Below are 43,933 nucleotides of genomic sequence, written 5' to 3' on the forward strand. Positions count from 1 at the left end.
AGTTCCGGCCGGTCTGTCAATTTCACCGGCTTTTCCCTGATCCGTCCCGGCCGGCGTTCGCTTTCGCGGCGCCTTTCGGAGCGGTGTCGCTATTTCACCAGATCCGGCCCGTTTCGCAAAATCGGGCTTTTTCCGGTCCCGGCACAGCACAACAGGCACGGCGAAATCCGTGTCGGTTGAGACAGTGAGGGTTCCCCACGGGCCGGCCACCACCAACGGCGTCCTGCATCCCTCCGGGGACAAGGAGATAACTTACGCGCTCTCCGCGCAGACGTCAAGTTGCCTGGCCACGGACCCGGGGCCCACGGCAGGCGGCTGCGCTCAGAAGCGTCCTCGTACAGGGTTCAACGGCTACGCCGCCGCCTGTGTTCCTGGGCTCGTGCTCCGTCCCGGCCGCTCTCGGCGGTCCCGTCCATCTCAGGGGCTTCCCCGTACAGCTGGACGCCGGTTCCGGCCAGACCCGTCTCTGGGTTGCGGTGAGACCTTCCACGGCCGGGGGTCTGCTTCCTAAGCTCTTGTGCAGAAATCGGGCGGATCTCAGTGGTGAGGTGGAACAGTGGCCGACCCCTGGAACGGATCGTCCTGCGCCCAGTGCAAAGGCCGGGGCGAGGTCGCCTTCATCCGACGGGACGGTTACTGGTCCTCGGTGAAGTGCTGGGTGTGCGAGGGGGCCGGTCGTCCGAGCGCGCAGGGGCCGCGGCCTCCGTTCCATGCCGACGAGCCGCGCGGGCCGCTGCCGCCGATCTCCGACCATCCGGCCGTGCGCGACTCGGGGTTGTGCCGGGTCTGCCTGGGCGCCGGCGTCGTCGTCACCGCGCGGACCTACGCCGAGGCGGACTGCCCGGCCTGCTTCGGCAGCGGGGACGACTGACGCGTATCCCGTCCGCTGACCTCGCCCTCGCAGGCGTACTCCGGTGCGGCGGAGCCGGTGCCCACCGTCACATCTCGGCGTCTGGACGTCTCCGCGCAGGGCGGTGCGCTCGCCCCGGTGGCCCGGTTCTTCTCCGCTGAGCCGCCGGAGTGCTCACGCCTCTGATCGGGGCTGGAGCGTGTCAAGGAGGGTGGAAGGGCGGACGTGGACGAAGCCGGTCGTGCCGCCGTCCGGGGAGGACTCGGTCTGCAGGACCCAGTGGGCCCAGACGAAGTAGTTGCGGCCCAGGTAGCGGCATTTCACCCAGAGGCCGTCCAGCGCGTACGGCTCGAACTCCTCGCCCCGGTCGAGGTAGGTGCGGTCTCCGGTGAAGGGGCCCAGGCTCTCCAGGGCCCGGGCCTCGGTCGCGCGGATCGCCAGCAGGTCCTCCTGCTCCTGGCTCAGGTCGGTGATCTCATCGAGCGGGACGTAGCCGATGCTGTTCTCGCCGTACCGGTGCAGGTGCGCGTCGGCGAAGGCCTGGTCGCCGCCGGTGTAGTCGCCGGCCACCACGCCCGCTGTCTGGTCGTGGCTTCGGTAGACGAAGGGCTCGCCGCGCCAGCGGAAGGTGATCCAGTCGCGGGTCCAGGAGTCCAGTTCCGCCGGATCGACGCGCAGCCCTGGTCCGTCCGCCCGCACCGGGGCGCCGGGCGCACCGGGCTCCGTGACCGGCTCCAGCACCGCCTCGGCCGCCAGTTCGTCGGACGACGCCCGGAACTCGCGGCCCCGGTGCACGGCGTGAAAGCGCTGCGGCCAGCCAAGCCGCAACGGCGCGTCGGACGGAAAAATCGGCATGATCGCCACCTTACGGTCGCCGCCCTTAAGAATCCGGACGGCAGCCCCGGTGAAGTCGCCACTGACCTGTGAGAACCCTTCTCCTGCAGACCGGCTCCTCCCGGCCGTCGATCCGCGTATCTGCCCGATCGTGACGCCGGTTCGCTGGGTTCTCAGCGGTCACCACGGATCTCCCAGGCCGGCCGGCTCGCCGGCACCGTCGGCCCCCGCGGCCTGCCCTGGTGCCGACCGAGGGCATGGCCACCCGTGCGCGATGGCCAGGTCGAGCCGTCCGGCGACGAGCGCGCCGCTGATGGCGGCTTCGGCGAAGATCTCCCGCGCTGTCGAGATCGAAGCGGTGTGAGCGGCCTCCACGCGCAGCGCCGCCGGCACACGACCGGGTCAGAGCTCCTCCCAGGGCGTGCCCGGGAGGTAGGGCGATTCGCCCATCACGAACCAGTACTGGAGGTCGAAGAGCCGCTCGATGGCGTTGTTGTAGTAGTCCTCGGGTGCCGGGCGGGGAAAGGCGGGATGGCCGGTCCAGTCGCGTACCCCGTCGGAGCATGCCCAGAATCCCTCGACGAGCCAGCGGGGAAGTTCGTCGTGGCCTTCGTAGGCGGCGCACACGCGCCGCATCGCCTGCTCCAGCCGGGTGAAGGCCGCCTTGTCCCAGACCATGTCCGGGCGGAGCCCGGCGAGGAAGCTCCCCTCTTCGGCTGCGAACTCGCGCCGAAGGAACTCCAGATCATCCATCCGGTCATCATGGCCGCCGGCACCGACAGCGGCGGGCCATGCCGCGTGCCTGGCGGGGTCCCGTCGCCCTGCGAGTGGCGTCCGGACGGCGCGCCGCACATGGTCTGAGCTGCGGGGATGGTCCTGCCCGGCCGGCTTCTCATGCAATTCTCAGGGACGGCGGGCCGCGCTTTCATGAAGTTCGCTGACAGTGGTGTGCGTGACCATCACCGTCGATTCCCGTCCTTATGGCCGCCGGCCGGCTCCCCGCTGGTGGGCCGATGCGGCCGGTGTTGGCGCGGGACTGAGCCTGCTGGTCGTCGCGGCCTTGTGGGTGCATGACCGAGGTGTGCAGCAGGTGGTGGGCGGCGGCTGGGAGGCGGTGTCGTCGGCGGGCCGGTTGTCGGGGCTGCTGGCGTCGGACCTGCTGCTGCTGCAGGTGCTGTTGCTGGCGCGGATTCCGCTGGTGGAGCGGGCTTTCGGGCAGGACCGCCTGGCCCGTTGGCACCGGTGGACGGGCTTCGTCTCGTTCCACCTGATGCTGCTGCACATCGTGCTGATCGTGGCCGGTTACGCCGGGGAAGCCCGTACGAATGTGGTCGCCGAGGTGTGGGACATGCTCGTCTCCTATCCGGGGATGCTGCTGGCCGCCGCCGGCAGTGCCGCGCTGGTCATGGTCGTCGTCACCTCGCTGCGGGCGGCCCGGCGGCGGCTGCGCTACGAGTCCTGGCATCTGCTGCACCTGTACGCCTACCTGGGCGTGGGGTTGGCGCTGCCGCACCAGGTGTGGGCCGGTGCGGACTTCGCCGGTTCCGCGCTCGCGCGGGCGTACTGGTGGACGTTGTACGTGGTGGCGGCCGGCGCGGTACTGGTGTGGCGGGTCGGGGCGCCGGTCCGGCGCAACCTGCGGCACCGCCTGGCGGTCAGCCATGTCGTGCCCGAGGGGCCCGGCCTCACCTCGGTCTATCTGCGCGGGCGCCGGCTGGACGAGCTGCCGGTCCGGGCGGGCCAGTTCTTCCTGTGGCGCTTCCTGGACGGGCCCGGCTGGTCGCGGGCGCATCCGTACTCGCTGTCGGGTACCCCGCGCGGTGATCTGGTGCGCGTCACCGTGAAGGACCTGGGCGACGGCAGCGCCCGGGTCGCGGCGCTGCGCCCCGGCACGCGGGCGCTGATCGAGGGTCCCTACGGGAAGCTGACCGGCGAGACGTATTCGGGCGGCCCGCTGGTGATGCTGGCCTGCGGGGTCGGCATCACGCCGCTGCTGGCCCTGCTGTGGGACCTGCCCTACGGCCCCGGTGACGCCACGCTGCTCTACCGGGTGCGCGATGAGCGGGAGCTGGCGTTCGGTGCGGAGCTGGATCGGCTGGCCGGGGAGCGCGGGGTGCGGGTCGTCCCGGTGCTCGGGCCGCGCGCCGACCGGCCGTCGTGGCTGCCGCGCACGCTGGCTCATCTCGGCGATGCCGAGGCGCTGCGGCAGGCCGTCCCCGCCGTCTCGGACGCGCACGTCTTCGTCTGCGGCCCGGACGGCTGGACCGCCGCGGTGCGTGAAGCCGCGCGGTCGGCGGGCGTCCGCGCCGACCGCCTGCACACCGAACAGTTCGCCTGGTAACCCGAGGGAAGCGACGATGCGAAGAATCACCCTGTGGCTGTTGTCGACGGTGTCGGCGCTGGTGCTGCTGTTCAGCTACCGCACCTCGACGAACAGCGCCGCGCCCGTCGTCGCTTCGAGCAGTCCGCCGGCGGCGGCGGGCCAGGCGACCTACAAGGGCTCGGTCGCGCAGACCCGGTGGGGGCCGGTGCAGGTCACCGTCACCGTGTCCGGCGGGAAGATCGTCGATGTGGCGGTGCCGGTCCGGCCCGACGGCAACCACCGCGACGAGGAGATCAACGCCGCCGCGCTGCCCGTCCTGCGGCAGGAGGTCCTGGACGCCCAGAGCGCCGAGATCGACACCGTCTCCGGCGCGACCGTCACCAGCGACGGCTACCGGCGGTCGCTGCAGGCCGCCCTCGACGCCGCCCACCTGTCGTGACCGCGCGCCGCGCGTGGGTCGAGCAGATCATGGGGCTGCCGGTCAGCGTCCACGTGCGCGGCGCCGACCCGGGCGCCGCGCCCGTGGCGGAGGGCGTCGCGCGGGTGTTCGCCGAGCTGCGCCGCGCCGACGCCGTCCTCAGCCCCTACCGCGACGGCAGCGACCTGTCGCGGTGGGAGCGCGGCGAGCTGTGCCTGGGCGACGCGGACGCGGACCTGGCGCGGGTCGTGGAGCTGTGCGAGCGGGCCCGGGAGCGCACCGGCGGCTGGTTCGACCCGGCCGGGCTGCCCGACCCGCGCACCGGCCGGCCCCGTTATGACCCGTCCGGGCTGGTCAAGGGGTGGGCGGTGCAGCGGGCCGCCCGGCATCTGGCCGGCCTGGACGGGTACGGCTGGTGCCTCAACGCCGGCGGCGACGTCCTGGTGCGCACGCCCGCCGGCGGGCCGCCGTGGCGGATCGGCGTCGAGGACCCCGCGGACCCGGGCCGGCTCCTCGGCGTGGTCCCCCTGTGCGACGGCGCGGTGGCGACGTCGGGCAGCGCGCACCGGGGCGCCCACATCGTCGACCCGTTCACCGGCCGGGCCGCCACGCCGGTCCGGGCCGTCACCGTCGTCGGCCCTGACCTGCTGTGGGCCGACGTGCACGCCACCGCCGCCGCGGCGCGGGGTCCGGCGGCGCTGGAGCACCTGGCCGGCCACGAGGCCCTGATGATCACCTCGTCGGGCCGGCGGCTCACCACCCCCGGGTTCCCGGGCCGGGCGGCACCGTTACGCTGCTCCCCGGTTTGATCATCGAAGGGGTGCGGATGCGGTTCGGATACGTGGTGGCGGCGGTGGCGGCCGGTGCGCTGACGGCGTGCGGGCCGGCGGCGGAGCAGGGGCCGGAGCAGACCCGTGCGGCCTCCGCGGCGCCCTCCTCCGGCGCGGGCGCGGCCCGGCCGGAGGCGGGGCTCACCGCACAGCAGGTGCGGCAGGCGCTTCCCGACCGCTATGCGATGGGCGCGTGGGAGCCGGTGACGGCGGGCGTCACCGGCGCCTCGGGCCACCTGGGCTGCCCCAGCGACCAGCAGTGCAAGGGCCGCTGGTTCGGCCACGTCAAGTGGCGGCTGAACAACGGGCTCACCGTCACCTTCCAGATGACCACCTTCGGCGCCAAGGCCGACGCCGACGAGCACTACCGGCAGCAGGCCGCCAGGTTCGCCGGGTACGAGCCCCTGAAGGCGGAGGGGACGTTCGGCGAGGGCAGCCACGCCTACGCGCGCACGGCGGGCGGCCTGAAGGGCTACTACCTCACCACGCACGTCGGCGCGGTCGTCGCGACGGTGATCGTGGAGCGCGGCGGCTACGAGGTGACGCTGCCCCAGACCGCCGGCATGTTCGTCAAGCGCATCAGGCAGGCCGAGGCCGGGCACAAGCCCGACGCCACCCTCCCCCGGGAGTGACGGGCTACGCCGGGCCGGCCTCGTCCCGCCAGGCGCGCTGCCGGTCGGCGAGGCGGCGGAAGACGTCCTTGAACCCGGCGTACTCCGCCGCGCCGACGGCCCGCGCGTGGCGTTCCTCGATGGCGGCGAGGATGGCGTCCGAGCGGCGCATCTGGTCGAGCCCGCGGGCCGTCGGGACGATGAGCTTGGCGCGGCGGTCGGCCGGGTCGGGGCGGCGCTCGACGTAGCCGAGCGCTTCCAGCTCGTCGAGCAGCTTGCCGACGACCTGCTTGTGCTGGCCCGAGCGGCGGGCGAGGTCGGTGGCGCGGCTGCCCTCCTCGTCCAGGTAGGCGAGGACGGCGCCGTGCTGGGCGCGCAGGTCGGCGTGCCCCTGCTCGGCGAGGGTCTCGAAGAGCTCCTGCTGGACGGCGAACAGCAGCCGCGCCGTGAGGACGCCGAGGTCCGGATCCGTTCGCTTGCGTTCGCTGCGCCGCATGCCGCCTCCATTTGGTCACCTATCTTGACTGTATCCAGAGGTGACTATATCGTCTCGATCATCGGTCGACGAGAAGGAGACGACGATGACGACCGTCGAGCTGACCCGTTTCACGGTGGCCCCCGAGCAGACCGAGGCCCTGCTGGCCGCCCGGCCGCGCATGCTGGCCGACTTCCGCGCCGACCGCGCGGGCTTCCTCGGCGCCGAGCTGGTGCGGCTCCCCGGCGGCGAATGGCTGGACATCGTGCGCTGGCGCACGCCCGAGGACTTCGCCGCCTCCCGCGCCAAGGGCGCCAACCTGCCCGGCATCGGCGCGTTCTTCGCGGCCATCGGCTCGCTGGTCAGCGCCGAGGAAGGGACGGTGGAGTGATGCGCGTCAACGGCACCGTCGCGCGGGGGTACGAGCAGGTCCGGCGGGAGTTCGCCGCCGTCGTCGCCGCCGAGCCCGATCCGGGCGCGCAGCTCGCCGTCCATGTGGACGGCCGCCTGGTCGTCGACCTGTGGGCCGGGGACGGCGTGACGGGCGACTCGCTGCACGGCCTGTACTCCTCCGCCAAGGGCGCGGCGCACCTGGTCGTCGCGCTGCTGGCGCAGGACGGCGTCCTGGACCTGGACGAGCGGGTCGCCCGCTACTGGCCCGAGTTCGCCGCCGAGGGCAAGGACCGGCTCACCCTGCGCGAGCTGCTGGCGCACCGGTCCGGCGTCATCGGCGTCGACGGCGGGCTCACGGTGGCGGAGCTGGCCGACGACCGGCTGCTCGCGGCGCGGCTGGCGGGGCAGCGGCCGTTCTGGGAGCCCGGCACGGCCTACGGCTACCACGCGTTCGTGATCGGGGCGCTGACCGGCGAGGTGGTGCGCCGGGCCACCGGGCGCTCGATCCAGGAGCTGTACGAGGAGCGCGTCCGCGCCCCCTACGGGCTGGACTTCTACCTCGGGCTGCCCGCGGAGCAGGAGGGGCGGTACGTCCCGGTGCGCCCCTCCCTGGCCGATCGGCCGCAGCCAGACCCGCGCAGCCTGACCGGCATCGCCTTCAACGTGCCCACGGACCTGGTGGCGTTCGCCAACACCCGGGCCGTGCGGGCGCTCGGCCCGGCGTCGTCGGGCAGTGTCGGCAACGCGCGGGGACTGTCCGGCATGTACGCGGCGGCGCTCGACCTGCTGCGGCCCGCGACCGTCGCGGAGTTCGCCGAGGTCCGCTGGCGGGGCACCGACCTGGTCACCGGGGAACGCGACCACTTCGCGCTCGGCTTCGAGGCGCAGGGCGTCCGGTACCCCTTCCTCGGCGCGGACGCCTTCGGGCACAGCGGCGCGGTGGGCGCGCAGGCGTTCGCCGATCCGCGCAGCGGGATCGCCTACGGCTACACGCGGCGCCGCTTCCCCGACGCCGGCGGCGGCGGGGCGCCGGAGAACGACCGGCTCGCGGCGGCGGTGGTGCGGGCGGCCGCCGAAAACAGGGACGGCGGTGACGAAAAGCCCCTACTTGCCGGTTAACCTGAGCGCATGCCGCGCCAACGCCGTCCGGATCCGCCTCCGCTGCAGACCAGCGACGTGCGGATCGCGCTCGCCGGCACCGCCGCCTGGGCGGTCGCCCTGGTGGTCCTGCTGCTGCTGGATCTGCCGGGCCGGGACCGCTGGTGGCTGTGGGTGTGCGTGAGCGGCATCGTGATCGGCCTGTTCGCGTCCTGGTACACGCCGCGCCTGCAGTCCGGGCGGGCCCGGCAGGAGGCCGAGCGCGCCGCCCGCCGCAACGTCTCCTAGCCGAGAACGGCCAGCGCCTCGGCGTGCAGCTGCGGGGTGGCCGCCGCGATGACGAAGCCGCCCTCGACCGGGGTGCGGCCCTGCCGGTCGGTGACCACGCCGCCCGCCGCCTCGATGATCGGGATGAGGGGGACGATGTCGTAGGAGTGCAGCTGGTTCTCCACGACCAGGTCGAGCTGGCCGAGCGCGAGCAGGCAGTAGGAGTAGCAGTCGCCGCCGAAGCGCTGCAGCCGCACCGCGCCGGAGATCCGCTCGAACGCCGCCCGCTCGTCGTCGGTGGCGAACATGCTCGGGTGCGTGGTGTACATGACGGCGTCGCCCAGCGCGGTCGTGGCGCGGGTGCGCAGCGGTGACCGGCCGGCGGGCCCGGTGAAGGTGCCGGCGCCGTCGACGGCCGCGAACGTCTCGCCGAGGTAGGGCTGGTGCATCCAGCCGGCGACGGGGCGGTCGCCGTCCAGCAGGCCGACCAGGATGCCCCAGGCGGGGACGCCGCTGACGAACGCCTTGGTCCCGTCGATCGGGTCGATCACCCAGCAGCGCCGCGCCGCCGGGTCGCCGGTGAGGCCCTGCTCCTCGCCGAGGACGCGGTCGGCGGGGAAGCGCTCGGCCAGGCCCGCGCGCAGCAGCGTCTCCACGGCCTTGTCGGCCTCGGTCACCGGGTCGTAGCCGCCCGGGCCGCCCTTGTCCAGGGTGCCGAGCGCGGCCGGGTCCGCGCGGAACCAGCGCAGCGCGAGGCGGCCCGCCTCGGCGAGCAGGCCGGCGATGTCGTCGTGCATGGGTCTCACTCCAGGTCGGCTTCGGCGAGCAGGTCGGGCAGGCGGCCGGGGTCGCGCAGCACCGCCTCGGCGAGCAGCCGGTCGGGCCAGGCCCCGCAGGTCCAGGCCAGCGCGCGGGCCAGGCCGGCGGCGCCGGCCGCGTGCGGTTCACCGCCGCCGCACCACCAGGTGACCGGCACGCCGTCCACGACGAGGCTCTCGTACGCGGTGTAGTTCTCCGGGGCGCCGGGCAGGACGGCGCGGACGATGTCCGGAACCGGCCGCTTCTCCCCTGCCGTCTCGACGGCCCCGGCGACCTCCTCGCTCGCCAGCGGCAGGTCCAGCAGCTCGGCCAGGTGCTCGGCGGTGCCGTGCGCCGGGATCACCAGGGGCTGGCCGGTGAGCAGCGGCAGCAGGTCGGGGCGGTCCAGGACGAGCGCGTCGGCCGCGTCGACGACCTCCACGACGCCGTCCACGATCGCGCGGACGCGGGCGGGCGGGTCCAGCCGCAGGTCCGGGGTTTCGGCGAGGGCCGTCCACAGCGCGCCGAGGCGTTCGCGGGTGACGGCCCGGCCGGGGTCGCCCAGGCGGTCCAGCAGTTCAGCGGCGCCGCCGGGCTCGCGCAGCAGGCCGTCCAGCGAGGTCCGCACGCCGAGCGCGAGCAGCAACTGCTCGTCCAGGCCCTCGGGGGCGGGGTCGTAGAGGCCGGCGAGCAGGTCGTCCTCGCCGGGCAGCCGGAACTCGGCGGGGTGGCGGCCGTCCAGGATCGGGTGCCGGCGCAGCCACCACGCGGTGTAGGAGGGGACGGCGGCGCGGCGCCCGCCGTGCAGCGAGGCGTAGGCGGGCTCGACGACGGCGGCGCGCAGCGGCGGCTCGGCGAGGAGGCGCAGCGCGGCGGGCCAGTCCGCGACGAGCTCCAGGTCGCGGACGGCCTGGAACTCCGGCAGCAGCGGCGGCAGCTCCTGCATGCCGAGCCGGTCCAGGACCTCCTCGGCCCAGCGGTCCTCGTCGTCGAGGTGGAACGACTCGGCCTGGTCGGCGAGGCCGGTCAGGTCGACGTCCTCGCCGCGCACGAGCGCGAACCCGTCGAGCACGCCGGCGGCGGTGAGGGCGTCGGCGCCCCAGCGTTCCAGCAGGTCGCCCGGGACGACGCCGAACGGCGCGTCATCGGCCATGATCTCGCGCAGCGGGCTGCCCGGCAGCAGCAGCTCGCCCGCCGCGTACAGCTCGCCGTCGGCGCCGGGCAGGGCCAGCTCGGCCAGCCACGGCTCGTCGCCGGGGTCCAGGTGCGCGGCGGCGACCAGGCCGAGGACCGCCTCGGCGATCTCGGCGGGGTCGTCGGCGTCGAAGGAGTCCTCGGCGGCGGCGCGGACGGCCGGGTCGGCCAGGATCGCGCGGGGCCCGGCGTCCAGGGCGCCGAGCCGCGACAGCAGCGGGTGCACCGCCTCGGGGTGGACGAAGCGCAGCCCGAGCGGCTCCAGCGGCGCCGGGTCGATCTCGTCGGCGATCAGCAGCCCGCGCGGGCCGCGCACCAGCCGGTCCGAGGCGAGCGGGACCGGCAGCGCGCCGAGCCCCTCGATGGAGGCGGCGCCGAGGGCGTCGTAGAGGCCGTGCCACCAGGCGGGTTCGCGGTCGAGGGCGGCGAGGGCGTCCACGACGTCGGCCAGCTCCATGCGGCGCACGCCGAGGGCGGTCAGCGCCGGGTGGCGGGCCGGCCAGGCGGGCGGCACGAGGCCGGGCAGCACGTCGCCGAGGTACTCCACGAAGGCGGCGGGCGCGTCCACGACGGTGGCGTCGCGGCCGCGCAGCCGGCCCGGCAGCAGCGGCGCCTCGGGCAGCAGCGCCATGATCGCGCGGCGCAGGCGGGCGTCGAGCTCCCCGGCGGCGATACCGGCGGGGACCAGGTCCAGGACGGCGGGCGCGGCGGGCAGCTCGCTCAGCAGCCGGACATAGGTCTCGGCGGCGCGCTCGATCAGGAAGTCGGTCAGCGGGCCGGGCGCGACGTGGCGGCGGTCGGGCGCGAGAGGGAACGAGGCGATCAGCAGCGCGGGCAGGTCGAGGCGCTCGTCGCTGGGCGTCGGGGCGTGCAGGACGGCCGGTGTGCCGTCGGGCAGCGGCAGCGTCCACCGCACCTGCCAGGTGGAGCGCGCGCGCTCCTCGGTGGGCCGGTCGGCGAGCAGCTCGGCGGGCACGTCGCCGTGCGCCTCTGCCGTATGCCATTCGCCGTCGGCCAGGGAAACCGTGCGGGTGACGCCGTCAACGTCGATCTCGATGGATTCCAGCGCCGGGAGCGCCAGCAGCAGCGCCGGGCCGACCTCGTCGAGCTGCCGACGCACCTGCTGGACGGCCGCGTCGTCGCGCAGCGGAAGGCGGACGACGGTCGCGAAGCCCTCCGGAAGCTCCGGAGGATCGATTTCGAACGGCAGGCGCAGCAGCGGAACCTGGCCGTTGCGACGCGTCAGCTCCTCGGCCAGCCCGGGTATTTCACGGACCAGCTCGCGCGCGCGCTCGGCCGACCACTGGACTCCGCCGGACGCCGAGGCGATGGACGGCTCGTCGCTCACCGCCACGACGGCGGCGAACCCCACGCCGAAACGCCCCACCGCGGCCGAGTCGTCGCGTTTGGCCGACGCGCGCAGCGTCGACAACGCCTCGACCCCGGCGGCGTCCAGCGGCGCGCCGGTGTTGAAGGCGCTCAGCCGGTTCCCGGACAGCTCCAGCCGGAGCCGCCCCGGCGCTCCGCTTCCTTGGGGGGCACCCCCAATACCTCGGCGCGTCGCAAGCTCCGGGCCCCTCGGCCCCCCGCTTCCTTGGGGGACACCCCCAACGCCGAGGCGCGTCGCAGGCTCCGGGCCCCTCGGCCCCCCGCTTCCTTGAGGGGCACCCCCAACACCGAGGCGCGTCGCAAGCTCCGGGCGCCCTGGCCCCCCGCTTCCTTGGGGGGCACCCCCAACACCGAGGGGCGTCGCAAGCTCCGGGCCCCTCGGCCCCCCGCTTCCCTGGGGGACATCCCCAACACCGGGACGCGTCGCAGGCTCCGGGCGCCTCGGTCCTCCGGCCCGGACGGCGGCGTCGGCGGCGTTCTGCGCCAGCTCGACCACGACCCGGTCGCGGTAGCCGCCGAGCGCGTGGTCCTCTTCGGTGTTGGCGTCCTCGCGGAACCGCGCGGGCGAGTCCGCCCACGCCCGCAGGACCCGTTCGCGGATCAGGTCCGCCCGCAGCGCCACCGGGGCGGTCAGCTGTGCCCGAGGGCTTCGTCGGCCGCCGGATCGGCGATCGGGCCGGTGGAGACGATCTCGTAGTCCAGCTCGTCCAGCACCGGCGGGCCGTGCTCGGAGGCGGGCGGGATCACCACGGCCTCCGAGTGCGCGCCGCAGCCGTGGTCCGCCGACACCACCCGGCCGTCGTCGGGCGCGTACTCGTTGGCGCACACCCCGAACACCTGCCGCAGCCCGCCGGCGAGCGGCAGGTAGAAGCCGCAGGTGGCGCAGTGCGCCGGGGCCGACATCGCGATCGGGGCGCGCGGCCCGGCGACGCCCTCGTACCAGCGCGCCGCGGCCTCGTCGCGGCCCTCCTGCGACATCACCCGGACCCGGCCGAGGCCGAGCTCCCACTGCAGCTGCACGTCGGTGGCGTCGCTGACCTCGGTGAAGCCGGGGACGAGCCGCGGGTCGTCGGCCGGGGTCGGCAGCAGGTCGCCGGGGCCGAGGTCGCCCGGCCGCAGCCGCTCCAGCCACGGCACCCACGCCGGGGCCAGCAGCGCCCGGTCGCCGGGCAGCAGCACGACCTCGTCGACGGTGACGTTGCGGGCGCGCGCCGCCCGCGCCACCGTCACCGCCCAGCGCCACCCGACATAGGCCTGGTCCAGGCACTCGAAGTAGTGGGTGACCACTCGGTCGCCGTCCACGGTCAGGCCGAGATGCTCGCCCGCCTTGGACGGCCAGGCCGTCTCGTCGGCCGCCTCCCGTGCCAGATCGACGGCCCCGGCGCAGGCGGGGTCGACGGCGGGTGTGCGGGTGCGGCGCGCGGGGCTGGTCTGACGGAGTGGGCTCACATGTCAATTCTCGCCCATGGAAGGACGTGTCCGCGCACCCCGCCTCCCCCTGAACGCCCACAGCACGGTCAAGGCGGGGTGAGGCGGCCCGCCCGCCGGGAACGTATCTTCGATCAAGGGCCCGGAAGGGAGGCCGGATGGACCTGCGGGAACGGCTCGGCCCGGTGTACCGGGCCTGCGCGCGCGTGCGCGCCGGGACGCGCGGCGCGGCCCGGCTGGCCCGGCGCGCCACGCACGCGCACGGCGCCGGATCGAGCGGCCTCGGCACCCTGATCGAGACCGCCGCGCTGAACTCGGCGGGCGACGCGCTGGTCGCCGTCGCCCTCGCCGGGACGATCTTCTTCGGCCTGGACGTGGACCAGGCGCGCGGCCAGGTGGCCCTGTACCTGCTGGTGACGATGGCGCCGTTCGCCCTCGTCGCGCCGCTGATCGGGCCCGCGCTGGACCGGATGCGCCACATCAGCCGCTACGCCGTCGCCGGCACGTTCGCGGCGCGCGGGCTGCTCTGCTGGGCGATGGCGGGCGCGGTCGCCCACGGCGACCAGGTGACGTTCCTGCCCGCCGCGTTCGGGGTGCTGGTGCTGTCCAAGGCGTTCGGGGTGCTGCGCGCGGCGATCACGCCCCGGGTGCTGCCGGCGCGGGTCACGCTGGTGACCGCGAACGCGCGGGCGTCGTTCGCCGGGCTGGTCGCGGCGTCGGCGGTGGTGCCGGTCGCGGCGGGCCTGGCCGCCTGGATCGGGCCGGCGTGGCTGCTGCGCCTCGGCACCGCGGTGTTCCTGCTCGGCAGCGTCGGCGCGGTGCGGCTGCCCCGGCACGCCGACGTCCCCGACGTCGCGGAGGAGGCGAAGGCCCCGGCGCCCGGGAAACAGGCCCGGCGGCGGTGGCGGACGCTGCCGCGCGTCGGCCCCGCCGTCGCCGAGGCGATGCAGGCCAACGCCGCGCTGCGCGCCTTCTCCGGCTTCCTGATCATCTATCTGGCGTTCCTGCTGCGCCAGGAGCGTTTCGACCCGGTGTCCGGCGACGCCGCGCTCGGGCTGCTGGCCGCCGCGGCGGGAGCGGGCGGCCTCGCCGGCACCGCCCTCGGCGCCTGGGCCAAAGCGCGCGCGCCGCGCCTGATCGGCTACGCCGCGCTGACGGCGGTGACCGCCGCCGCCGTCGCGGGCGCCGTGCTGTTCGGCCTGTGGGCCGCGCTGTTGGTGGCGCTCGCCGCCGGGCTCGGCCAGTCGCTCGGCAAGCTGTCGATGGACGCGGTGGTGCAGCGCGAGATCGGCGAAGAGGTCCGCTCGTCCACCTTCGCGGTCACCGAGACCCTGCACCAGCTGGTGTGGGTGCTCGGCGGGCTGGTCGGGCTCGGCATGTCGATCGTGGCGGACGGGCAGGCCGGGCTGGCGATCGCGGCGGGCGCGCTCACGCTGGCGCTGGCCGTGCTGCTGCTGCGGCACGGCGCGCGCCGGACGCGGGCCGTGCCGGTGCGCGCCGACACCGCCCCCGACGTGGCGACCGACGCCGCGTCAGGGGGCTGAGCGCCGCGTCAGGGGGCCGCCAGGTCGTCGGCGACCGCGCGCAGCACCGTGGCGATCTTCTTGGCCTCGGCCGGGGCCGGGTGCTTGCCGCGCCGGTAGGTGTTGGAGACCACGTCCAGCAGCTTGATCAGGTCCTCGGTGATGACGACCATGTCCTCGGGCTTCTTGCGCCGCTGCTTGGCCACGGTCTTCTCCACCGACGGCAGCGTCTCCAGCACCCGCACCGACAGCGCCTGCTGCCCGCGCCGGCCCTCGGCCACGCCGAACTCGACCCGCTGCCCCGGCTTCAGCGCCGCCGCGCCGCCGGGGAGGGCGGAGGAATGCACGAAGACCTCACCGCCGTCGTCACGGGTGAGGAAGCCGAATCCCTTGTCGGCGTCGTACCACTTGACCTTGCCAGTGGGCACGGGAGACCTCGTTCAGCTGCTCGTCGTGAATTGGCCTAAAGATTAGCGCCACGGGAAGCGGCGTTGACAACGCCGGCGACTCCCGCGACCAGTGCGGGCCAACGGACGCAAGCTATCGGGCGGCGGCCGCGAAGGCACCCGAATAACGGGCCCGCGGGCACGACTCCCCAGGTCGGAGATCATCTTGGGATGGGTCAGGACGCGGCCGCGCCGCCCGCCGCGAACGAGCCGAGCCAGTCCGGGAAAGCCAGCAGATCCGGCAGCACGACATCGGCGCCGTAGTCGGCGAGCGCCGCCGAGTCGAACATCCCGGTCGCCACCCCCACCGCCGTCGCCCCGGCGGCGCGCGCGGCGTCCACGTCGCCGACGTGGTCGCCTACGTAGGCCAGGGCGCCGTGCGCGCGCAGCGCCGCGCCCTTGTCGGCCCCGAACAGGCCGCCGACGACGACGTCCACGTCCAGCCCCAGGAAGGCCGCGGTGCGCTCGGTGTCGGCCTGGTTCTTGCCCGAGACCACCACCACCCGGCCGCCCCGCGCGCGAACCTGTGCGATCGCCTCGGTGGCGCCGGGCATCAGCACGGTCGCCGGGACGGCGAGGTCGGCGTACATGGCGCGGTAGCGGGCCACCATCGCCGGGACCTCGGCGGGCGGGAACCAGTAGCCGATCTCCACCTCCAGCGGCGGGCCGATGCGGCGCACCACCGCGTCGGTGTCGATCGGCACGCCCGTCTCCGCCGACAGGGCGCGGTAGACCGCGGCGATGCCGGTACGGGTGTCGGCGAGGGTGAGGTCGAGGTCGAAGCCGACGGCGAGGCCGGGGGCGGAGATTCGCGAGGGGGCTTGGTCCAGCACGCCCTACAGGGTAAAGGGATAAGTATGGGGAAAGACCCGGACGGATCCGCTGGACGTGCGCGAACCCGCGCTCCCCTGGTAGTGGCGATGCGACGGGATCCGAGTCGGAGAGCGCGGGCTTGTGTTGCGCACCGGCCGTCTCGCTTGCGGTTGTCCGGAACCGGTGTGTCCGGACGACTGAAACGACCCGTGTGATCCGGATATACCCACCACCCCCGGCAAAAACCGTATGACCAGGAAAAACCAGGGACCGGAAATCCCCAACCGAGGACCAAGCAGCACCTCGCCCGACCCGAGAGAGGGCGCCATGGCAGACCGACCCGACAAGACCACCGCGACGACCGGCACCCGCACCGAGACCGTCCCCGGCCGCCTCGCCCGCATCCGCCGGCCCGCCCCCGGCGGCGCCGCCGCGGCCCGCCGCCGCACCGTGTCCCTGCTGGCCGGCGTGGTGTCGGCCATCACCACGATCATCGTGCTGATCCTGGCCGTGCACATCGTGTTCGTGGCGTTCGAGGCCAACACCGGCAACGCGCTGGTCGGCCGGATCGCCGACTGGGCCGACGGCCTGGCCTGGCAGTTCAAGGACGTCTTCGAACCCGCGGACGCCAAGGTGCGCGTCGCGGTGAACTACGGCCTCGCCGCCGTGGTCTACCTGGTGATCGGCCGGCTGCTGGTCGGGCTGATCCGCCGGCTGGCCTGACCGCCGCCCCCGCCCCGGCCGGGGCCGCCTCAGCCGAGGTCGCGGCCGGGGAAGCGGACCTTCTCGAACGGCCACGCCGTGGTGACCCACTCCTTGACGAAGGCGGCCAGCTCCTTCTCCAGCGCGCCGTCGGGCTCGTCCGAGCGCACCCAGAACACCACCACCGCGTCGGCGTCCGCGCGGTCGGACGGCGCGACGTGGATGCGGCCGAACTGGCGCTCCTCGTCCGGCGAGGTCACCACGTAGCTGAACGAGCGCCGCAGCTGCGCCTCCTTCTGCAGCCACGCCACGTCGATCAGCGCCTGCTCGAAGGTGAACTCGTGCTCCGGCCAGCCCCACTCGGGCCCGAACCGGCCGCGCAGCGCGGGCAGGCTGCCCATCACCGCGCCGTAGTCCTTGACCACGTCGTGCACGGTGATCGGGCGGATCCGGAAGCGCAGGCCGGCGACCAGCTCGGGGACGACGAAGTCCTCGGGCAGGAAGGCGTCCCGCCCCTCGATCCGTGCGGCGACAGCCATCTCGTCCCTTCCGACGGCGCCCCGCCCGGCACGAGAGCGCGAAGCACAGCACTCTAAGGCCTCGCCGCCGGATCCCGCTGGTTCCGCCGGGCACGGTCGTCACCCGAGCCCCCCACAGTGGCACACCGCACCGCTGCTCACCCGGGTCTTCGGCGAACCCGCCGCCACATCGGCACCCCCCTGATTCGGGCGTACCGGCGCGGGGCAGGACCTCCACCGCCCCGGGATGCCTTAGTGTTCTTGCGGAGGAACACACAACCATGACGACTTCTACGCGCGAGCGGATCGTGGCCGAGTCGCTGCGCCTGTTCGCCGACCGCGGCTACGCCGCGACCTCGGTCGCCGAGATCGAGGCGGCCGCCGGCCTGTCGCCCGGCGCGGGCGGCCTGTACCGGCACTTCCGGTCCAAGGAAGAGGTGCTCGCCTCCGCCATCCGCGAGCACATCGAACGGACCCGCCGGCAGGTCAGCGTCGTGCTGGAGCAGGCCTCCGCCTACGAGGAGCGCCCGCTGGAGGTCCGGCTGCGGATGACCTGCCAGGCCGGCCTGGCCAAGATGCGCGAGGAACAGGACCTCATCCGGGTGCTGTTCCGCGACCTGGACCAGTTCCCGCACCTGGTCGCCGAGATGCGCGAGGGCATCGTCAACCCGCTCTACGACGGCATCGCCACCTGGCTCTCCACGCAGCCGGAGTTCGCCGACTCCGACGAGGACTGGCCCGCGATCGCCTCGATCCTCGGCGGCGCGGTGGTGAACTACTGGCTCGCCAACGAGTCGATGTACGAGCCGCCGACCCGCATAGACGAGAAGCGCTTCGTCGCCAGCTGGGCCCGCCTCGGCCTCGGCCTGGTCGGGCTGAACCGGCCCGCCTAGCCCGCAACGGCACGCGGCCGCGCCGTTCCGTCCCCGGGACGCGCGGTCGCGGGTGGGCTCGCGCGTTCGGGTCCGCGGCACCGTTAAGTTGGAACCGGCATGGAAAGCTACGCGGACTGGTTGCGCGCGCGCGGGGACGAGGAACTGCGCGCGCTGCTGTCCGCACGGCCTGAGCTGATCACGCCCGTCCCCGCCGACGTCGCCGCGCTCGCCGCCCGCGCCGCCACCCCCGCCGCGATCTCCCGCGCGCTGGACCGGCTGGACCGGTTCACGCTCGCCACGCTGGAGGCGCTGCTGGTGCTGCCCCGGCCCGTCCGCGCCAAGGCGCTGCGCACCGCGCTCGGCGCCAAGCCCGCCGAGGTCGACGCCGCGCTGGACACCCTGCGCGCCTACGGCCTGGCCTGGGGGAAGCCGCCGCAGGCCGCGCCGGGGGTGCGGCAGTCGCTGCCGCAGCCCGCCGGGCTCGGCCCGCCGATCGCCGAGGCGTTCGCCGGGTACTCGCGCGACCGCCTCACCGTGCTCGTCACCGACCTGGCCGGCGCGGAGCCGCGCGGCTTCACCGACCCGGCCGGCCTGATCACCCGGCTCGGCGAGCTGCTCGCCGACCCCGAGCCGCTGATCGCGGACGCCGGGCCGGAGGCGCGGGCCGCGCTGGAGGCGCTCACCTGGGGGCCGTCCGCCGGCCGCGTCGCCGACGCCCGCCGCCCCGTCAGCGTCGCCACCGCGGCCACCCCCGTCGAGCGGCTGCTGGCGCGCGGCCTGCTCGCCGCCGAGGACGACCGCACCGTCACGCTGCCCCGCGAGATCGCGCTGCATCTGCGCGGCGGCCGGCTGTTCCGCGACCTGCCCGCCGCGCCGCCGCCGCTCGCCGCCGCCCCCGCCGGGGAGGCCGCGGCGCGCCGCGCGGACCTGGCCGTCCGGGCCGCCGCGGGCGAGGCGTTCAGCGCCGTCCGCCGCACCGAGGAGCTGCTGGAGCGCTGGGGCCTGGACCCGCCGCCGGTGCTGCGCAGCGGCGGCCTGGCCGTCCGCGACCTGCGCGCCGCCGCGACGCTGCTGGACGTCGAGGAGTGGCACGCCGCCCTGGTCGCCGAGACCGCGCTCGCCGCCGGGCTGCTCACCCGCAGCGGCGAGCTGGACGGCGAGTGGCTGCCCACCCCCGCCTACGACCTGTGGCTCATGCGCGACATCGCGGGCCGCTGGAGCGAGCTCGCGCGCGGCTGGCTGAAGTCCGACCGGGTCGCCGGCCTGTCGGGCGAACGCGACGACCGCGACCGCCTCATCAACGCCCTGTCGGAGTCGGTCGTGCGCGGCAGCGCCTCCGCCGTCCGGCACGCCGTGCTGCGGGTCCTCGGCGACGCCCCGCCCGGCGCCGCCGTCGGCGCGGACGCCGTCCGGGCCCGCCTGGACTGGCTCCAGCCGCGCCGCGGCGGCGCGCTGCGCGACCGGCTGGTGGAGTGGACGCTGCGCGAGGCCGCCGCCCTCGGCCTCACCGGGTTCGGGGAGCTGGCGCCCTTCGGCCGTGCCGCGCTGGACGGCGACGACCCCGAGGCCGACCTGGACAAGCACCTGCCCGAGCCCGTCGACCGGATCCTCATCCAGGCCGACCTCACCGCGATCGCGCCCGGCCCGCTGGTCACCCGCCTCGGCCGCGAGCTCGCCCTCGCCGCCGACGTGGAGTCCACCGGCGGCGCCACCGTCTACCGCTTCACCCCCACCTCGCTGCGCCGCGCGCTGGACGCCGGCCGCACCGCGGCCGAGCTGACCGAGCTGCTCACCCGGCACTCGGCGACGCCGCTGCCGCAGCCGCTCGCCTACCTGATCGAGGACGTCGCGCGCCGCCACGGCCACCTGCGGGTCGGCACGATGACCTCCTACGTGCGCACCGACTCCCCCGGCACCCTGGACGAGATCCTCGCCGACCGCCGCGCCGACACGCTGCGGCTGCACCGCCTCGCCCCGACCGTGCTGGCCTCGGGCCTGTCGCGCACCGAGCTGCTGGAGGGGCTGCGCGCCCTCGGCCACGCGCCGGTCGCCGAGGCCCCCGGCGGCGGCGTGATCGTCACCCGGCCGGACGCGCAGCGCGCCGAGCCGCCGCCGGCCACCGAGATCGTCCGGCTGCGGCACGGCGACACCGCCGACGCCGCCATGGTCACCGCCGCGGTGCGGGCGCTGCGGGCCGGCGACGAGGCCGCCCGGCTCGGCGCCGAGCAGGCCCGGCTGCGCGCGGACGCCCCGCCCGGCGAGCCGCCGCGCTCCCCGTCGGTGGCCACCATCGAGCTGCTGCGCGGCGCGGTCGACCGCGGCACTCGCGTCTGGATCGGCTACCTGGACCAGCAGGGGCAGTCCTCCAGCCGCATCGTGGAGCCGGTCCGCGTCGAGGGCGGCTTCCTGACTGGGTACGACGCGACCCGCGCGGCCGTCCAGCGGTTCGCGCTGCACCGCATCACCGGCGTCGCCGAACTGGGCGACGAGCCGTCCGGCACAACCTGATCGCCCTCCGGCGCGTCCTACCTGCATGCACGACTTCCCGCAGCACCCGCCCGCCGGCCCCGCCTACGGGCCGCCCGGCATCCCGCCCAGGGACCCGCGCATCCGCCCGGCGGTGCTCGGCGGCCTGATCGCCAGCTACGTGTCGATCCTCATGCTGTACAACGTGCTGGCCGCCCCGGCCGCGGTCACCTCGGTCCTGGCCATCCGCAACGCCACGGCCGACCCGGACCGGTCCCGGCTGTTCGTCATGTGGACGTGGTCGATCCTGGCAGTGGCGACCGTGCTGTACATCGGCGTCATCGTGCTGGTCGTCCTGTGGGCGACCCGGCGTTAATCCGGTTGCCGCTTTTCCCGTGCACCGGCAATCTATGGGCAATGGTGCGCCCGGTGCGCAGGCAGCGGTTACTTCCTCTGCAAAAGGAAAGACGCGGGTTCGAATCCCGTCCCCTCCTTCGGGGAGGGGTAGCTTAGCGGCCTAGAGCGTTTTGGACCGCAGCCGACCTGATCTCGGGCGCACCATTTCTTCATTCCTTGACGAGGTGCCGCCATGGCCAAGTTCAACCGCCCCCGACTGTCCGGCGCGCTCAGCGCGGTCACGTCCTACGCTTCCCCGCGCGCCCGCACCTACGAGGGCGCCCCCGGATACGCGCGGGACACCAAGAGCGAGCTTTTTCTTCTCGCGGTCTCCCACATGGTGGGCGAGCAGACCTTTTATGAGGAGGCCGGCGACCGTGACGCGCGTTTCCGCACGCTGGTCGGCGAGGTCGCGCTCCACGACGTCGACTGGCTCGTCCGCATGGTCGGCTGGCTGCGCGACTCGGCCGGGATGCGGTCGGCGAGCGTGGTCGCGGCGGCCGAGGGCGTCATGGCGCGGCTGTGCGGGGAGCTGCACGGCGGGAACCGGGCGCTCGTCGACGCGGCGCTGCGCCGCGCGGACGAGCCCGGCGAGCTGCTGGCGTACTGGCACGGCCGGTACGGGCGGGCGCTGCCGAAGCCGGTCAAGCGCGGCGTCGGCGACGCCGTCCGCCGCCTCTACGACGAGCGCGCCCTGATCAAGCACGACGGCGGCGCGGTCCGGTTCGGCGACGTGCTGGAGCTCACCCATCCGCGCCCGGCCACGCCGCGGCAGGGCGAGCTGTTCCGGCACGCGATCGACCGCCGGCACGGCCGCGGCGGCGACGTCCCGGCGTCGCTGGCGGTGCTGCGGGCGCGCGCGGAGCTGCTGGCGCTGCCGGCGGGCGAGCGCCGCGCGCTGCTGGACCGGCCGGACGCCGCACGGGTGCTCGCGGACGCCGGGATGACGTGGGAGTCGCTGGCCGGCTGGCTGGGCGGCCCGCTGACCGCGGCCTTCTGGGAGACGGTCATCCCGTCGATGGGCTACCTCGCCCTGCTACGCAATCTGCGCAATTTCGACCAGGCGGGAGTGTCCGACGAGGTCGCCGAGCGCATCGCGGCGCGGCTGGCCGACCCGGACCGGGTCGCGCGGTCGCGGGTGCTGCCGATGCGCTACCTGGCCGCGTACCGGGCGGCGCCGTCGCTGCGCTGGGCGTGGCCGCTGCAGCGGGCGCTGGACGCCTCGCTGCGCAACGTCCCGGCGCTGCCCGGCCGCACCCTGGTGCTGGTCGACCGGTCCGGTTCGATGTTCGGGCCGCTGTCGGCGCGCTCGAAGCTCACCGCGGCGGACGCGGCGGCGGTGTTCGGGGCGGCGCTGGCGCTGCGCGCCGACCACGCCGACCTGGTGCAGTTCGGCAGCGACCACGCGCCGGTGCCGGCCGGCCGCGGCGAGTCGGTGCTGACGGTCGTCGGCCGGTTCGAGGCGCTCGGCGGCACCGACACCGCCGCGGCCGTCCGGGCGCACTACCGGGGCCACGACCGGGTCGTGATCGTCACCGACGAGCAGGCGTGGCCGGGACACCGGGGCGCCGACCCGCTCCGGGCCGTCCCGGCGCGGGTGCCGGCCTACACCTGGAACCTGGCCGGGTACCGGTACGGGCACGGGCCGTCGGGAGCGGCGGACCGGCACACGTTCGCGGGACTGTCGGACGCGGCGTTCGCGATGATCCCGCTGCTGGAGGCGGGCCGCGCCGCCGGCTGGCCGTTCTGAGCCCGGCCGGGAGGACTCCGCTTCCTCCCGGCCGGGCCGATAACGTGCCGTCGTCGGACTTTCCCGCAAGGAGGCGTGAATGAGCGGATACGGTGGCGGGCCGCCCGGCTGGGGCGCCCCGCCCGGGTACGGGCCGCCCGGGTACGGGCCGCCTGGATACGGGCCGCCCGGGGTGCCGCCGGGGCAGGGCTCGAACGGGTCGGCGATCGCCGCGCTGATCTGCGCCTGCGTGGCCACCTCGACCTGCTGCAACGTGCTGGCGATCCCGGCGATCGTGACGTCGGTCATCGCGCTCAACCGGTACCGTGTCGATCCGGCCGGTTCCCGGTCGCTGACGATCTGGAGCTGGGTGCTGTTCGGGATCGCGATGGTGGTGTACATCGGATTCGTCGTCGTGATGGGGATCGCGGACTCGGGGTCCGACGACACCTACTGAGCGGGAAGACAACGGCGCCGCGCGCCGTTGAACCCTTGTTCCGCCCTCCACACCTGACAGGGGTTGCCCTCACGTGACCGACGGTCCGCTCATCGTCCAGTCCGACAAGACACTGCTGCTCGAGGTCGACCACGAGCAGGCCGGGGCCTGCCGCAAGGAGATCGCGCCGTTCGCCGAGCTGGAGCGGGCGCCCGAGCACATGCACACCTACCGGGTGACGCCGCTCGCGCTGTGGAACGCCCGCGCGGCCGGCCACGACGCCGAGCAGGTCGTGGACACGCTGCTGAAGTTCTCGCGCTACCCCGTCCCGCACGCGCTGCTGGTCGACATCGCCGACACCATGGCCCGCTACGGGCGGCTCCGGCTGGAGAAGGACCCGGTGCACGGCCTGGTGCTGATCTCCTCGGACCGGTCGGTGCTGGAGGAGGTGCTGCGGGCCAAGAAGATCAAGGGGATGATCGGCGACCGGGTCGGCGACGACGCGGTGCTGGTGCACCCCTCCGAGCGCGGCGCGCTCAAGCAGGCGCTGCTGAAGCTCGGCTGGCCCGCCGAGGACATGGCCGGGTACGTCGACGGCGAGGCGCACCCGATCGAGCTGGCCGAGGACGGCTGGGAGCTGCGCTCCTACCAGCGCGAGGCCGCCGAGGCGTTCTGGCACGGCGGGTCGGGCGTGGTCGTGCTGCCGTGCGGGTCGGGCAAGACCGTCGTCGGCGCCGCCGCGATGGCGCAGGCCGGCGCGACGACGCTGATCCTGGTCACCAACACCGTCTCGGCGCACCAGTGGAAGCAGGAGCTGCTGCGGCGCACCTCGCTGACCGAGGACGAGATCGGCGAGTACACCGGCGCCAAGAAGGAGATCCGGCCGGTCACCATCGCCACCTACCAGATCATGACGACCCGGCGTAAGGGCGTCTACCAGCACCTGGAGCTGTTCGACGCCCGCGACTGGGGCCTGGTCCTGTACGACGAGGTGCACCTGCTGCCCGCGCCGATCTTCCGGATGACCGCCGACCTGCAGGCGCGCCGCCGGCTCGGCCTCACCGCCACGCTGGTGCGCGAGGACGGCCGGGAGGGCGACGTGTTCTCGCTGATCGGCCCGAAGCGCTACGACGCGCCGTGGAAGGACATGGAGGCGCAGGGCTGGATCGCGCCGGCCGACTGCGTCGAGGTCCGGGTCACCCTGACCGACTCCGAGCGCCTGGCCTACGCCACCGCCGAGCCCGAGGAGCGCTACCGCTTCTGCGCCACGACCGCCACCAAGCAGCGGCTGGTCCAGACGCTGGTGGAGCGGCACCCGGACGAGCAGGTGCTGGTGATCGGGCAGTACATCGACCAGCTGGACGAGCTCGGCGAGATGCTGGGCGCGCCCGTCATCAAGGGCGAGACGCGGGTGCGCGAGCGCGAGCGGCTGTTCGACGCGTTCCGCTCGGGCGAGATCAACGTGCTGGTGGTGTCCAAGGTCGCCAACTTCTCCATCGACCTGCCCGAGGCGACGGTCGCGGTGCAGGTGTCGGGCTCCTACGGGTCGCGGCAGGAGGAGGCGCAGCGGCTCGGCCGGCTGCTGCGGCCGAAGGCGTCGGGGCAGGGGGCGCGGTTCTACGCCGTCGTCGCCCGCGACACCCTGGACCAGGACTACGCCGCGCACCGGCAGCGGTTCCTGGCCGAGCAGGGCTACGCCTACCGGATCGTGGACGCCGACGCGGTCCTGTCGGGCGGCGAGATCTAGGTTGCGGCCGGGCGGACCGGGCTTTGGGGTCGCCCGGATACCGGCCGGTTGGCCGGCGGGCCTATTTACTCAAGCGCTTGCTTGTTAACTTGCTCACATGGCCGGTGCGTGGCGGACCGCGGCGGCTCCGGCCGAGCGCCTGCCGGACCGCGTGGCGATGGGCGTGCTGCTCTCGCTGTTCCCGGTCCCGCTGCTGGACGAGGTGATCCGGGCCAGCGGCCGGGCCGACCGGCGCCGCCGCTCGCTGCCCGCGCGGCTCGTCCTCTACCACGTCCTGGCGCTCTGCCTGTTCACCGACCGCAACTACGAGCAGGTGATGCGGCTCCTGCTGAACGGGCTGTCCTGGCGGTCGCACTGGATCCGCTCCTGGGAGAGCACGCCGAGCGCCCCGGCCATCAGCCGTGCGCGGGCCCGGCTCGGCGCCGAGCCGCTGCGGCTGCTGTTCGAGCGCACGACGCTCCCCTCCGGCGGCCCGGGGACGCGGTTCGGCGGGCTGCGCGTGCTGTCGCTGGACGGTGCCGCCCTGGACGTGGCGGGAAGCCTGGAGAACTCCGCCCTCGGCTACCCCGCCCCCGCCGCGCGCTTCCCCCAGGTCCGGGTGGCGGCGCTCGCCGAGGCCGGGACGCGCGCCCTGGTGGACGCCACGCTGGGCGCGTCCGTGGTGGCCGAGGGCGTCCTGGCCGGACGGCTGGTGCGCGGCCTCGGCCCGGGGACGCTGCTGGTGGTGCCGCCGTCGGCCGGGACGCCGGCGCTGCTGCGCCTGGCCGGCCGCCAGGGGGTGGACCTGCTGCTCGGCGCGGCGGCCGGAGACCCGCCGGCCCGGGGCCTGCGCAGCGTCCCGACCGCGCGGGGGCGCCTGCTCACCACGCTCACCGACCCGGAGCTGGCCCCCGCCGAGGCGCTGGCGGCCTGCTACGCGGCGCGGTGGCGGATCGGGCCGGCCCTGGCCTGGCTGCGCGCCGTCCCGCAGGGGCACGGCATCACGCTGCGCTCCCGCGACCCGGAGATGGTCGCCCAGGAGATCTGGGCGCTGCTGTGCCTCTACCAGGCGATGAACGCGCTGACCTGCCAGGCGGCCGAACGGCACCGCTGCACCTGCCGCCGGCCACCGCTGCCGGACCTTTTCCACTGACGCCAAGCGCTTATCGCAATACTCGCGAAGGCGCCGGGAAAGAGAATTTTCACCTTTGCATTGACCGCCATTAATGGCCTTTTTACGCTGACGTCGTCCCGGCATATTTCGAAGGAGTGGCCGATGCAACGTCCCCGAAAAGCCATCGCGGTCCTGGCCGCCTCGGCGGCCGCCGTCGCCGTCGCGGCGGCGCCCGCCCTCGCCGCCCCGCCGACCGTCATCCATGTCAACAACGCCGCCGGCGCGGTCTACAGCGGCAACATCCGGCTCGTCCTGACCAGCCCGGTCTCGGTCACCACCTCGCTCGGCACGGCGAGCTGCAACCGCGGCAACATCGACGCCTCGGTCGCCTCCAGCGGCGCCAACCTGACCGTCTCGGCGTACAACTTCTACAACTCCCCCGGCCCGGCCTGCACCAACAGCGCCGGCGGCTCCTCCACCACCACCCCGGTCGGCCTGCCCTGGAGCGGCGGCGACCTGAACTGGACCGGCTCGTCGGGGACGCTGCGCATCAACAACATGCAGGTCACCTCGACCAGCAGCACGATCTTCGGCAACATCGTCTGCAACTACCGGGGCAGCGGCGCCGGCAACAGCATCACCATGTCGGTGACCAACTCCACCGCCACCACCCAGCTCAAGGCGACGGCCACCAACATCTCGCTGACCAAGGTGGACGCGGGCAGCAACGTCCTCTGCCCGTCGTCGGCGACCTACAGCGCCGGATTCGAGGTCTTCGGCCAGTCCAGCGGTTCCTACACCACCAAGCTGTTCCTCAGCTGAACACGGCCGGGCCGCTCTGCCGGGGAAAGAGCGGCCCGGTCCAGGAAACCGCGTGTCATTCCGGCGCCCAGAGGCCCGCCGCGGTGCCGTCCCGCAGGTGCTCCTCGTAGACGGCGACCTTGTGCCGGATCACCTCCAGGCTCGCGGTCAGCTCGGCGATCTTGTCCTGCACGGCCCGCTCGTGCTCGCGCAGCAGCGCCAGGCGCTCCGGCTCGTTGCCCGGCCCCGACCGGACGAGCCCGGCGAACCTGCGCATCGTGGCGAGGGGCATGCCCGACTCGCGGAACCGGTTGCAGAGCAGCAGCCACTCCACGTCGGCGGCGCCGTAGACCCGCCGCCCGCCGCCGGTGCGGGGGATGGGCCGCAGGAAGAGCCCCTCGCGCTCGAAGAACCGCAGCGCGTGCACGCTCACCCCGGCCGCCTCGGCGACCTGCCCGATGGACAGCCCGTCTTCGCCCATGGCACCTCCTTGACCTAGAGCGAACTCTAGGTCCTACGGTCGTCGCCATGACAGCACAGCGCAAGCTCGGCTCCGGATTCGGCGCCGCCAGCACGGCCGGCGACGTCCTCGCCGGGATCGACCTGACCGGCCGGACCGCCCTCGTCACCGGCGGCCATTCGGGACTCGGCCTGGAGACCACCCGGGCGCTCGCCCGCGCCGGCGCCCGCGTGATCGTCCCCGCCCGCAGGCCCGCCGAGGCCGCGCGGGCCCTGCGGGATCTTCCGGGCGTCGACGTGCACGGACTCGACCTGGCGGACCTGGACAGCGTCCGCGCCTTCGCCGACCGGATCCTGGACGGCGGGCACGTCCTGGACATCCTCATCGGCAACGCCGGCGTCATGGCCTGCCCCGAGACACGCGTCGGCCCCGGCTGGGAGGCGCATTTCGCGACCAACCACCTCGGCCATCACGCCCTCGTCAACCGCCTCCGCCCGGCGCTCGCCCCCGGCCGCTCACGGGTGGTCTCGGTGGCCTCGGCCGGGCACTTCCTCTCCGGCATCCGCTGGGACGACCTCCACTTCCGCGACGGCTACGACCGCTGGCTCGCCTACGCCCAGTCCAAGACCGCCAACGCCCTGTTCGCCGTCCACCTCGACCGGCTCGGCGCGGCGGACGGCCTGCGCGCCTTCGCCGTCCATCCGGGCAGCATCCTCACCCCGCTGCAGCGGCACATCCCCCGCGACGAGCAGATCGCCCAGGGCTGGATGACCCCCGACGGGCGCCCGGCGGCCGGCTTCAAGTCCCCCGCCCAGGGCGCGGCCACGGCGGTGTGGGCGGCGACCTCGCCCCTGCTGGACGACCACGGCGGCGCCTACTGCCAGGACTGCGACATCGCCGAGCCCGCCGAGACCGACGACATGCTCGTCGGCGGCGTCAAGCCCTGGGCCGTCGACCCGGCCGCGGCGGCGCGCCTGTGGGACCTGTCCAGCGAACTGACCGGCCTGAACGCCTTCGCCTGACTACAGCACCTGGACGCCGGCGCGTTCCGCGCGGCGGAGGGCGATGCGCATCGCCAGCCCCACCCCGGCCCGGTAGACGAGCCTGGACGGCGGCATCCGGTAGGAGAGCCGAGTGTGCGGGGCGTAGCGCACCTGCGGGCCGGCCTCGAGCCAGCCGGTGTGGACGTGCTGGTCCTGCCCGATGACGTGGCGGGTGAAGGAGTGGGCCGTCAGGCCGGCGCGGCGGCCCCCGGCGGGAACGAGCCCGGCCGGCGGGTCCAGCAGGACGCCGCCCTCGTCGTGGCCGGCGATCCGGACCGGGACCGCCATCGGGAAGCCGTCGGCCCCGGCCCAGCCGAGCAGCACGTCGGGCAGGCCGGCGGCCTTGCGCGCCGCCTTCACGTGATCGACGCGCGGCCCCGTCCCCTTGCCGGGCGGGGCCTGCGGGGGCGGCGGCCCGGCGGGCAGGTCCGCCCCGTGCACCTGCGGGACGCCCCGGCAGGCCAGGTCGGGCCAGACGATCACGCGCTCGACCGCCACCTCGATCAGCACGCGGGTGTAGTAGACGCGCAGCCAGCGGTCCCAGACCGGGCCGGTCGCGCGCGGCCCGTCGAAGCGCTCCCAGTTCTCGCCCAGTGTCTCGGGGTAGTCCGCGACCGGCTCCGACAGCGTGGCGGTGCCCTGCACCAGCACGTACTCGGGCCGGTCGCTGTAGCCGTGCTCGCGGGTGTGGAAGGCGAGGGCGACCCGGGGGTTGCGCCGGATCCGTTCCAGTTTCTTCCAGCCGCCGGCCGCGCTGTTCACCGTGACGGTGCCGGCGTCGCGGTCGCGCACCGCGAAGTTGGTCACCGGCGTGAGGACGGCCCCGCCGGCCGGGGTGACCGTGGCGAGCATGACGGCCTGGTCACCGCCCACGATCTCGTCCACCGCGTCGGGCCACCCGGAGAAGACCATGGGGCACGATAATCAGACGCAGCGTCCAAAGACCGGGTGTTCCGGGGGCGTGTGTCCGAGGTCACTCGCCCGCCGGGGCGCGCAGGACGCCGAGGAGCATGTGCAGGAGCTCGTCGACGACCTGGTCCAGGCTCGCCTCCACCCAGCCGACGGCCCAGTCGTGCATCAGCCCGTTGATCGAGCCGATGAACGCGGTGGCGGCGAGGCGGTAGTCGCGCGGCGCGAGCTCGCCGCGCGCGACGGCGGCGTCCGCCTGCGCGCACAGGAAGTCGACCCAGCGGGCGCGGCGGGCCAGCCGCTGCTCGTCCAGCCGCGGGCTCACCCCGATGATCTCGACGAAGGCGATGCGGGTGTGCCGGGGGTCGCCGGTGATGCCCGCGGCGTAGGCGCGGAACATCGCGGTGTAGCGGTCGATCGGGTCCAGGTCGTCCAGCTCCGGCAGGACGGCGAGGACGGTCTGCTCGGCGACGTCGTTGACCTGAAGGTGCAGTTCGGCCAGCAGGTCCTCCAGGGTGCGGAACTCCTCGTAGAACTGGCGGGTCGACAGCCCGGCGGCCTGGCTCAGCGCCGTGACGGTGGTGCCGCGGTAGCCCGGGCCCGCCCCGAACAGCTCCAGCCCGGCCTCCAGCAGGCGCCGGCGCCGCTCGGCCTGCCGCTCGGCCGCCGTCCGCCCGCCGTACCTGCCGCTGGCCGGCGTGATCCTGCCCGCCACCCGCTCCCCCGATCGTCGACTTCCCTCCATTTTCCCCTACTTGGGTCTTGTGGCCGCCGTCACACCGAACTACGTTCCAGTAACCCAAGTTTGAATATGCGCCTGTTCACACTTGGGCGGCGCACCCCATCCGTCTTCCCACCCCCGGAGGAACGACCATGCGCTTCCCGGCCATCCGCAGAACCGCCGGCCTCGGCGGCGCCGCCCTGGCGGCGGCCGCCCTGACCTGCGGCGCCGCCGCCCCGGCGAGCCCCCAGGCAGCGGCCGCGCTGCGCCAGGTGATGTTCGTCGGCAACAACTGGGACGGCACCGCCGACGTGATCGAGCCGAGCGGCACCTTCGCCCGCATCGGCCGGATCAACGTCATCCCCGACAAGGCCGACCGCCTGCTGGAGATCTACCTCAACCCCGTCAGGCTGGCCTACTTCCTCGGCATCCGGCAGGGACCGGGCGAGGGCCACGACCAGTTCGTCGACGACATGTACGCCACCCCCGACGGCACCGCCATGGTCGCCTCCCGGCCGAGCTTCGCCGACGTCGTCTCCATCGACATCGCCACCGGCAAGATCAGGTGGCGGTTCCCCGTCTCGGGCTACCGCTCCGACCACATGGCCGTCTCCCCCGACGGCACCCGCGTCGCGGTGTCGGCCTCCACCTCCAACACCGTGCACGTCCTGGACATCAACACCGGCAGGCAGCTCGGCTCGTTCGGCACCGGCGACAAGCCGCACGAGAACGTGTTCACCGACGGCGGCAGGTACCTGTGGAACATGTCGATCGGCGAGGTCAACACCGCCCTCGACTCCCCCGCCATGGACTGGACCAAGGGCGACCGCAAGATCACCGTGGTGGACGCCGCGACCTTCAAGCAGGTCAAGGTCATCGACATGCGCCAGCGGCTGGACGCCTTCGGCCGCAAGGACCTGTCGGACGCGGTCCGCCCCGTCGCCTTCACCCCCGACGAGTCCAAGCTCTACTTCCAGGTCTCCTTCTTCAACGGCTTCCTGGAGTACGACGTGGCCACCGACAAGATCACCCGCAGCAAGACGCTGCCGAAGAACCCCGCGACCAGCGAGGACCGCACCACCTGGGTCAACGACTCGCGCCACCACGGCCTGTCGATGAACCCCGAGGGCACCAAGCTGTGCGTCGCGGGGACCATGGACGAGTACGCCACCGTCGTCGACCGCGCCACCCTCCAGGAGGGCCCGCTGGTGCCCGCGTCCAAGCCCTACTGGGCCACCGTCAGCGGTGACGGCAGGTCCTGCGTCATCTCCGAGAGCGGCGCCGACCGGGTCACCGCCATCGACTTCGCCACCGGCCAGAAGACCGCCTCCGTCGCCGTCGGCGACCACCCCCAGCGCGTCCGGATCGCCCGCATCCCCGCAGGCTGGACGCCCCCGGCCGCCTAGGCCGCGTGTCCGGATGTGACAGAACCACGTCATGGCGGCCATCGGCCGCCATGACGACAATAGAGACATGCCCGCTTCGCACCGTGTCGTCATCGCCGTGTTCCCCGACGTCGACCTCCTCGACGTCACCGGACCCGCGGAGGTGTTCGCGCTGGCGAACCGGGAGATGTCCGGCGGGACGCCCTACCGCGTCCTGCTGGCCGGGCCGGACGGCGGCCAGGTGCGCACCAGCGCCGGCGTCCGGCTCGGCACCGACCTGACCTTCGGCGAGGTCGGCGACCGGGTGGACACCCTCATGGTGCCCGGCGCGGTGGACGCCGCCGGCGCGCCGGTGATCGACCCGGCTCTCGTCGGCTGGATCGCCGGCACCGCCCCGCACGCCCGCCGGGTCGCCTCGGTGTGCGTCGGGGCGCACCTGCTGGCCGCCGCGGGCCTGCTGTCGGGCCGGACGGCGACCACGCACTGGGCCACCGCCGGCCGGCTCGCCGCCGACCACCCCGACGTCACCGTCGACCCCGACCCGATCTACGTCCGGTCGGGCAAGGTGTGGACGGGCGCGGGCATCAGCGCCTGCATGGACCTGGCCCTCGCCCTGGTCGCCGAGGACCACGGCGAGCGGCTTGCGCTGGCGGTCGCCCGGCAGCTGGTGATGTACCTCAAGCGGCAGGGCGGGCAGAGCCAGTTCAGCGTCCCGCTCTGGCAGGCCCCGGCCGAGCGCCGCGACATCGACGAGCTGCGGGCGTGGATCACCGCCAACCTCACCGCCGACCTGTCGGCGGCGGCGCTCGCCGCGCGGATGTGCCTGAGCGAGCGGCACTTCAGCCGGGTCTTCCGCCAGGAGACCGGCGCCACCCCGGCCGCCTACGTGGAGGCGGCCCGCGTCGAGGCGGCGCGGCGCCTCCTGGAGGGCACCGACGACCCGCTCGACCAGGTCGCGGACGCCTGCGGCCTCGGCTCGGTGGAGACGCTGCACCGGGCGTTCCGGCGGCGGCTGTCCACCACCCCGGCGGCCTACCGGCGGCGGTTCCGCACCGCCGCCTGACCCGCCCCCTTCACCCCGGCCTGCCCAGGCCGGCAGTTCACCCTGCCTATTTCCTAGGAGCAACAGATGACTGTTTCGACAACCCTGCGCGACGTGATCGGCCTGGACGGCACCCTGCCGGCGCTGCCGTCCGCCACCCTGATCATGATCGACTTCCAGAACACCTACCGCACCGGCGTCATGGCGCTCCCGGACGCCGACCGCGCCCTGGACGCCGGCGCCCGCCTGCTGGAGCGCGCCCGCGCCGCCGGGACCCCGGTCGTGCACGTCGTCAACGACGGCGGCGCGGGCACCCCGTACGACATCAACGCCGAGATCGGGCGGATCGACGCCCGCGTCGCGCCCCGCGACGGCGAGCGGGTCGTGGTGAAGGGCTTCCCCAACGCCTTCCACGAGACCGACCTGCTGGACGTGCTGCGCGGCCTGGACGCCGGGCCGGACCTGGTGCTGGCGGGCTTCATGACCCACATGTGCGTCCAGTTCACCGCCCAGGGCGCGTTCAACCTCGGCTACCGGCCCACCGTCGTGGCCGAGGCGTGCGCGACCCGCCCGCTGCCCGGCCCGGACGGCGCGCCGGTCCCGGCGGACGCCCTGCACGACGCCGCCCTGACCACGATCGGCGACCTGTTCGGCCTGGTCGCCGCCAGGGTGGACGACCTGCCCGCCTGACCTGGCACGGTCCGGGCGACGCCGCCGGCGTCGCCCGGACCGCGGCTTATCCCCTTGCGGCCCCGCTAGGACGGATGCCACCATCGGCGCATGATCCTCCACGGAAAGGGCGTCCTGCGCCCCGGCCGGTGAAGCCCGGCGAGCAGGAGCCGGTCACCATCCTGGCTCACGCTCTCGCACTGAACGCACTGCACGGCCCCGGCCCCTGGCCGGACGGCGGCCATCCGCTTCCCGACGAACCACCGCGCCCCGGCGAAGACGAGATCTTCATGCCGAGCGTGGTCCTCGACGGCGTCCGGACCCACCATTTCGGCACCGCGCCGCCAGCGAGCGCGGTCGAAGAAACAGTCGGCCTCCTCGAAGCGCCCACCCCTCTGCCCCGGCTGCACGAGTTCCTCGCCCGGCAATCAGCGGTCGACCTCGCCGACGCCCTGGTCACCGAACTCCGCGCACGCGACCTGCCCAGGCGACACCTGCACCGGACAGCGCGCCACCTCGTCGAGCACGGCACGGCGCGCGACACCGTCAAGCTGGGCATCGTGCTGCTGGGGGAATGCGGCGACGAACACGACCGCGAACTGCTGCTCCTGCTCGGCACGCTCGAAGAGTTCACCCTCTATGCCGTAGTGGCCCTGGTGAAAACCCAGCCCGACCGCGAACGCGCCGCATACGAACTGGCCCAGCGGGTGAAGGACTGGGGCCGAATCCACGCGGTGGAACGCCTGAAGGGCACCAACGACCCCGAGATCAAGGCCTGGCTGCTCCGCGAGGGCTTCCGCAACGGCATCATGAACGAGTACCTCGCCCATCTCGCCGCGACGACCGGGGACCTCTACACCGCCCTCCTCGAACCCGAGGTGGACCAGGCCCTGCTCGAAGGCGCCGGGGCGATCCTCGTCGCACTCGCGCTCGGCGGCCCGGCCGAGGAGATGAGCGACTACGCCGACGCCGTGCCCGCCCTGCACCGCTACGCCGAACTCGCCGGCACGGCCCGCCCGACGCTGGCCATGCTGGACCACCTGCTGACCATCCGGCGGTGTGCGCTGCGCCCCGACAGCGGCGTCGCCTGGCCCGCCGGCGAGCCCGAACAGCTGACGCGCCGCTACAAGGAACTGCTGGCCCGCCCCGTCTGGCGGAAGCTGGTGCTGGCGCGCCTGAGCGAACCGCACGACACCGGCCCGTACCGCTTCACCCTCGCGCTGTCCTGCGCCGGCCGCCTCGGCATGCCGGTGCTCCCCCAGGCGCTCCGCTACCTGGAGGAAGCGCCCTTCGACGCCTATGCCTGGCAAGGGACGGTCTCCCATGCCGACGGCGAGACCATCTCCTCGGTGATCGCGCTGGCCATGCGGGTCCTCCCCCTCGACACGATCACCGGCGCCCCCGCCCGCAGCCACGGCTTCAGCCCCGAGCACGCACCCGACCACGCCTTGGGAGCCATCATCAACGGCTTGGACCAGCACCCCGGGGCCGGTCTCGAACTGCTGCGGCTCTCCCTGTCCGCCCGGGTGACGTCAACACGGCGCCGGGCTTTCCAGGTGCTGACGACCTGGCCCGCGGAAAACCGGCCGAGCCGGCTACGAGCCTGGATCAGTGCCGCCGCAGCCGCCGAACCCGACAGCAGACTCCGCGAGGAGATGCAGGTCTTCCTGACCGGCTGACCGGCCGCGGCCGGCGTGGCGGCCGCCGCTCCGGCGCTTCGGGCCGAAGGACCGGCGGTGGCCGCGCCGGCCGGGGAAGAGCAGCGTCAGTGCGGCAGCCCCGCGCCGGCGGCCAGCCGGCCGAGGGCCTCGTGCAGCGCCGCGCGCTGGGGCGGGGACAGGGACGCGGCGATCTCGTCGTCGAGCTCGCGGGCCGCCTCGACGCACCGGGCCAGCAGGTCCGCGCCGCGCTCGGTGAGCGCCAGGGTCTGGCGGCGGCGGTCGCCGGGGTCGCGCACCCGCTCGACGGCGCCCAGCCGCTCCAGATGGTCCGCCAGAGCGACGATCAGGCTGGGCGCCACGCCCAGGCGGGCGGCCAGGTCCTGCTGCGAGGCGGCGGCCGTGCCGTCCCGGAGGACGGCCATGAGCCCGACGTGCTTGGGCTTCAGCTCGTAGGACGCGACCTTGGCGGCGAAGCGGTCCTGCATGAGCGTCCCGAGCGTGCCCAGCCGGAAGGCGAGGGTCTCCTTGACATCGTTCACGATGTGAATGATACCGTCTCCTTATTGATTCAGACCCTGAATGATTCTGGGAGAGAACAGATGCACGCCGCCCTGACCGCGCTCAACGCCGTCGCCTCCGCCGGCACCGCCGGCGCCGGCGCCGCCCGCCCCTCCCTCGGACTCAGGCCGTCCGAGGACGCCACCACCGGCGTGCGCTTCTACGCCGGCGCGTACGCCGTGCGCGCGCTCCCCCTCGGAGCGGCCACCGCGTTCGTCCTCATCTGGGGCCCCTCGGCCGCAGTGGCGCCCCTCCTCCTGGTCTCCGGTCTGGCCCAGATCGGCGATTCGGCCCTCGGCATCATGCGCCGCAACCCCGGCATGGCCGCAGGGGCGGGCCTCTGCGCCGTCCTCCACCTGCTCACCGCCGCCCTATGGAGCTGAACGTGACGATCCTGGACCTGTTCTGGTTCGCCGCCGAACTGGCCGTCTACGCCTCCGCCGTCTACTGGGGCCTCACCCGCTCCACCTGGCCGCGCCGGCTGGGTGCGACAGGCGGAGGACTCGCCCTCTTCATCGCGATCTGGGGCACCTTCTGCGCGCCCCAGGCCTCCCATCCCCTGCCCGGGCCCGCCAAGGCCGCCCTCGAAACCGCCTGGTTCCTCTGCGGCGCCCTCGCCTTCGTCGCGGCGCGCCGCAGCAGCCGGCCCGCGCACGGAAGCGCCCCTTCGACCCGCTGATGATCAACATGAGAGGAGCAACCGCATGACGGACAAGGACCCGAAGATCCAGGCCATCGCGGCCTTCTTCGCCGCCTACGCCGAGTACGACCTGGACGGGATGCGCGCGGTGCTGACCGACGACATCGCGTGGACCATTCCCGGCCACCACCCGCTGTCGGGCACCAAGCGCGGCGTCGACGAGGTCGTCGCGTTCTCCGTCCGGGCAGAGTACGAGCCCGCGCTCGGCTGCCGCCCGGCGCGAGCGGCACGCGAACCAGGGCATGGCCGCGTGCCGCTCCGCCGGACCTCAGCTCGTGCCGTCTTCACACAGCGCGGAGTAGAGGACCTTCTGCATCCCTGCCCAGTCGCCGTTGTTCGTCATCATGGACACGAACCGGCCGGTGCTGGTCACGCCGGTATACGACAGGTAGGCGGGGAACACGCCGTTGTGCCCCCACACATATCCTCCGCAGGGCAACGCCCACCGCCGCAGGCCGAGGCCGAAGCCCTCCTCTCCGAGGGGGACGGTCTTCTGCATCTCCGCGAGGGCCGCCTGGGAGACGACCTTGCCGTCGAACAGCGCCCGGTAGAAAGTGGACAGGTCCTTGAGCGTGGACACGATCGCGCCGGCGGTCGCCCACTGGGACGGCTCGTAGCCGATGAAGTTGCTGATGTCCGTCCAGGCGTAGAACGGCCCGGCCCACCCTCCCAGATAGCCGTGGACGGCCGGCGCCCCAATGCTCAGGTCCCCTGTCTGGGGGTAGCGCGTCCCGGTGAGACCGAGCGGGGTGATGATGCGGCTGGTGATCGCTTCGGCCGCGCTCATGCCGGTGACCTTCTCGACGAGCAGGCCCGCGACCCAGTAGTTCGCGTTGGAGTACTGGACCTTGGCACCCGGCTCCGCCGTGCTGGGGTGGCCGGTCACCGCCCACTTGACCAGATCCGCGAGCGCGATGGTGCCGCCCGTGATCGCCCCCGGAGGGTTCATCTCGGGGAATCCGCTGACCTGCTGCAGCAGATGACGCACAGTGATCTTGTTCTCGTCATAGCCGTTGCCCGTCATGACGCCCGGCAGGTAACGCCCGATCGGCGCGTCGAGCTCGACCTTGCCTTCGTCCACGAGCTGCATCACCACGGCCGCGGTGAACGTCTTGGTCTGGCTCGCCGCGCGGAACCGGTCGGTGGGCTGGATCGGTTTGTCGTAGTAGAGCTGGCCGGTGCCGACCTGCAGGGACCAGGAGCCGGTGCGGTCGCCGGCATAGACCGCGGCTCCCGGCCCTGTCTTGGAAGCCTTGAGCGCCTGCATCGTGGCGGCGTGGTCCTCCGCCACCGCCGGGGCCGCCATCGTGCAGGTCAGGGCGGCCGCCGCCATGCCGGCGACGGTCACGCGCCGAGCGAGGCGACGTGGCCTGTGGGAAAGGTGGGGCTTCATGTCCGATCATCCTCCTGCGCCGGGAGCAATCACGGCGAAGCTAAGCCATGCAGACATTTATGTCTATATGTCATGGATCATTGGCGTCGCGTCCGGCGCGATTCGGATGACCGTGATCCGCACAAGGACGCCGTCGCCGTCGGCGCACGCCTGGGCCGGTCGGCGTGTCCGCGCGTTCAGCGCCCGGTCGCCTGGGGCCGTGCGTCGAGATCGGCGGCCGCGGGGGCGCCGGCGATGCGTTTGCCCAGGTTGATGAAGAAGAACACCAGGCCGACGGTGAGCGCGATGTGGCCTCCTCCGGCGATGTGGGCCGCTATCGCCGGGGTGGGGTGGCCGAGGACGGTCAGCGTGCCGCGGACGGTCATGACGGTGACGGTGAGGGCGAGGCCGGCGTTGTAGGTCCAGAAGAACGCGTTGAAGAGCCGGCCGGCCGACAAGGTGAACACCTTCTCCAACGCCAGCACGATCAGGAAGAAGAGCATCCCGAGCGCGAGCACATGGGTGTGGACGAGCCCGAGCTGGGAGTCGCCGGTGAAGTCGTTCAGCTTGGTGAGCTCGCGGTAGTAGAGGCCGCCGACCAGCCCGATGATCATGTAGGTGTGGGCGGCGTAGTAGAGCTTCTTCACAAGTGGTCCTCAGGTTGCGATCTGGCGGGTCAGGCGGGCTGCGGGGCGGCGGTCTCGCCGGTCTTGCCGGTCTCGCGGAGGATCAGCAGGCCGGTGACCGCGATCAGCGCCGAGGTCAGGCCGTGGATGCCGAACGCGGCGGCCGTGGAGCCGTGGTGGGCCAGGACGGTGACCATGTCGCCGAACGGGGCGGCGGCCGTCGCCAGCAGCACCCAGGCGAGGGCGCGGCGCCGGCCCGTCACCAGCAGGACGCCCATGGCCAGGCCCATCGCGTTCTCGCGGTTGCCCTTCACGGTGAGGAAGCCGCCGCCGTCGCCCGAAGGCCAGTGCGGCAGGCCGAAACCCGGGGCGGCCGCCTCGGGGGCCAGCAGGAAGGACACCCCGAGGTAGAAGGTGAACAGGACGACGGCGGCGGCCAGGACGGTGTTGACGTTCTTCAGCGACATGCTTCTTTCCTTTCGACGGGTTCAGAGTGCTCCCGGCCGTTTGGAACGGATTTGGAAGTGACTTGGAGCCGCCCGCGTACGATGTGCCGATCATGGTCTTCATCCGGGTGCTGGGCTCGTTCGCCGCCGAGGTGGACGGCGCGCCCGTCCCCCTCGGCGGGCCGCGGCAGCGGGGCGTGCTGGCGTTGCTGGTGGCGGCGCGCGGGCAGGTCGTGCCGGTCGACCGGCTGATCGAGGACCTGTGGCGCGGGGAGCCGCCCGCGCGGGCGCTGACGTCCTTGCAGGCGTACGTGTCCAACCTGCGCCGGCTGCTGGAGCCCGGACGTCCGCCGCGCACGCCGGCCCGGCTGCTGGTGAGCGCGGCGCCCGGGTACGCGCTGCGGCTGCCGCCGGAGTCGGTGGACGCGTGGCGGTTCGAGGGCCTGCTCGACCGGGCCCGTGCGGACACCGACCCGCGCGCCGCCCGGGCCCGGCTCGCCGAGGCGCTCGGGCTGTGGCAGGGACCGGCGTTCGCCGAGGCCGCCGACGAGCCGTGGGCCGCCACCGAGACGGCCCGGCTGAACGAGCTGCGCCTGGTCGCCGCCGAGCTGCACGTCGCGGCGGGGCTGCGCGCCGGCGACCCGGCCGCGGTGGTCCCCGAGGCCGAGCGGCTCACCCGCGACGAGCCGCTGCGCGAGGAGGGCTGGCGGCTGCACGCCCTGGCGCTGTGGAGCAGCGGCCGCCAGGCCGACGCGCTGGCGACGCTGCGCCGCGCCCGCGGCGTCCTCGCCGACGAGCTCGGGCTCGACCCCGGCCCGGACCTGGCGGCGCTGGAGGAGGCGATCCTCACCCAGCGCACCGACGTCATGCGCGCGACCGTGCCGCCGGCGCCCGCGCCGCGGCCGGCCCCGGTCACCGAGGCGCCGTTCGTCGGCCGCGAGGCCCAGCTGTCGGCGCTGGTCGCGGCCGCCGCCGAGGCCGCCGCCGACGGGGCCCGCATCGCCCTCGTCACCGGCGAGGCCGGGCTCGGCAAGTCGACGCTGCTGGCCCACCTCGGCAGGCGGCTCGAACGCGACGGCTGGCTGGTCGCCGCCGGGCACTGCCCCGAGGTCGACAGCGCGCCGCCCGCCTGGGCCTGGACCGAGGCGCTCAGAGCCGTCGCCGCGACCACGCCCCCGGGCGGGTTCGCGGGCGACCTCGCGCCGCTGCTCGCCGACACCGGGCCGGTGACCGCCGACGCCACCGCGGGACGGTTCCGCCTGCGCCGGGCCGTGTGGAAGTGGCTCGCGGCGGTCGCCGCGGAACGCCCCGTCGCCGTCATGCTGGACGACCTGCACTGGGCCGACACCGCCACGCTGGAGCTGCTCGGCGGCGGCCTCGGCCTGCGCGCCCCGATCCTGGTCGTCGCCGCGTACCGCGCGGACGAGAGCGAGCACCTCACCGGGACGCTGGCCTCCCTCGCGCGCGCCGCCCCGCTGCGGCTCGCCCTGCCCGGCCTGGACGGCGCGGCCGTCGCGCAGCTGGTGCGCACCGAGTGCGAGACCGATGAGGAGACCATCGCCGGGATCGCCGAGCGCACCGGCGGCAACCCGTTCTACGTGCGCGAAAGCGCCCGGCTGTTGAACGGCGAAGGCGCGCTGGTCGCCCTCTCGGAGGTCCCCGAAGGGGTACGGGACGTGCTGCGCCGCCGGCTCGCGCGCCTGCCCGAGGGAGGCGTGTCGGTCCTGCGGCTCGCCGCGGTCGCCGGACGGGAAAGCCCGGTGGACGTCCTGGTCAAGGCCGCCGACACCGACGAGGACGGCGTGCTGGACGCGCTGGACGCGGGCGTCATCGCCGGGCTCCTCGACGAGCCCGGCCCCGGCCGCGTCCGCTTCGTCCACGCCCTCGTCCGGGACACGCTCGTCGCCGACGTCAGCAGGCTGCGCGCCACCCGGATGCACGCCCGGATCGCCGGCGCCCTGGAAGGCAGCGGCGACATCGCGGCGCTGGCCTACCACTACGCGCGCGCCGGCTCACCGAAGGCCGTCGGCTACTGCGTCCAGGCCGCCGACCTCGCCGAGGCCCGCTACGCCCACGACGTGGCGGCCTGCCTGCTCGCCGACGCCGTCGCCGTCGCGACCGGTCCGGACGAACGCGTCGACCTGCTCGGCAGGCTGCTGCGCGCGCAGATCCGGGCCGGAGCCGTCGCGGCCGCCCGCGAGACACGCCGCGAAGCCGTGGAGTACGCCGAGTCCCTGGGCCGCGACGACCTGATGATCGCCGCGTTCACCGCGTGGACCGAGCCGACCCCCTGGCAGGCCCGCACCTACGGCACGGTGGACCGGCCCGTCGTCGACCGCCTGAGCCGCCTGCTGAAACGCGACCTGCCCCCCGCGGTACGGTCCCGGCTCCTGACGGCGTACGCGCACGAGCTGATCGGCGAGGACGACCCGACCGTTCTGGAAGCGGCACAGGAGGCGCTCGACCTCGCCACCGAGCCCCGGCTGCGGGCCGCGGCGCTGCAGATCCTGGGCGAGGTCCGCGGCGACGCCGGGTACTGCCGGGAGCTCGTGGAGATCGGCGTCGAGCACGACCTGCCGGTCTACCGCGTCACCGGGCTGCTCAACCATGCCGGCGTCGCCGCCGCCGCCAACGACCCGGAGACCCTGCGCGAGGTGATCGCCGAGGCCCTCGTCCTCGCGCGCGCCTACCGGATGCCCGAGGCGATCGCCGTCGCCGAGATCACGCTGGCGGCCCTGGCGCTCATCGAGGGCCGGTCCGCCGACGCCGAACTCCGCTACGCCAAGGCCGACGAGGGCATGCGGCGCGCCGGATCGGTGCACGCCACCGGCTTCCTCCCGCTCGCCCTGGCCACGATCCGGCTGAACGACGGCACGCTCGGCGCGCACCTGGACGACGTGCGCGCCCTGCACGCCGCGCTCGGCCCCATGGCCGCCGACCTGCTCGCGCTCGCCCTCCTCGCCAACGGCCTGGACGCCGAGGCCCGCGAGGTCCACGCGTCGGGCGGCCCGATCCGCCCCGACTTCTTCTTCACCTTCCTCACCACACTGCGGGCGATGGTCATCATCGCCGTGAACGACCGCGACGCCGCCGGGGAGATCTACGCGACGCTGCTCCCGCACCGCGACGGCCCCCCGGCGGGCGCCGAGAGCCTGGCGGTGGCGCTGCCCCCGGTCGCCCACACCCTCGGCGAGCTGGCCGTCCTCCTCGGCCGCGACGACGAGGCCGCCGCCCACTTCGCCCAGGCCGCCGCCATCGCCGACCGCTGGAACGCCCCCCGCTGGGCCGCCGAGGCCCGCGCACGAATGCGATGACCGTCCGCATGACGTCGCGGCGGTCGGCCGGTTCTGGGCCGAGGCGCTCGGCTGGGACCTGTCCAGCGAGGGCCCCGGCGTGACCGACCTCGAGCCGGCGGGCTTCGCCTACCCCGACCCCACCGCCGTCTGCATCGACGTCGTCGCCGACCCGAACCCCAAGACGGTGAAGAACCGCGTGCACGTCGACCTGGCCACCACCTCGGCGGCCCACCAGGCGGAACTGGTCGCACGCCTGCGAGACCTCGGCGCGGCCCCCGCCGACGTGGGCCAGGGCTACATCCCCTGGACCGCCCTGGCCGACCCCGAGGGCAACGAGTTCTGCGTCCTCACCCCGGCCTGACCCAGGCCGGCGCCACCGGGCACGACCCGCAGTTCATCGGTGTCGAAGACGTCGCACTCATGAACCCGATCGCGCGGCAGCAGCCCTCGATCGCTCACCAGAGAAACGCGAGAGCCCAACCGGCGACCCTGCGCTGGTCCAAAGGACTTGTGCGCTGCCCGGACGCATGTGAGCGTGAGGTGTGGCTGATGTGTCGGAGCGTGTTCACCTCCGTGTCCAGGCCGACTTTCCCGGACACCGTGATCGGGTGCTCTCGGCTCTGGCCGACCTGACCGATGCTCTCGTCCCTGAGGAAGCCGAGCGCGTTCAGGCGGCTGCTCTCCTGGTTGCCCGGGGAGATCTGCGTCGGCTGGATGAAGCAATGACGCTGGGGCGTGCGGACCGGCGTGACCTGCTCGTGGCCGCAGGCCTCGCCGACGAGAATTGGCCGGATCGCATGGAGACCGAACCACTACCGGCCCTGGCCGGGCATATCTGGATGGCACGCCAAAGGCGCAGGTCGGGCTGACCATGCAATCCGGAGCCAGGCCGCGTCGGCTACGGATGCGGGCGCATTCGCCGTGTCAGACACCAGCGCCTGGCCGAAACCCACGACGCTCCTCAGGGCAGCGGTTCCACCGACACCCAGCGGCGCACCGACAGCCGCCAGCGCAGAGAGCCTCGATGACCGAACCGACCGTATTCGACGATGTCCGCGTCGACCACGACTCTGTACTGGGAAAAGCCTATCGGATTCGCCTTCGCTGCCTGCTCGATCACCTCTGGCCACGGCACCGCCTCGGACTCCAGTTGGAGCAACACCTCGCGACGCCGCCGCCGCGAACGGACCACCAATTCAAAGCGAGGAAACTCCCAATGCCTGGAATAGATGCCCTCGAAGCGCCCTGAGTACCCGACCCGCAACTCCTCTTGCGTCAACCCACCGCTGTCACCCTTGCTCCGACCAAAGCGCATAGCCACATACTGGATCAACCACGCCCGCCTGTGCAGATGGTCCACCTGACCGCCCCGCTGAGGCATCGGCCACCCAGAAGTGCCCAGAGCACGTTCACGCAGCAGCGGACATCTCCTCATTCGCCTCTCCGCCGCCATCAGCAGGCCGGCTCTGGCGGACAAGGCGGTCCTGCGCCGACTGGAGCGGCGGCAGTCAGATAAGGCCCAGTGCGGTGGGCAGCTCCAGAGCCGTTGATCGCCGGACGGGGTTGGTCTCCTGCTGGGCGATGTCGGTGAGCAGCGTGGACAGCGCCTGCCTAGTCGGCGCCGAAGTGTTGTCGAGGTGGGCGGCGATCGGTTCCAGGAGAGTTGTCGCGACGCCGGGGTCGATGTCATCGTCGTCCGTGAGGTCGATCGAGACGACCAAGTCCATGAGGGCCGTGGCGAGTACTCGTTCGAGTTCGGTCATGGGCCTGCCTCATGGGTGGGGGTGCCGCGGGTGGGTGATCCGTTCATGACGGCAGCCCGGGCAGCGCTGCCGGCCACGGCTTCGATGGCCACTTGTAGCGGCGTTTCCGGCTGGCCGAGCAAGGCCCTCGTGATCGCGATCGCGTGGATCGTACTCATGCCCCGCTCCGCCAAGAGGGCTTGAACGGCCTCCATCCCCTCGTTCGCCAGCACCGGACGGCACTCCTCGAGCAGCGCGGTCCAACGCGCCGCTTGTTCGGCCGACAGCCCGTTGGCGTTGTCGGACATCGCTCGCCCTCCCCGTCGATATGCGCCGAACTCTACCCATCTCCAGAGTTGTCGGCCCGAGAGATTCGGCGAGATGGAGGCAGTTTCCCGGCAGGTCTCGCGGTCGGCCAGGTGTAAGTCGGCGCGAGGTGACCCGGTGCCGGCTTCGAGGGATGGATGCCGCGGGCGCAGACGCGTAGCCCATCGCCGAGCCGCCTGAGATTCCAGGAGGCCGATGCATGGCGAGGTGTAGGGGCGAGCACAGCCACCTACGGAAACCTCACGCTTCTCGCAAGGGACAAGGAAGGCAGCTCATTCTTCATGGACAGGAGTGCGGCATTCATCGCCGACCTTCTCTCGGAACAAGAATCAGGGAAGCCTGCTCAGCTTTCCCCGGGAATGCGAAAGGGCCCCACCAAATGGCGGGGCCCTTTCCAATATGAGTCCGGCGGTGTCCTACTCTCCCACACGGTCCCCCGTGCAGTACCATCGGCGCTGAAGGGCTTAACTTCCGGGTTCGGGATGGGACCGGGTGTTTCCCCTTCGCCAAAACCACCGAACGA

General features: G+C 73.7%; 46 protein-coding genes, 1 rRNA gene and 3 pseudogenes. 29 read left to right on the plus strand and 21 right to left on the minus strand.

Translation table 11 applies throughout. The features are described from left to right. Both ACRB68_RS40845 and ACRB68_RS39655 read left to right on the plus strand, forming a co-directional pair. Window positions 1-180: hypothetical protein (locus ACRB68_RS40845; protein ID WP_207710001.1), on the plus strand; the 180-nt coding region annotated here is incomplete at its 5' end. Window positions 181-556: 376 nt separating this feature from the next. Continuing rightward, window positions 557-871 carry a hypothetical protein gene (locus ACRB68_RS39655; protein WP_153542166.1) on the plus strand — a complete coding sequence of 105 codons (315 nt, stop codon included), beginning with the start codon at window positions 557-559 and terminating at the stop codon, window positions 869-871. Between the two features lie 153 nt (window positions 872-1,024). Here ACRB68_RS39655 and ACRB68_RS39660 read toward each other — a convergent pair whose 3' ends face one another. Both ACRB68_RS39660 and ACRB68_RS39665 read right to left on the minus strand, forming a co-directional pair. After that, a complete protein-coding gene (locus tag ACRB68_RS39660; protein WP_153542168.1) occupies window positions 1,025-1,705 on the minus strand; it encodes a hypothetical protein in 681 nt (226 codons plus the stop codon). 381 nt (window positions 1,706-2,086) lie between these two features. Beyond that, window positions 2,087-2,437 (minus strand): hypothetical protein, encoded by a 351-nt coding sequence (locus ACRB68_RS39665; protein WP_153542170.1) that lies wholly within the window; start codon window positions 2,435-2,437, stop codon window positions 2,087-2,089. A gap of 328 nt (window positions 2,438-2,765) precedes the next feature. On the opposite strand from ACRB68_RS39665, the gene ACRB68_RS39670 reads away from it, so the two are divergent. From ACRB68_RS39670 to ACRB68_RS39685, 4 genes are read left to right on the plus strand one after another with little or no spacing between them, the layout of a single operon-like run. After that, the gene (locus ACRB68_RS39670) at window positions 2,766-4,025 is read left to right on the plus strand and encodes a ferredoxin reductase family protein (protein WP_207710002.1); all 1,260 of its coding nucleotides are present in this window, start codon (window positions 2,766-2,768) and stop codon (window positions 4,023-4,025) included. Window positions 4,026-4,041: 16 nt separating this feature from the next. Next, a complete protein-coding gene (locus ACRB68_RS39675) occupies window positions 4,042-4,446 on the plus strand; it encodes an FMN-binding protein (protein ID WP_153542174.1) in 405 nt (134 codons plus the stop codon). Beyond that, window positions 4,443-5,234, plus strand: a complete 792-nt coding sequence (locus ACRB68_RS39680; protein WP_207710003.1) for an FAD:protein FMN transferase — start codon at window positions 4,443-4,445, stop codon at window positions 5,232-5,234. The genes ACRB68_RS39675 and ACRB68_RS39680 overlap by 4 nt, the downstream gene beginning before the upstream one ends. Window positions 5,235-5,251: 17 nt before the next feature. Beyond that, complete coding sequence (locus ACRB68_RS39685) at window positions 5,252-5,887, plus strand: hypothetical protein (RefSeq protein WP_153542176.1); 636 nt, start codon at window positions 5,252-5,254, stop codon at window positions 5,885-5,887. A gap of 4 nt (window positions 5,888-5,891) precedes the next feature. Here ACRB68_RS39685 and ACRB68_RS39690 read toward each other — a convergent pair whose 3' ends face one another. Beyond that, window positions 5,892-6,362, minus strand: a complete 471-nt coding sequence (locus tag ACRB68_RS39690; RefSeq protein WP_153542178.1) for a MarR family winged helix-turn-helix transcriptional regulator — start codon at window positions 6,360-6,362, stop codon at window positions 5,892-5,894. 85 nt (window positions 6,363-6,447) lie between these two features. Here ACRB68_RS39690 and ACRB68_RS39695 point away from each other — a divergent pair, with 85 nt between their 5' ends. The 3 genes from ACRB68_RS39695 to ACRB68_RS39705 are packed head-to-tail and all read left to right on the plus strand — an operon-like array spanning window position 6,448 to window position 8,120. Then, the gene (locus ACRB68_RS39695; protein ID WP_153542180.1) at window positions 6,448-6,732 is read left to right on the plus strand and encodes an antibiotic biosynthesis monooxygenase family protein; all 285 of its coding nucleotides are present in this window, start codon (window positions 6,448-6,450) and stop codon (window positions 6,730-6,732) included. Next, the gene (locus ACRB68_RS39700) at window positions 6,732-7,853 is read left to right on the plus strand and encodes a serine hydrolase domain-containing protein (RefSeq protein WP_153542182.1); all 1,122 of its coding nucleotides are present in this window, start codon (window positions 6,732-6,734) and stop codon (window positions 7,851-7,853) included. Before ACRB68_RS39695 ends, ACRB68_RS39700 begins: the two co-directional genes overlap by 1 nt. A 9-nt stretch (window positions 7,854-7,862) precedes the next feature. After that, entirely contained in the window at window positions 7,863-8,120 is a 258-nt protein-coding gene (locus tag ACRB68_RS39705) for a DUF2530 domain-containing protein (protein WP_153542184.1), read from the plus strand. Here the strand turns inward: ACRB68_RS39705 and ACRB68_RS39710 are convergent. The 4 genes and pseudogenes from ACRB68_RS39710 to ACRB68_RS39725 all read right to left on the minus strand — a co-directional run bounded on the left by ACRB68_RS39710 (window position 8,117) and on the right by ACRB68_RS39725 (window position 12,929). Next, on the minus strand, window positions 8,117-8,896 hold the full coding sequence (locus ACRB68_RS39710) for an inositol monophosphatase family protein (protein ID WP_153542186.1): 780 nt from the start codon (window positions 8,894-8,896) through the stop codon (window positions 8,117-8,119). The two genes, ACRB68_RS39705 and ACRB68_RS39710, sit on opposite strands and share 4 nt — an antisense overlap. A 5-nt stretch (window positions 8,897-8,901) precedes the next feature. Then, window positions 8,902-11,616 (minus strand): annotated as a pseudogene (locus ACRB68_RS39715) (sacsin N-terminal ATP-binding-like domain-containing protein); the annotation flags it as partial. A 305-nt stretch (window positions 11,617-11,921) separates the two neighbouring features. Beyond that, window positions 11,922-12,114: pseudogene (locus ACRB68_RS42930) on the minus strand (hypothetical protein); the annotation flags it as partial. Continuing rightward, entirely contained in the window at window positions 12,111-12,929 is an 819-nt protein-coding gene (locus ACRB68_RS39725) for a DUF3027 domain-containing protein (RefSeq protein WP_328595350.1), read from the minus strand. The pseudogene ACRB68_RS42930 and the gene ACRB68_RS39725, both read right to left, overlap by 4 nt. Window positions 12,930-13,066: 137 nt before the next feature. On the opposite strand from ACRB68_RS39725, the gene ACRB68_RS39730 reads away from it, so the two are divergent. Then, a complete protein-coding gene (locus tag ACRB68_RS39730; protein WP_153542188.1) occupies window positions 13,067-14,452 on the plus strand; it encodes an MFS transporter in 1,386 nt (461 codons plus the stop codon). A gap of 8 nt (window positions 14,453-14,460) precedes the next feature. On the opposite strand, the gene ACRB68_RS42760 is transcribed toward ACRB68_RS39730, so the two are convergent. Then, window positions 14,461-14,859 carry a cold-shock protein gene (locus ACRB68_RS42760; protein ID WP_328595351.1) on the minus strand — a complete coding sequence of 133 codons (399 nt, stop codon included), beginning with the start codon at window positions 14,857-14,859 and terminating at the stop codon, window positions 14,461-14,463. A gap of 194 nt (window positions 14,860-15,053) precedes the next feature. Next, entirely contained in the window at window positions 15,054-15,710 is a 657-nt protein-coding gene (locus ACRB68_RS39740; protein ID WP_328595352.1) for an HAD family hydrolase, read from the minus strand. A gap of 307 nt (window positions 15,711-16,017) precedes the next feature. On the opposite strand from ACRB68_RS39740, the gene ACRB68_RS39745 reads away from it, so the two are divergent. Beyond that, window positions 16,018-16,413, plus strand: coding sequence for a hypothetical protein (locus tag ACRB68_RS39745; protein ID WP_153542190.1), 396 nt, complete (start codon window positions 16,018-16,020; stop codon window positions 16,411-16,413). Window positions 16,414-16,442: 29 nt separating this feature from the next. Here the strand turns inward: ACRB68_RS39745 and ACRB68_RS39750 are convergent, their stop codons facing one another. Next, window positions 16,443-16,931, minus strand: coding sequence for a GNAT family N-acetyltransferase (locus ACRB68_RS39750; RefSeq protein ID WP_153542192.1), 489 nt, complete (start codon window positions 16,929-16,931; stop codon window positions 16,443-16,445). A gap of 260 nt (window positions 16,932-17,191) precedes the next feature. Between ACRB68_RS39750 and ACRB68_RS39755 the strand changes: the two genes are divergently transcribed. The 8 genes from ACRB68_RS39755 (at window position 17,192) to ACRB68_RS39790 (ending at window position 26,474) form a co-directional block, all read left to right on the plus strand. Continuing rightward, on the plus strand, window positions 17,192-17,803 hold the full coding sequence (locus tag ACRB68_RS39755) for a TetR/AcrR family transcriptional regulator (RefSeq protein WP_153542194.1): 612 nt from the start codon (window positions 17,192-17,194) through the stop codon (window positions 17,801-17,803). Between the two features lie 99 nt (window positions 17,804-17,902). Then, window positions 17,903-20,293 carry a helicase-associated domain-containing protein gene (locus tag ACRB68_RS39760; protein ID WP_153542196.1) on the plus strand — a complete coding sequence of 797 codons (2,391 nt, stop codon included), beginning with the start codon at window positions 17,903-17,905 and terminating at the stop codon, window positions 20,291-20,293. A gap of 25 nt (window positions 20,294-20,318) precedes the next feature. Next, on the plus strand, window positions 20,319-20,627 hold the full coding sequence (locus tag ACRB68_RS39765; RefSeq protein ID WP_153542198.1) for a hypothetical protein: 309 nt from the start codon (window positions 20,319-20,321) through the stop codon (window positions 20,625-20,627). 213 nt (window positions 20,628-20,840) lie between these two features. Further along, window positions 20,841-22,397: a TROVE domain-containing protein gene (locus ACRB68_RS39770; RefSeq protein ID WP_153542200.1), complete on the plus strand. Its 1,557-nt coding sequence runs from the start codon at window positions 20,841-20,843 to the stop codon at window positions 22,395-22,397. A gap of 79 nt (window positions 22,398-22,476) precedes the next feature. Further along, window positions 22,477-22,833 carry a hypothetical protein gene (locus tag ACRB68_RS39775; RefSeq protein WP_153542202.1) on the plus strand — a complete coding sequence of 119 codons (357 nt, stop codon included), beginning with the start codon at window positions 22,477-22,479 and terminating at the stop codon, window positions 22,831-22,833. Window positions 22,834-22,906: 73 nt separating this feature from the next. Then, window positions 22,907-24,559 (plus strand): DNA repair helicase XPB, encoded by a 1,653-nt coding sequence (locus ACRB68_RS39780; RefSeq protein ID WP_328595353.1) that lies wholly within the window; start codon window positions 22,907-22,909, stop codon window positions 24,557-24,559. 97 nt (window positions 24,560-24,656) lie between these two features. Then, window positions 24,657-25,691 (plus strand): transposase domain-containing protein, encoded by a 1,035-nt coding sequence (locus tag ACRB68_RS39785; protein ID WP_153542204.1) that lies wholly within the window; start codon window positions 24,657-24,659, stop codon window positions 25,689-25,691. 123 nt (window positions 25,692-25,814) lie between these two features. Continuing rightward, window positions 25,815-26,474, plus strand: a complete 660-nt coding sequence (locus tag ACRB68_RS39790; RefSeq protein WP_153542207.1) for a hypothetical protein — start codon at window positions 25,815-25,817, stop codon at window positions 26,472-26,474. A gap of 55 nt (window positions 26,475-26,529) precedes the next feature. Here ACRB68_RS39790 and ACRB68_RS39795 read toward each other — a convergent pair whose 3' ends face one another. Then, window positions 26,530-26,934, minus strand: a complete 405-nt coding sequence (locus ACRB68_RS39795) for a MerR family transcriptional regulator (RefSeq protein WP_153542209.1) — start codon at window positions 26,932-26,934, stop codon at window positions 26,530-26,532. Window positions 26,935-26,981: 47 nt separating this feature from the next. On the opposite strand from ACRB68_RS39795, the gene ACRB68_RS39800 reads away from it, so the two are divergent. Continuing rightward, window positions 26,982-27,935, plus strand: coding sequence for an SDR family NAD(P)-dependent oxidoreductase (locus ACRB68_RS39800; RefSeq protein ID WP_153542211.1), 954 nt, complete (start codon window positions 26,982-26,984; stop codon window positions 27,933-27,935). Here the strand turns inward: ACRB68_RS39800 and ACRB68_RS39805 are convergent, their stop codons facing one another. Both ACRB68_RS39805 and ACRB68_RS39810 read right to left on the minus strand, forming a co-directional pair. Beyond that, window positions 27,936-28,868, minus strand: coding sequence for a pyridoxamine 5'-phosphate oxidase family protein (locus ACRB68_RS39805; protein WP_153542213.1), 933 nt, complete (start codon window positions 28,866-28,868; stop codon window positions 27,936-27,938). It lies immediately after the preceding gene. Between the two features lie 61 nt (window positions 28,869-28,929). Next, window positions 28,930-29,580: a TetR/AcrR family transcriptional regulator gene (locus ACRB68_RS39810; RefSeq protein WP_328595354.1), complete on the minus strand. Its 651-nt coding sequence runs from the start codon at window positions 29,578-29,580 to the stop codon at window positions 28,930-28,932. Window positions 29,581-29,738: 158 nt separating this feature from the next. On the opposite strand from ACRB68_RS39810, the gene ACRB68_RS39815 reads away from it, so the two are divergent. The 4 genes from ACRB68_RS39815 to ACRB68_RS39830 all read left to right on the plus strand — a co-directional run bounded on the left by ACRB68_RS39815 (window position 29,739) and on the right by ACRB68_RS39830 (window position 34,361). Continuing rightward, entirely contained in the window at window positions 29,739-30,992 is a 1,254-nt protein-coding gene (locus ACRB68_RS39815; RefSeq protein ID WP_153542217.1) for a YncE family protein, read from the plus strand. A gap of 67 nt (window positions 30,993-31,059) precedes the next feature. Beyond that, a complete protein-coding gene (locus tag ACRB68_RS39820; protein ID WP_153542219.1) occupies window positions 31,060-32,034 on the plus strand; it encodes a GlxA family transcriptional regulator in 975 nt (324 codons plus the stop codon). 66 nt (window positions 32,035-32,100) lie between these two features. Beyond that, window positions 32,101-32,703: a cysteine hydrolase family protein gene (locus ACRB68_RS39825; protein ID WP_153542221.1), complete on the plus strand. Its 603-nt coding sequence runs from the start codon at window positions 32,101-32,103 to the stop codon at window positions 32,701-32,703. Between the two features lie 128 nt (window positions 32,704-32,831). Next, complete coding sequence (locus tag ACRB68_RS39830) at window positions 32,832-34,361, plus strand: hypothetical protein (RefSeq protein WP_153542223.1); 1,530 nt, start codon at window positions 32,832-32,834, stop codon at window positions 34,359-34,361. A gap of 86 nt (window positions 34,362-34,447) precedes the next feature. On the opposite strand, the gene ACRB68_RS39835 is transcribed toward ACRB68_RS39830, so the two are convergent. Further along, window positions 34,448-34,882: a MarR family winged helix-turn-helix transcriptional regulator gene (locus ACRB68_RS39835; RefSeq protein ID WP_328595355.1), complete on the minus strand. Its 435-nt coding sequence runs from the start codon at window positions 34,880-34,882 to the stop codon at window positions 34,448-34,450. 60 nt (window positions 34,883-34,942) lie between these two features. On the opposite strand from ACRB68_RS39835, the gene ACRB68_RS39840 reads away from it, so the two are divergent. Both ACRB68_RS39840 and ACRB68_RS39845 read left to right on the plus strand, forming a co-directional pair. Next, a complete protein-coding gene (locus tag ACRB68_RS39840; RefSeq protein ID WP_153542225.1) occupies window positions 34,943-35,284 on the plus strand; it encodes a hypothetical protein in 342 nt (113 codons plus the stop codon). A gap of 2 nt (window positions 35,285-35,286) precedes the next feature. After that, window positions 35,287-35,580: a YrdB family protein gene (locus ACRB68_RS39845; protein ID WP_207710004.1), complete on the plus strand. Its 294-nt coding sequence runs from the start codon at window positions 35,287-35,289 to the stop codon at window positions 35,578-35,580. Between the two features lie 289 nt (window positions 35,581-35,869). Here ACRB68_RS39845 and ACRB68_RS39850 read toward each other — a convergent pair whose 3' ends face one another. The 3 genes from ACRB68_RS39850 to ACRB68_RS39860 form a co-directional block, all read right to left on the minus strand. After that, on the minus strand, window positions 35,870-36,949 hold the full coding sequence (locus ACRB68_RS39850; RefSeq protein WP_207710005.1) for a serine hydrolase domain-containing protein: 1,080 nt from the start codon (window positions 36,947-36,949) through the stop codon (window positions 35,870-35,872). A gap of 221 nt (window positions 36,950-37,170) precedes the next feature. Then, entirely contained in the window at window positions 37,171-37,620 is a 450-nt protein-coding gene (locus tag ACRB68_RS39855; protein ID WP_328595356.1) for a DUF2871 domain-containing protein, read from the minus strand. Window positions 37,621-37,649: 29 nt separating this feature from the next. Further along, the gene (locus ACRB68_RS39860; RefSeq protein ID WP_153542231.1) at window positions 37,650-38,066 is read right to left on the minus strand and encodes a DUF4267 domain-containing protein; all 417 of its coding nucleotides are present in this window, start codon (window positions 38,064-38,066) and stop codon (window positions 37,650-37,652) included. 92 nt (window positions 38,067-38,158) lie between these two features. Between ACRB68_RS39860 and ACRB68_RS39865 the strand changes: the two genes are divergently transcribed. The 3 genes and pseudogenes from ACRB68_RS39865 (at window position 38,159) to ACRB68_RS39875 (ending at window position 42,210) form a co-directional block, all read left to right on the plus strand. Further along, window positions 38,159-41,359: an AfsR/SARP family transcriptional regulator gene (locus ACRB68_RS39865; protein WP_153542233.1), complete on the plus strand. Its 3,201-nt coding sequence runs from the start codon at window positions 38,159-38,161 to the stop codon at window positions 41,357-41,359. Window positions 41,360-41,369: 10 nt separating this feature from the next. Further along, a pseudogene (locus ACRB68_RS39870) lies at window positions 41,370-41,696 on the plus strand (VOC family protein); the annotation flags it as partial. A 253-nt stretch (window positions 41,697-41,949) separates the two neighbouring features. Continuing rightward, window positions 41,950-42,210 carry a hypothetical protein gene (locus tag ACRB68_RS39875; RefSeq protein WP_153542237.1) on the plus strand — a complete coding sequence of 87 codons (261 nt, stop codon included), beginning with the start codon at window positions 41,950-41,952 and terminating at the stop codon, window positions 42,208-42,210. Window positions 42,211-42,302: 92 nt separating this feature from the next. Here the strand turns inward: ACRB68_RS39875 and ACRB68_RS39880 are convergent, their stop codons facing one another. From ACRB68_RS39880 to rrf, 4 genes are all read right to left on the minus strand, one after another. Then, window positions 42,303-42,701 carry a hypothetical protein gene (locus ACRB68_RS39880; protein ID WP_153542239.1) on the minus strand — a complete coding sequence of 133 codons (399 nt, stop codon included), beginning with the start codon at window positions 42,699-42,701 and terminating at the stop codon, window positions 42,303-42,305. Window positions 42,702-42,849: 148 nt separating this feature from the next. Then, entirely contained in the window at window positions 42,850-43,104 is a 255-nt protein-coding gene (locus ACRB68_RS39885; protein ID WP_153542241.1) for a hypothetical protein, read from the minus strand. After that, window positions 43,101-43,391: a hypothetical protein gene (locus ACRB68_RS39890; RefSeq protein ID WP_153542243.1), complete on the minus strand. Its 291-nt coding sequence runs from the start codon at window positions 43,389-43,391 to the stop codon at window positions 43,101-43,103. The genes ACRB68_RS39885 and ACRB68_RS39890 overlap by 4 nt, the downstream gene beginning before the upstream one ends. Window positions 43,392-43,813: 422 nt before the next feature. Then, a 5S ribosomal RNA gene (gene rrf, locus ACRB68_RS39895) occupies window positions 43,814-43,930 on the minus strand. Window positions 43,931-43,933 lie beyond the last annotated feature (3 nt).

Source organism: Actinomadura macrotermitis (assembly GCF_009604375.1).
Taxonomy (GTDB): domain Bacteria; phylum Actinomycetota; class Actinomycetes; order Streptosporangiales; family Streptosporangiaceae; genus Spirillospora; species Spirillospora macrotermitis.

What these genes read in the sequence shown, in the direction of transcription:
- ACRB68_RS39660 (WP_153542168.1), bottom strand. Translation starts at nt 1,705, where the DNA reads ATGCCGATTTTTCCGTCCGACGCGCCGTTGCGGCTTGGCTGGCCGCAG.
- ACRB68_RS39665 (WP_153542170.1), bottom strand. Translation starts at nt 2,437, where the DNA reads ATGGATGATCTGGAGTTCCTTCGGCGCGAGTTCGCAGCCGAAGAGGGG.
- ACRB68_RS39675 (WP_153542174.1), top strand. Translation starts at nt 4,042, where the DNA reads ATGCGAAGAATCACCCTGTGGCTGTTGTCGACGGTGTCGGCGCTGGTG.
- ACRB68_RS39685 (WP_153542176.1), top strand. Translation starts at nt 5,252, where the DNA reads ATGCGGTTCGGATACGTGGTGGCGGCGGTGGCGGCCGGTGCGCTGACG.
- ACRB68_RS39690 (WP_153542178.1), bottom strand. Translation starts at nt 6,362, where the DNA reads ATGCGGCGCAGCGAACGCAAGCGAACGGATCCGGACCTCGGCGTCCTC.
- ACRB68_RS39695 (WP_153542180.1), top strand. Translation starts at nt 6,448, where the DNA reads ATGACGACCGTCGAGCTGACCCGTTTCACGGTGGCCCCCGAGCAGACC.
- ACRB68_RS39700 (WP_153542182.1), top strand. Translation starts at nt 6,732, where the DNA reads ATGCGCGTCAACGGCACCGTCGCGCGGGGGTACGAGCAGGTCCGGCGG.
- ACRB68_RS39705 (WP_153542184.1), top strand. Translation starts at nt 7,863, where the DNA reads ATGCCGCGCCAACGCCGTCCGGATCCGCCTCCGCTGCAGACCAGCGAC.
- ACRB68_RS39710 (WP_153542186.1), bottom strand. Translation starts at nt 8,896, where the DNA reads ATGCACGACGACATCGCCGGCCTGCTCGCCGAGGCGGGCCGCCTCGCG.
- ACRB68_RS39730 (WP_153542188.1), top strand. Translation starts at nt 13,067, where the DNA reads ATGGACCTGCGGGAACGGCTCGGCCCGGTGTACCGGGCCTGCGCGCGC.
- ACRB68_RS39745 (WP_153542190.1), top strand. Translation starts at nt 16,018, where the DNA reads ATGGCAGACCGACCCGACAAGACCACCGCGACGACCGGCACCCGCACC.
- ACRB68_RS39750 (WP_153542192.1), bottom strand. Translation starts at nt 16,931, where the DNA reads ATGGCTGTCGCCGCACGGATCGAGGGGCGGGACGCCTTCCTGCCCGAG.
- ACRB68_RS39755 (WP_153542194.1), top strand. Translation starts at nt 17,192, where the DNA reads ATGACGACTTCTACGCGCGAGCGGATCGTGGCCGAGTCGCTGCGCCTG.
- ACRB68_RS39760 (WP_153542196.1), top strand. Translation starts at nt 17,903, where the DNA reads ATGGAAAGCTACGCGGACTGGTTGCGCGCGCGCGGGGACGAGGAACTG.
- ACRB68_RS39765 (WP_153542198.1), top strand. Translation starts at nt 20,319, where the DNA reads ATGCACGACTTCCCGCAGCACCCGCCCGCCGGCCCCGCCTACGGGCCG.
- ACRB68_RS39770 (WP_153542200.1), top strand. Translation starts at nt 20,841, where the DNA reads ATGGCCAAGTTCAACCGCCCCCGACTGTCCGGCGCGCTCAGCGCGGTC.
- ACRB68_RS39775 (WP_153542202.1), top strand. Translation starts at nt 22,477, where the DNA reads ATGAGCGGATACGGTGGCGGGCCGCCCGGCTGGGGCGCCCCGCCCGGG.
- ACRB68_RS39785 (WP_153542204.1), top strand. Translation starts at nt 24,657, where the DNA reads ATGGCCGGTGCGTGGCGGACCGCGGCGGCTCCGGCCGAGCGCCTGCCG.
- ACRB68_RS39790 (WP_153542207.1), top strand. Translation starts at nt 25,815, where the DNA reads ATGCAACGTCCCCGAAAAGCCATCGCGGTCCTGGCCGCCTCGGCGGCC.
- ACRB68_RS39795 (WP_153542209.1), bottom strand. Translation starts at nt 26,934, where the DNA reads ATGGGCGAAGACGGGCTGTCCATCGGGCAGGTCGCCGAGGCGGCCGGG.
- ACRB68_RS39800 (WP_153542211.1), top strand. Translation starts at nt 26,982, where the DNA reads ATGACAGCACAGCGCAAGCTCGGCTCCGGATTCGGCGCCGCCAGCACG.
- ACRB68_RS39805 (WP_153542213.1), bottom strand. Translation starts at nt 28,868, where the DNA reads ATGGTCTTCTCCGGGTGGCCCGACGCGGTGGACGAGATCGTGGGCGGT.
- ACRB68_RS39815 (WP_153542217.1), top strand. Translation starts at nt 29,739, where the DNA reads ATGCGCTTCCCGGCCATCCGCAGAACCGCCGGCCTCGGCGGCGCCGCC.
- ACRB68_RS39820 (WP_153542219.1), top strand. Translation starts at nt 31,060, where the DNA reads ATGCCCGCTTCGCACCGTGTCGTCATCGCCGTGTTCCCCGACGTCGAC.
- ACRB68_RS39825 (WP_153542221.1), top strand. Translation starts at nt 32,101, where the DNA reads ATGACTGTTTCGACAACCCTGCGCGACGTGATCGGCCTGGACGGCACC.
- ACRB68_RS39840 (WP_153542225.1), top strand. Translation starts at nt 34,943, where the DNA reads ATGCACGCCGCCCTGACCGCGCTCAACGCCGTCGCCTCCGCCGGCACC.
- ACRB68_RS39860 (WP_153542231.1), bottom strand. Translation starts at nt 38,066, where the DNA reads ATGTCGCTGAAGAACGTCAACACCGTCCTGGCCGCCGCCGTCGTCCTG.
- ACRB68_RS39865 (WP_153542233.1), top strand. Translation starts at nt 38,159, where the DNA reads ATGGTCTTCATCCGGGTGCTGGGCTCGTTCGCCGCCGAGGTGGACGGC.
- ACRB68_RS39885 (WP_153542241.1), bottom strand. Translation starts at nt 43,104, where the DNA reads ATGACCGAACTCGAACGAGTACTCGCCACGGCCCTCATGGACTTGGTC.
- ACRB68_RS39890 (WP_153542243.1), bottom strand. Translation starts at nt 43,391, where the DNA reads ATGTCCGACAACGCCAACGGGCTGTCGGCCGAACAAGCGGCGCGTTGG.